General features: G+C 45.4%; 46 protein-coding genes, 6 tRNA genes and 1 rRNA gene (1 of these 53 running past the window's edge). 26 read left to right on the top strand and 27 right to left on the bottom strand.

Annotation, left to right across the window (positions count from 1 at the left end):
• Both DPF91_RS16700 and DPF91_RS16695 read right to left on the bottom strand, forming a co-directional pair.
• Positions 1-1,201, bottom strand: partial view of a glycoside hydrolase family 2 protein gene (locus DPF91_RS16700; RefSeq protein ID WP_117235583.1) — the 5' portion only. It extends 593 nt beyond the left edge of the window; only the first 1,201 of its 1,794 coding nucleotides appear in the window; its start codon is at positions 1,199-1,201; its stop codon lies beyond the left edge, outside the window.
• 57 nt (positions 1,202-1,258) lie between these two features.
• Positions 1,259-2,245, bottom strand: a complete 987-nt coding sequence (locus DPF91_RS16695) for a TRAP transporter substrate-binding protein (protein ID WP_117235582.1) — start codon at positions 2,243-2,245, stop codon at positions 1,259-1,261.
• 310 nt (positions 2,246-2,555) lie between these two features.
• Here DPF91_RS16695 and DPF91_RS16690 point away from each other — a divergent pair, with 310 nt between their 5' ends.
• From DPF91_RS16690 to DPF91_RS16650, 9 genes are all read left to right on the top strand, one after another.
• Entirely contained in the window at positions 2,556-3,047 is a 492-nt protein-coding gene (locus tag DPF91_RS16690; protein WP_117235581.1) for a TRAP transporter small permease, read from the top strand.
• Between the two features lie 30 nt (positions 3,048-3,077).
• Positions 3,078-4,379 carry a TRAP transporter large permease gene (locus DPF91_RS16685; protein ID WP_117235580.1) on the top strand — a complete coding sequence of 434 codons (1,302 nt, stop codon included), beginning with the start codon at positions 3,078-3,080 and terminating at the stop codon, positions 4,377-4,379.
• Between the two features lie 84 nt (positions 4,380-4,463).
• Positions 4,464-6,860 carry a glycoside hydrolase family 31 protein gene (locus tag DPF91_RS16680; RefSeq protein WP_117235579.1) on the top strand — a complete coding sequence of 799 codons (2,397 nt, stop codon included), beginning with the start codon at positions 4,464-4,466 and terminating at the stop codon, positions 6,858-6,860.
• An 11-nt stretch (positions 6,861-6,871) separates the two neighbouring features.
• On the top strand, positions 6,872-8,335 hold the full coding sequence (locus tag DPF91_RS16675; RefSeq protein WP_117235578.1) for a fructuronate reductase: 1,464 nt from the start codon (positions 6,872-6,874) through the stop codon (positions 8,333-8,335).
• Between the two features lie 12 nt (positions 8,336-8,347).
• Positions 8,348-9,751 carry a glucuronate isomerase gene (uxaC, locus tag DPF91_RS16670; RefSeq protein WP_117235577.1) on the top strand — a complete coding sequence of 468 codons (1,404 nt, stop codon included), beginning with the start codon at positions 8,348-8,350 and terminating at the stop codon, positions 9,749-9,751.
• Positions 9,752-9,760: 9 nt separating this feature from the next.
• Positions 9,761-10,723: a sugar kinase gene (locus DPF91_RS16665; RefSeq protein WP_117235576.1), complete on the top strand. Its 963-nt coding sequence runs from the start codon at positions 9,761-9,763 to the stop codon at positions 10,721-10,723.
• Between the two features lie 16 nt (positions 10,724-10,739).
• A complete protein-coding gene (locus tag DPF91_RS16660) occupies positions 10,740-11,369 on the top strand; it encodes a bifunctional 4-hydroxy-2-oxoglutarate aldolase/2-dehydro-3-deoxy-phosphogluconate aldolase (RefSeq protein WP_117235575.1) in 630 nt (209 codons plus the stop codon).
• Between the two features lie 68 nt (positions 11,370-11,437).
• On the top strand, positions 11,438-12,064 hold the full coding sequence (locus DPF91_RS16655; RefSeq protein WP_117235574.1) for a hypothetical protein: 627 nt from the start codon (positions 11,438-11,440) through the stop codon (positions 12,062-12,064).
• A gap of 22 nt (positions 12,065-12,086) precedes the next feature.
• Positions 12,087-12,590 (top strand): YgjV family protein, encoded by a 504-nt coding sequence (locus tag DPF91_RS16650; protein ID WP_117235573.1) that lies wholly within the window; start codon positions 12,087-12,089, stop codon positions 12,588-12,590.
• Between the two features lie 63 nt (positions 12,591-12,653).
• Here the strand turns inward: DPF91_RS16650 and DPF91_RS16645 are convergent, their stop codons facing one another.
• The 3 genes from DPF91_RS16645 to DPF91_RS16635 all read right to left on the bottom strand — a co-directional run bounded on the left by DPF91_RS16645 (position 12,654) and on the right by DPF91_RS16635 (position 15,856).
• A complete protein-coding gene (locus DPF91_RS16645) occupies positions 12,654-13,634 on the bottom strand; it encodes an aldo/keto reductase (RefSeq protein ID WP_117235572.1) in 981 nt (326 codons plus the stop codon).
• Between the two features lie 14 nt (positions 13,635-13,648).
• Positions 13,649-14,983 (bottom strand): 6-phospho-alpha-glucosidase, encoded by a 1,335-nt coding sequence (locus DPF91_RS16640; RefSeq protein ID WP_117235691.1) that lies wholly within the window; start codon positions 14,981-14,983, stop codon positions 13,649-13,651.
• A 168-nt stretch (positions 14,984-15,151) separates the two neighbouring features.
• Positions 15,152-15,856: a GntR family transcriptional regulator gene (locus DPF91_RS16635; RefSeq protein ID WP_123766768.1), complete on the bottom strand. Its 705-nt coding sequence runs from the start codon at positions 15,854-15,856 to the stop codon at positions 15,152-15,154.
• A gap of 168 nt (positions 15,857-16,024) precedes the next feature.
• Between DPF91_RS16635 and DPF91_RS16630 the strand changes: the two genes are divergently transcribed.
• Complete coding sequence (locus DPF91_RS16630) at positions 16,025-17,608, top strand: PTS transporter subunit EIIC (RefSeq protein WP_241033847.1); 1,584 nt, start codon at positions 16,025-16,027, stop codon at positions 17,606-17,608.
• Between the two features lie 84 nt (positions 17,609-17,692).
• Here DPF91_RS16630 and DPF91_RS16625 read toward each other — a convergent pair whose 3' ends face one another.
• From DPF91_RS16625 to ftnA, 3 genes are all read right to left on the bottom strand, one after another.
• Positions 17,693-18,886, bottom strand: coding sequence for a BaiN/RdsA family NAD(P)/FAD-dependent oxidoreductase (locus tag DPF91_RS16625; protein ID WP_117235569.1), 1,194 nt, complete (start codon positions 18,884-18,886; stop codon positions 17,693-17,695).
• Between the two features lie 329 nt (positions 18,887-19,215).
• The gene (uspB, locus tag DPF91_RS16620) at positions 19,216-19,539 is read right to left on the bottom strand and encodes a universal stress protein UspB (protein ID WP_117235568.1); all 324 of its coding nucleotides are present in this window, start codon (positions 19,537-19,539) and stop codon (positions 19,216-19,218) included.
• A 95-nt stretch (positions 19,540-19,634) separates the two neighbouring features.
• Positions 19,635-20,162 (bottom strand): non-heme ferritin, encoded by a 528-nt coding sequence (gene ftnA / locus DPF91_RS16615; protein WP_117235567.1) that lies wholly within the window; start codon positions 20,160-20,162, stop codon positions 19,635-19,637.
• 205 nt (positions 20,163-20,367) lie between these two features.
• Here ftnA and DPF91_RS16610 point away from each other — a divergent pair, with 205 nt between their 5' ends.
• Positions 20,368-20,802 carry a universal stress protein gene (locus DPF91_RS16610; RefSeq protein WP_117235566.1) on the top strand — a complete coding sequence of 145 codons (435 nt, stop codon included), beginning with the start codon at positions 20,368-20,370 and terminating at the stop codon, positions 20,800-20,802.
• Positions 20,803-20,860: 58 nt separating this feature from the next.
• Positions 20,861-21,739: a carboxylate/amino acid/amine transporter gene (locus tag DPF91_RS16605; protein ID WP_117235565.1), complete on the top strand. Its 879-nt coding sequence runs from the start codon at positions 20,861-20,863 to the stop codon at positions 21,737-21,739.
• Positions 21,740-21,818: 79 nt separating this feature from the next.
• On the opposite strand, the gene DPF91_RS16600 is transcribed toward DPF91_RS16605, so the two are convergent.
• Positions 21,819-22,415: a hypothetical protein gene (locus DPF91_RS16600; protein ID WP_117235564.1), complete on the bottom strand. Its 597-nt coding sequence runs from the start codon at positions 22,413-22,415 to the stop codon at positions 21,819-21,821.
• Between the two features lie 112 nt (positions 22,416-22,527).
• On the bottom strand, positions 22,528-23,307 hold the full coding sequence (locus tag DPF91_RS16595; RefSeq protein ID WP_117235563.1) for a class I SAM-dependent methyltransferase: 780 nt from the start codon (positions 23,305-23,307) through the stop codon (positions 22,528-22,530).
• 110 nt (positions 23,308-23,417) lie between these two features.
• On the opposite strand from DPF91_RS16595, the gene asnC reads away from it, so the two are divergent.
• Entirely contained in the window at positions 23,418-23,882 is a 465-nt protein-coding gene (asnC, locus tag DPF91_RS16590; protein ID WP_117235562.1) for a transcriptional regulator AsnC, read from the top strand.
• A gap of 86 nt (positions 23,883-23,968) precedes the next feature.
• Here the strand turns inward: asnC and DPF91_RS16585 are convergent, their stop codons facing one another.
• A complete protein-coding gene (locus DPF91_RS16585) occupies positions 23,969-26,722 on the bottom strand; it encodes a cation-translocating P-type ATPase (protein ID WP_117235561.1) in 2,754 nt (917 codons plus the stop codon).
• Positions 26,723-27,184: 462 nt separating this feature from the next.
• Positions 27,185-29,227: an oligopeptidase A gene (gene prlC / locus DPF91_RS16580; protein WP_117235560.1), complete on the bottom strand. Its 2,043-nt coding sequence runs from the start codon at positions 29,225-29,227 to the stop codon at positions 27,185-27,187.
• Positions 29,228-29,486: 259 nt separating this feature from the next.
• Here prlC and DPF91_RS16575 point away from each other — a divergent pair, with 259 nt between their 5' ends.
• From DPF91_RS16575 to DPF91_RS16555, 5 genes are all read left to right on the top strand, one after another.
• Complete coding sequence (locus DPF91_RS16575; protein ID WP_117235559.1) at positions 29,487-30,326, top strand: 23S rRNA (adenine(2030)-N(6))-methyltransferase RlmJ; 840 nt, start codon at positions 29,487-29,489, stop codon at positions 30,324-30,326.
• Between the two features lie 199 nt (positions 30,327-30,525).
• Positions 30,526-31,881, top strand: coding sequence for a glutathione-disulfide reductase (gene gorA / locus DPF91_RS16570; RefSeq protein WP_117235558.1), 1,356 nt, complete (start codon positions 30,526-30,528; stop codon positions 31,879-31,881).
• Positions 31,882-32,105: 224 nt separating this feature from the next.
• Complete coding sequence (locus tag DPF91_RS16565; RefSeq protein ID WP_117235557.1) at positions 32,106-33,425, top strand: serine/threonine-protein kinase; 1,320 nt, start codon at positions 32,106-32,108, stop codon at positions 33,423-33,425.
• On the top strand, positions 33,400-33,996 hold the full coding sequence (locus DPF91_RS16560; RefSeq protein WP_117235556.1) for an ECF-type sigma factor: 597 nt from the start codon (positions 33,400-33,402) through the stop codon (positions 33,994-33,996). The genes DPF91_RS16565 and DPF91_RS16560 overlap by 26 nt, the downstream gene beginning before the upstream one ends.
• 117 nt (positions 33,997-34,113) lie before the next feature.
• Entirely contained in the window at positions 34,114-36,285 is a 2,172-nt protein-coding gene (locus DPF91_RS16555) for a putative Ig domain-containing protein (protein WP_117235555.1), read from the top strand.
• A gap of 38 nt (positions 36,286-36,323) precedes the next feature.
• On the opposite strand, the gene DPF91_RS16550 is transcribed toward DPF91_RS16555, so the two are convergent.
• The 10 genes from DPF91_RS16550 to DPF91_RS16505 form a co-directional block, all read right to left on the bottom strand.
• Positions 36,324-37,226 (bottom strand): SPOR domain-containing protein, encoded by a 903-nt coding sequence (locus DPF91_RS16550; RefSeq protein WP_117235554.1) that lies wholly within the window; start codon positions 37,224-37,226, stop codon positions 36,324-36,326.
• 252 nt (positions 37,227-37,478) lie between these two features.
• Positions 37,479-38,417 carry an ABC transporter permease gene (locus DPF91_RS16545; protein WP_117235553.1) on the bottom strand — a complete coding sequence of 313 codons (939 nt, stop codon included), beginning with the start codon at positions 38,415-38,417 and terminating at the stop codon, positions 37,479-37,481.
• Between the two features lie 2 nt (positions 38,418-38,419).
• A complete protein-coding gene (locus tag DPF91_RS16540) occupies positions 38,420-39,397 on the bottom strand; it encodes an ABC transporter permease (protein WP_117235690.1) in 978 nt (325 codons plus the stop codon).
• A 247-nt stretch (positions 39,398-39,644) separates the two neighbouring features.
• On the bottom strand, positions 39,645-41,198 hold the full coding sequence (locus DPF91_RS16535; protein WP_117235552.1) for an ABC transporter substrate-binding protein: 1,554 nt from the start codon (positions 41,196-41,198) through the stop codon (positions 39,645-39,647).
• A gap of 88 nt (positions 41,199-41,286) precedes the next feature.
• Positions 41,287-43,011 carry an ABC transporter ATP-binding protein gene (locus tag DPF91_RS16530; RefSeq protein ID WP_117235551.1) on the bottom strand — a complete coding sequence of 575 codons (1,725 nt, stop codon included), beginning with the start codon at positions 43,009-43,011 and terminating at the stop codon, positions 41,287-41,289.
• A gap of 675 nt (positions 43,012-43,686) precedes the next feature.
• A tRNA-Pro gene (locus DPF91_RS16525) sits at positions 43,687-43,763 on the bottom strand.
• Positions 43,764-43,773: 10 nt separating this feature from the next.
• Positions 43,774-43,849, bottom strand: a tRNA-His gene (locus DPF91_RS16520).
• A gap of 127 nt (positions 43,850-43,976) precedes the next feature.
• Positions 43,977-44,053 (bottom strand) — tRNA-Pro (locus DPF91_RS16515).
• A gap of 54 nt (positions 44,054-44,107) precedes the next feature.
• Positions 44,108-44,183: transfer RNA gene (locus DPF91_RS16510), tRNA-His, on the bottom strand.
• Between the two features lie 44 nt (positions 44,184-44,227).
• Positions 44,228-44,304: transfer RNA gene (locus tag DPF91_RS16505), tRNA-Arg, on the bottom strand.
• A 298-nt stretch (positions 44,305-44,602) separates the two neighbouring features.
• Between DPF91_RS16505 and DPF91_RS16500 the strand changes: the two genes are divergently transcribed.
• Complete coding sequence (locus DPF91_RS16500; RefSeq protein ID WP_117235550.1) at positions 44,603-45,016, top strand: c-type cytochrome; 414 nt, start codon at positions 44,603-44,605, stop codon at positions 45,014-45,016.
• Between the two features lie 179 nt (positions 45,017-45,195).
• Positions 45,196-45,537 carry a flagellar protein FlaG gene (locus DPF91_RS16495; protein ID WP_117235549.1) on the top strand — a complete coding sequence of 114 codons (342 nt, stop codon included), beginning with the start codon at positions 45,196-45,198 and terminating at the stop codon, positions 45,535-45,537.
• 30 nt (positions 45,538-45,567) lie between these two features.
• Here the strand turns inward: DPF91_RS16495 and rep are convergent, their stop codons facing one another.
• On the bottom strand, positions 45,568-47,586 hold the full coding sequence (gene rep / locus DPF91_RS16490) for a DNA helicase Rep (protein WP_117235548.1): 2,019 nt from the start codon (positions 47,584-47,586) through the stop codon (positions 45,568-45,570).
• A 223-nt stretch (positions 47,587-47,809) separates the two neighbouring features.
• On the opposite strand from rep, the gene DPF91_RS16485 reads away from it, so the two are divergent.
• From DPF91_RS16485 to ubiK, 4 genes are all read left to right on the top strand, one after another.
• A complete protein-coding gene (locus DPF91_RS16485; RefSeq protein ID WP_206355580.1) occupies positions 47,810-48,391 on the top strand; it encodes a TetR/AcrR family transcriptional regulator in 582 nt (193 codons plus the stop codon).
• A gap of 18 nt (positions 48,392-48,409) precedes the next feature.
• Entirely contained in the window at positions 48,410-49,516 is a 1,107-nt protein-coding gene (locus DPF91_RS16480) for an efflux RND transporter periplasmic adaptor subunit (RefSeq protein ID WP_117235546.1), read from the top strand.
• Positions 49,517-49,527: 11 nt separating this feature from the next.
• Positions 49,528-52,656, top strand: coding sequence for a multidrug efflux RND transporter permease subunit (locus DPF91_RS16475; protein WP_117235545.1), 3,129 nt, complete (start codon positions 49,528-49,530; stop codon positions 52,654-52,656).
• A 146-nt stretch (positions 52,657-52,802) separates the two neighbouring features.
• A complete protein-coding gene (gene ubiK, locus DPF91_RS16470; protein ID WP_117235544.1) occupies positions 52,803-53,054 on the top strand; it encodes a ubiquinone biosynthesis accessory factor UbiK in 252 nt (83 codons plus the stop codon).
• 78 nt (positions 53,055-53,132) lie between these two features.
• Here ubiK and DPF91_RS16465 read toward each other — a convergent pair whose 3' ends face one another.
• Positions 53,133-53,423 (bottom strand): putative quinol monooxygenase, encoded by a 291-nt coding sequence (locus DPF91_RS16465; protein ID WP_117235543.1) that lies wholly within the window; start codon positions 53,421-53,423, stop codon positions 53,133-53,135.
• A 282-nt stretch (positions 53,424-53,705) separates the two neighbouring features.
• Between DPF91_RS16465 and DPF91_RS16460 the strand changes: the two genes are divergently transcribed.
• Positions 53,706-54,011 carry a DUF1330 domain-containing protein gene (locus DPF91_RS16460; protein ID WP_117235542.1) on the top strand — a complete coding sequence of 102 codons (306 nt, stop codon included), beginning with the start codon at positions 53,706-53,708 and terminating at the stop codon, positions 54,009-54,011.
• A 266-nt stretch (positions 54,012-54,277) separates the two neighbouring features.
• Here DPF91_RS16460 and ilvC read toward each other — a convergent pair whose 3' ends face one another.
• Entirely contained in the window at positions 54,278-55,762 is a 1,485-nt protein-coding gene (ilvC, locus tag DPF91_RS16455; protein ID WP_117235541.1) for a ketol-acid reductoisomerase, read from the bottom strand.
• A gap of 227 nt (positions 55,763-55,989) precedes the next feature.
• On the opposite strand from ilvC, the gene ilvY reads away from it, so the two are divergent.
• Entirely contained in the window at positions 55,990-56,880 is an 891-nt protein-coding gene (ilvY, locus tag DPF91_RS16450) for an HTH-type transcriptional activator IlvY (protein WP_117235540.1), read from the top strand.
• Between the two features lie 462 nt (positions 56,881-57,342).
• Here ilvY and DPF91_RS16445 read toward each other — a convergent pair.
• Positions 57,343-57,419 (bottom strand) — tRNA-Asp (locus DPF91_RS16445).
• 93 nt (positions 57,420-57,512) lie between these two features.
• Positions 57,513-57,628, bottom strand: a 5S ribosomal RNA gene (gene rrf, locus DPF91_RS16440).
• Between the last annotated feature and the right edge of the window lie 43 nt (positions 57,629-57,671).

Here is a 57,671-nt window from a genome sequence, read left to right as displayed (position 1 = left end):
TCTCAAGTAGCTGATTTTCAGCATCGTCGTACGTCGCTGGGTTTTCGAAGTCAATCGCCCAATACACAGGGATCTCAGCCCAAATCAAGAAACCCATCTCATCGGCCATCTTGGTTGCCAATTCATGATGAGTATAGTGCGCAAAGCGCATGTAGTTACAGTTCAGCTCTTTGGCATGCTGGAAGCGGCGCTTCAAGTCTTCTGGTGTCACCACTTTACCCAGAGTTTTATCATCCTCATGCACACTGATACCACGCAGGAAGGTGTTGACACCATTGACGTAAATATCAGTACCGATCACCTCGACCTGGCGGAAGCCGACGCGGTCGCTCACACTGTCCTTACCGTAAGTAGCGGTAATATCATAGAGTTTTGGACTTTCCGGAGACCATAACTCTGGGGAAACCATGATATCTGCACTCGCTTTACCATTATCCACGGTTAGCACTTGCTTGATACCAAGCTCATCTATCGAAAATTCAACTTCCGTTAGACTCCCCTCAACCTCAATGTCGACATGAACCTGGTTATACTCACTATTCGGTACAAGATAGACATGAAGGTCACGCAGCACTTCTGTTGGCGTTCGTACAATTTCAATATCGCGGTAGATACCACCATAGTTAAACCAATCAGTATTGCGCATTGGTACGCGATCAAGAGTACGAGTGTTGTTTACACAACACATGATCCAGTTGCGTCCAGGCTTAAGCTTGCCAGTAAATTCAGCGAAAAACGGGGTAGAACCACCATAGTGGTTACCAATAAATTCGCCGTTTAAAAATACCTTACAGTCATATTGTGCAGCGCCCACGCGCAAGAAAATACGTTCATCTTGCTCTTTTTCGTTATAGTCCCAAGCTTTGGTATACCAAGCGCTGCCCTCAAAGAAGTACCACTTCTCTTTTTGCATCTGCCAATTAGAAGGAACAGGCGTCGTCTCGCCTACGTATGGGTCATAATCCCAGGGTTCGGTGCGTTCCTCCGCCGGCATTGGCGTCATCTCATACCAGCGTTGGCGCAGGCCTGTATCCAATAGGTCTACAGCAAAATTCCAATGGCCATTCAGTGACTCTGTAGCACGGTCACCCATGAACAACATATTGTTATGATTTAGGTTTTGTAGGTTGAAAGGCACGTCATATTGCTCGTCGTGCAGACAATTTATTGCATTTTCAGCCAACTCAGAACGTTCTAACATCTTTATTACTCCCAAAAAAAAGAGCGCATCAATGCGCTCTTTCGTTAATCTCTGTGATTATTGTGCTAGTGCGTCGATGCCACGAACATACTCAGCAATTGCTGGGTTCTCTAATGCTGCATCGTGCATTGGTTTCACTGCGTCAACAAATGGTTGTTTCTCAACAGCAACGAACTTAACGTCCATTGATTTCTGAGCTTTCTCAACCGCTTTGTCCGTCATTTCAGTCCACAGGTCTTTGTGGTACATCATTGACTCTTTCGCCGCTTTCTTCAGAGCTTGTTGGTATTCATCACCTAGGTCATCCCAAACTTTAGAACTGATAACCAGTACGTCAGGAATCATAGTGTGCTCATCTTGGCTGAATACTTTAGATACTTCACCATGACGAGAGTTAGTTAGTGCTGTTGGGTTGTTCTCTGCACCATCTACTACACCTTGTTGTAGAGCAGTGTATAGCTCACCGTATGATAGTGGCGTTGGTGCACCACCCATAAGCTTAATCATTTCAACCGCTGTAGGGCTTGGTTGAACGCGAATCTTTAGGCCTTTTAGATCTTCAGGAGAAGTAATCTCTTTGTTTGCGTAGAAGCTACGAGAACCTGCATCGTAGTACGTTAGACCCACGAAGCCTTTGTCGTAAGAAGCAGCTAGGATTTTCTCACCAACTTCACCTGTCATTGCACGGTAGTAGTGATCACGGTCGCGGAAGATGTAAGGGATATTGAATGCGCCGTAAGCCGGTTCAAATGACTCCATTTCACTCGCGTTAGATTTAGCAATGTGTAGAGCACCGTTTTGTAGTAGTTCCATTGACTCACGCTGAGTACCTAATTGACCGTTAGGGTAGATACGGATGCGAACTTCGCCATCAGTGTATTCTTTCACTTGGTCAGCCATGTATTGCATTGACTTGTGTACAGGGTGGTTACGATCTTGGTTGTGGCTAAGCTTAAGCGTCGTTGCTGCTGATGCTGCAAAGCTGGTTGATGCGACTAGTGCGCAAGTCATCGCAGTGCTTAATACTTTTTTATTCCAACGCATATTCGTTCTCCATGATTTGTTTCAAGTAATTGGTAATTGTTAAATCTCGGTTAACCAATTTTAATTGATACCGAGTTATTATTGAGTACCCATCCAATCTGAACCAATTTTGTTCAATTCACAAGGTCACATTACCAATTGGTTGACCAATGTCATACTTTCACCGTTAAAATTGGCCTGACCAATATTTATGTGACTCCTATCACGCGCTAATTGACAAGTCTGTGTTTAAATCCGTTCAACTTAAAGAATTATCCCCTTTTATATATCACTCATGACGAACTATATATTTCGTCACCTAGGAGACTTTATGAATAAGCTCATTACGATAATGAATAAAGTGCTTTCTTTATTCTGTATCTCTCTGAGTAGTGTTTTGGTTGCTTGCGTTGTTTGGCAGGTGTTTTCTCGTTACGTACTCAATATTCCGAGCACCATGACCGATGAAGTAGCCCGCTTTCTGTTTATCTGGGTAGGTCTAATGGGCGCAGCTTATACGCTAGGTCAAAAGCGTCACCTAGCGATTGACCTACTTGCTATGAAGATGGAACACGACAAAGCAAAACATGAAAAACTAAGGCTTGTCATCAATGCCATCAGCATGGTTTTCGCTTCCGTAATCCTGACATACGGTGGTGGCAAACTAATGCTTAAAACTCTCGCAACCGGTCAAGTTTCACCTGCTCTTGGAATAGAGATGGGCTTTATATATGCCGCTATTCCATTAAGTGGTGTCTTCATGATGATTTATTTAATCAAAGACATCATGGACAACCTTTCTAATTTAAAAAATCCAGCTTAATCCTAAGAATAATAAATAAGGAATATCACCGTGGAATGGCAAGTCATTATTGTACTATTTGGTAGTTTCTTCCTCTTTTTAGGGTTAGGTGTACCAATTTCATTTGCGATCGGTATCGCATCCCTACTTACTATTATGCTTTCTCTGCCATTTGATGCAGCGATTGCGGTTATTTCGCAAAAAATGGCATCGGGTCTAGATAGCTTTGCGCTACTAGCAATCCCGTTCTTCATCCTTGCGGGTAACATCATGAACCAAGGCGGTATCGCACTTCGTCTTATTGAATTCGCTAAAGTTCTTGGTGGTCGTCTACCGGGTTCACTGGCTCACGTAAACGTTCTAGCAAACATGATGTTTGGTGCAATCTCTGGTTCAGCGGTAGCATCAGCAGCGGCTGTAGGTGGCACAATGGCGCCACTACAGAAAAAAGAAGGTTACGACGAGTCTTACTCTGCAGCCGTGAACATCACGTCTTGTCCTACTGGTCTATTGATTCCACCAAGTAACACTTTCATCGTTTACTCGCTAATCTCTGGTGGTACATCAATCGGTGCACTATTCCTTGGTGGTTACATCCCTGGCCTACTGATGGGTCTAAGCCTAATGATCGTTGCGGGCATCATCGCCAAACGTCGTGGCTACCCTGTTTCACCAAAACCAAGCGGCTCTGAAGTACTAAAGAAAACTTGGGATGCACTGCCAAGCTTGAGCTTAATCGTCGTCATCATGGGCGGTATCATTGGTGGTATCTTCACTGCAACAGAAGCATCGGCTATCGCTGTGGTATACACACTGCTACTCGCTGTCGTGTTCTACCGTGAGGTAACGATTAAGCAGCTACCATCTATCATCCTAGAGTCTGTGGTAACCACTTCTATCGTTCTACTGCTGATTGGCGCATCCATGGGTATGTCTTGGGCAATGGCAAACGCTGATATCCCATACATGATCAGTGACGCACTACTGGCTGTTTCTGAAAACCCAATCATCATCCTACTGATTATCAACATTATCTTATTGATCGTTGGTATCTTCATGGACATGACTCCAGCGCTACTGATTTTCACTCCTATCTTCCTGCCAATCGCAATGGACCTAGGTATGGACCCAGTACACTTCGGTATCATGATGACATTCAACCTAGCAATCGGTATCTGTACTCCACCTGTAGGCTCTGCACTATTTATCGGTTGTTCAGTTGCAAAGGTGAAGATCGACAAAGTTATCAAACCTCTACTGCCATTCTATGCGGTATTGGTACTGGCGCTGATGCTGGTGACTTTCATCCCACAAATCAGCCTTACACTACCTCAGCTATTCCTAGGCTACTAAATCGCCTAGCAGACATAACGTTACCCAAATAAATAAAACAGAGAGCCCTTAGAAATGGGCTCTCTCATTCGACAGGAATTCACAATGAAAAGCCTTAGAAACTGGACCTTCAACCAGCAAGACAATAACGAAATCATCCTGAATGTGGATGAAAAGCACGCATTGCACCTGTTCGTGCTGGAGACAAACCTGATTCGTGTACTTATCAAGCGTAAAAACGAGCTTCGCCTAGATCGCACTTGGATGATTGCTCCTGACGGCCAAGATGTACCTTGGGAAGGTCGCGACCGTATGTCTACAGAAGGTTTCTCTCTTCCTAGCTTCGAGCTAACTCACAACGAAGAGCAACTGGTTGTTGAAACAGAAGAACTGCGCCTAACGCTCAACCAACCACTTTGGATGGAATGGGAACACAAAGTAAACGGCGAGTGGCTACCACTGACTAAAGACCGCAAAACAGGCGCTTACCAACTAGGCGTGACTGAACCAGGCATCAGCCACTTCATGAACCGTGGTGATGACGAATACTACTACGGACTAGGCGAGAAGACGGGTAACCTAAACCGTGAAGGTCGTCGCTTTGAAATGCGCAACCTAGACGCGATGGGCTACGATGCAAGCTCAACAGATCCTCTATACAAGCACGTTCCTTTCTACATTACTAAAACCAACACTGACGAAAGTGCAGCATCTTTTGGTGTGTTCTACGATAACCTTGCGAGCTGCTGGTTCGATCTAGGTAACGAGCTAGATAACTACCACATCAAATACCGTAGCTACCGCGCTGAAGATGGCGATCTAGATCTGTACTTCATGTACGGTGATAGCATTAAGAACGTTACCAAACAATTTGTTCGCCTAACTGGTGGTACAGCATTTGGTCCTAAATGGAGCCTTGGCTACAGCGGTTCTACCATGCAATACACCGACGCGCCAAACTCTCAAGAGTTACTTGAAGGCTTTGTTGACCAATGTGAAGACAACGGTATCCCTTGTGATTCATTCCAGCTTTCTTCTGGTTACACATCAATTGGTGACCTACGCTACGTGTTCAACTGGAACTACGACAAAGTGCCAAATCCAAATGCGATGGCAGACCACTTCCACAACAATGGTCTAAAACTGGCTGCAAACATTAAGCCTTGTCTACTGCACAGCCACCCACGCTTTGAAGAAGTAAAAGAGAAAGGTCTATTCATCAAAGACTCTGAATACGATCAACCAGAAAACTCTGTATTCTGGGATTCAGATGGCTCACACCTAGACTTCACAAACCCAGACACAGTGAAATGGTGGCAAGACAACGTTAAAGAGCAACTGCTAGACAAAGGCATCGACTCAACGTGGAACGACAACAATGAATACGAAATTTGGGACAAAGGCGCTCGCTGCTTTGGTTTCGGTAAAGAAATCCCAGTTAGCCTAATTCGTCCTCTGCAACCTCTTCTAATGATGCGTGCATCGTACGAAGCGCAAGTAGAGTACGCTCCAGAGATTCGTCCGTACTTAATCTCTCGTTCTGGTTGCCCAGGCATGAACCGCTACGTTCAAACTTGGAGTGGTGATAACCGCACTAACTGGACGAGCTTGAAGTACAACATCAAGATGGGTCTGGGTATGAGCCTATCTGGTCTATACAACCTAGGTCACGATGTGGGTGGTTTCTCTGGTGAAAAGCCGGATCCAGAGCTGTTCGCACGTTGGGTACAAAATGGCGTAATGAACCCTCGTTTCACTATCCACTCTTGGAATGACGACGGCAGCGTAAACGAACCGTGGATGCACCCAACCGTGACTCCAATTATTCGTGACGCAATGAAGATTCGTTACCAGCTTCTTCCATACATCTACGATTCGTTATACCAAGCACACGCTCACGACGAGCCAATGCTGCGTCCAACGTTCCTAGATCATGAGCACGATGAAAACACATTCGTTGAGAATGATGACTACCTACTAGGTAAAGATCTACTGGTTGCATCAGTGGTTGAAGAAGGTCAGCGTGAGCGTGAGGTTTACCTACCAAACAACCAAAACGGTTGGTACGACTACTACACAGGTCAATGGTACAGCGCAGGCAGCACAGTAACGGTTGATGCTCCACTTGAACGCATCCCTCTTCTAGCTCGTGCAGGTTCTATCATCCCTACAAGTGAGCGTATTGCGAATGCAGATGCGAAGAAAGATAACCGTCGCGGTCTGAACATTTACCCAATTCAAGGTGTGGGCAGCAGTTCATGCAGCCTATTCGATGATGATGGTGAGACAAATGGTTACCAATCTGGTGAGCACATCACACTAGACATCAAAATGACATGTGATAACAGCACAATTGAGCTAAGCATCACTCGTACAGGTGACTTTAAACCCGCTTACGATGCACTGACACTAAGCCTTCCTCAAGGTGAAACTCGTCAGCTAATCATCAATGGTGAAACATACCAAAACGGTATGGCTTTCCCTCTAACAGCAGCGAAATAAGGAACTGATTCATGACAAACATTAGCAATCAAACGCTTAACGAATCTGTAAGCCAACCAACTTACGATCGTTCAAAGCTAAAATCTCGAATCGTTCACCTAGGGTTTGGCGCGTTCCATCGCGCCCACCAAGGTCTTTTTACTGATGAAGTTGCACGTAAATCAGAGAGTGACTGGGGTATTTGTGAAGTAAACCTGTTCGGCGGTGAAGACCTAATCACGTCACTGCGTGAGCAAAACCACCTATACACAGTTGCTGAAAAGGGTGCTGAGTCGACGGATGTAAAGGTGATTGGTTCAGTCAATGAATCTCTACATCCAAGCTTTGACGGCATTGAGGCTGTGATCGAAAAGATGGCTGAGCCACAAGTGGCTATCGTTTCAATGACTATCACGGAAAAAGGCTACTGTGCAGACCCTGCAACGGGTCTGCTAGACAAGAACAACCCACTGGTTGTTGCAGACCTAGAAAACCCAACTCAGCCAAAATCGGCTCTGGGTTACATCGTTCAGGCTCTAAAAGTACGTCGTGAGCGTGGCCTAACACCATTCACAGTGATGTCTTGCGACAATGTTCAAGAGAACGGTCACGTAGCAAAAGCAGCAATTCTTGAATTCGCTAAACTGCTTGATGCAGAGCTAGGTGCTTGGATTGAAGCAAATGTGACGTTCCCATGTACTATGGTTGACCGAATTGTTCCAGCTGCAACAGAAGAAACACTGAACGAAATCACTGAGCTACTGGGTGTTCAAGACCCATGTGGCATCGCATGTGAACCATTCCGTCAGTGGGTAATTGAAGATAACTTCGTTGCTGGTCGCCCTGATTGGAACATCGCAGGCGCAGAATTTGTTGCTGACGTAGTGCCATATGAAGAAATGAAACTTCGCATGCTAAACGGTAGTCACTCTTTCCTTGCTTACCTTGGTTACCTTGGTGGTTACGCACACATCTCAGACACAATGACTGACGAAGGCTACCGCAAAGCAGCATTCGACATGATGATGAAGGCTCAAGCACCGTCTCTTAGCATGCCAGAAGGTACAGATCTGGAAGGCTACGCGAAACTACTGATCGACCGCTTCACCAATCCAAGCCTGAAGCACAAAACATGGCAAATCGCGATGGATGGCAGCCAGAAGATCCCTCAGCGTATGGGCGGCAGCTTACGTTTCCACCTAGAGCAAGGCTCTGACTTCAAATGGCTTGCAGCAGGTATTGCTGGTTGGATGCGTTACGTATCAGCCGTTGATGAGCAAGGTAACGAGATTGATGTTCGTGACCCAATGGCAGATCAATTAAAAGCAGTATGTGATGAGCACGGTCAGAACGTATCCGTTGTTCCTGCACTACTGGCTATCGAAGCGATCTTTGCTCCTGAAATTGGCCAAAACCCACAAGTTATCGACGCGGTGAGCTCTGCGTATCAATCTCTGATTGAAAACGGTGCTCGTGCAACTGTTGCTGCACTTTAAGAGGAAAAAGAAATGAAAGATTTTCTATGTGATGACTTCTTACTAAGCAATGAGACGGCTCGCCGTCTCTACCATGAGCACGCAAAAGATAAGCCTATCTTTGATTACCACTGCCACCTAAACCCGGCAGAAGTCGCTCAGAATCGTCAGTTTGAAAACATGAGTCAAATCTGGCTAGAAGGCGATCACTACAAATGGCGTGGCATGCGTTCGGCAGGTATTGAAGAACGCCTAATCACGGGTGATGCAAGCGAGTACGAGAAATTCCAAGCGTGGGCGAAAACCGTTCCAATGACACTGGGCAACCCTCTATTCCACTGGACGCACCTAGAGCTTCGCCGTCCATTCGGCATCACTAACAAACTGCTTAACCCGGAAACGGCTGATAGCATTTGGCATGAATGCAACGAGCTTTTACAAACACCTGAATTCTCTGCACGCGGCATCATGAAACAGATGAACGTAGTGATGGCGGGAACGACCGATGACCCTATCGACACATTAGAACATCATGCTGCCATTGCCGAAGATGAGAGCTTTGATGTTGAAGTACTACCGAGCTGGCGTCCAGATAAAGCATTCAAGATTGAACTGGATGGCTTTGCTGATTACATGACACTACTGGGGCAAGCAGCGGATATTGAAATTACCAACTTTGATTCCCTGCTTCACGCTCTAGACAAGCGCCTAGCGCACTTTGATGCTCATGGCTGTCGTGCGGCAGACCACGGTATCGAAGTGGTTCGCTACGCAGAAGTACCATCAGAGCAGGCTCTGGATAGCCTAATCACTCGCCGCCTAAACGGTGAGGTGCTATCAGAAACAGAGTGTGCGCAATTCTCTACAGCCGTTCAAGTTTGGCTTGGTAAGCGCTACGCGAAACTGGGTTGGGTGATGCAGCTACACATTGGTGCTCAGCGCAATAACAACACTCGCATGTTCAAACTACTTGGTGCAGACGCAGGTTTCGATTCAATCAGCGACCGTACATTTGCATTCGAACTAGCTCATCTTCTTGATGACATGGACAAGACGAACGAGCTACCAAAGACCATTCTTTACTGCCTAAACCCTCGTGACAACGAGATGATGGCAACCATGATTGGTAACTTCCAAGGTGGTGGCATCGCAGGCAAGATTCAGTTTGGTTCAGGTTGGTGGTTCAACGACCAAAAAGACGGTATGCAACGCCAAATGGAGCAACTGTCTCAACTAGGTCTGCTAAGCCAATTCGTGGGTATGTTGACTGACTCGCGCAGCTTCCTATCGTACACGCGCCATGAGTACTTCCGCCGAATCCTATGTGACATGATTGGCCGCTGGGCAGAAAATGGTGAAGTGCCAAATGATATGTCTCTGCTTGGTCCAATGGTAGAAGATATCTGCTTCAACAACGCCAAGCGTTACTTCGCGTAAGAGCCTGTTATGAAGAATATCGCTATTATCGGAGAGTGCATGATTGAGCTGAACGGCAAACCGTTCGGCGCAATGCACCAAACCTTTGGTGGAGATACGCTAAATGCCGCGGTTTACCTAAGCCGCGGTTGCGAACTCAACACTGAAGACCAACCAATCACCGTTTCATACGTGTCTGCTATGGGTACTGACCCTCTCAGTGAAGGCATGGTTTCACGCTGGCACGACGAGGGTATCAATACTGACCTTGTGTTGCGTGATGATAACCGTACGCCAGGTCTATACCTGATCCAACTGGATGACCAAGGTGAGCGCACGTTCTTATACTGGCGCAATCAATCACCAGCTCGTTACCTACTGCAACATCCAGACTTTAGCCAGATTGAACAGTCTCTGTCGAAGATGGATATGGTGTTTGTCAGTGGTATCAGCCTAGCGATTTTGCCAGAAGAAGATCGCATTAAGCTGTTAGAGCTACTTGCTAACTTGCGCAGCCAAGGGGTAGAGGTCTCATTTGATAGCAATTACCGCCCTGCTCTGTGGCCAAATGATGAGCTAAAAACGGTTAAAGAAAACTACCAAGCCATGTATCAAGCGACGGACTTAGCGTTAGTTACATTTGATGACGAGCAACTTATCTGGGGTGATAAGACACCTCAAGAGACCTTAGACCGTCTACAAAAACTTGGGGTGACCAAAGCTGTTGTAAAACTTGGTGAAGAAGGCTGCTTAGTCGGTGACACCACTAGCGACAATGGCTATGCCGTACCAACAACCCCCGTTGAAACGGTAGTGGATACCACATCAGCAGGTGACTCGTTCAATGGCGGCTTTTTATCTTGCTATCTAGCAGGCGGAAACTTAGAACAATCATGCCAACGCGGTAATGCACTTGCCGGCGTTGTGATCCAACACCGTGGCGCAATCATCCCAAAATCAGCCACTGACGTTGTGACTCAAAAACAGAATTAATTACCAAGGATTTATCATGTCTACTATCAACGAGCAGCTAAAAGCGCTTAAAGTTATTCCAGTTATCGCTATCGACAAAGCGGAAGACATCATTCCACTGGGCAAAGTACTTGCAGAGAACGGTCTTCCGGCAGCAGAAATTACCTTCCGCTCTGATGCAGCAGTAGAGGCTATTCGTCTACTTCGCGAAGCACAACCAGACATGCTTATCGGTGCAGGTACGGTTCTAAACAAAGAGCAAGCTATCGCTGCAAAAGAAGCAGGTGCAACCTTCATCGTATCGCCTGGTTTCAATCCAAACACAGTTAAGGCGTGCCAAGAGATTGGTATCGACATCGTACCGGGCGTAAACAACCCAAGCGCAATCGAAGCAGCACTGGAAATGGGTCTAACAACGCTTAAGTTCTTCCCAGCAGAAGCATCAGGCGGCGTTAACATGGTGAAAGCTCTACTTGCACCATACGGAGATGTTCACATCATGCCTACTGGCGGTGTTAACCCGAAAAACATCAAAGACTACCTAGCAGTTCCACGCGTTCTTGCTTGTGGTGGTACTTGGATGGTAGATAAAAAGCTGATTGAAGCAGGTGAGTGGGAAGAGCTTGCACGCCTAACTCGCGAAGCGGTAGAGTTAGTTAACTCTTAATCAGAAGCATCGATTAAAGCCTCTCCTAACGGAGAGGTTTTTGTATCTGCACAACCAAAAGGATCGTTATGAATATCTTGTTTCTTCATACTCTTGGCAGCAATACAGATCTATTTGCGCCCCTTGCTGAAGAAAAATTTCCTCAGCACACCATCAGCCATGATGTACAAGAAACCTTCCTTACCGATATTCGTACCCACGGTCAGAACACACAAACCACTCAAGCAATACACGCTTACCTCGAAAACCAACTCAATAACGGTATCGATTACATTGTGTGTACCTGTTCAACACTTGGTCCTGTAGCTGATAGTTTTCCCAATGAGCAAGTCTTTCGAGTCGATAAACCGATGGCACAGCTCAGTGCTAAATACACGACTTGCTTAGTCGCAGTCACTCTAGAGAGCACCATCGAGCCCACTCGTGAGCTGCTAGAGTCACAAGCACCGAATACACTCTTCGAGTTCTTATTCGTAGAAGGCGCATGGGATCTCTATGCAAGCCAACAACTCAATGCCTTCAATCAATTCGTTGCTGACTGCGTTTCTCAATCATTGCAGCAAGAAAACACATATCAAGCCGTCGTTCTTGCCCAAGCATCAATGACGGATGCTGCTCCACTCATTGTGAGTAACTTGCCCGTTTTAACCAGTCCAGATACTTGCTTAGCGTACTTAGCTGAACGCTTGAACTAACCTCAAACCAAAAGGTGATGAGATGATCGCTGCACAAGTCGTTGGTGGTATTGCTTTTCTTTGTGGTGTGTTTGCCTTTCTTCAGAAAGACGACCTCAAATTTCGCTACGGCATGGTGACGTTTTGCTTCATCATAGCCGTGCACTTCTTCATGATGGATGCGATGGTCGCTGCGATCGGGGTGACCATCAATGGCGTTCGCGCATTTGTCTCAATCAAAACCCAATCTCGCTGGGTTATGTGGGTATTCATCAGCTTATTGATTGCTATGACGGTTCCACAGCTAAGCGCGCCCATAGAGGCACTCACCATCATTGGTTCAGCCGCAGGTACTTGGGCTCTGTTCTCGTTAAAGGGAATTAAAATGCGCAGCGTGATCTTGTTTAACTCTTGCTGCTGGTTCACACACAATTTATGGCTAGGTTCCATCGGGGGAAGTTTGGTTGAGGGAACATTCATCATCACCAACTTGATGACGATTTATCGGATGTATAAAGCCTCGGAGTCTTCTGAGCAAGAGGCTTAGCCCCAAAAAGAAAACCCCAGTGAAACACAAGTGTTCGCTGGGGTTTGTTTTATTTGGTAAAACCTATTTTAGATTCCACTTTGCCACAATTTCTTCTGCTTGCTTAAGCAACTCGGCACTTGATGTTGACTGAACGAATGAAGCATTGTCTTTCACCTGTTCAACCGTGTGAGCACCTGCAATTACCGGGCCCACGTCTTGCTGAGCAACAAGCCAATGAATAGCGAGATGCGCCAAAGGAATATTCGCTGTTTGAGCAAGTACTTTGAGTTCTTCCACACAGTTGAAGTAAGGTTCGAACGCTTCACCATTCAGCTTAGGGTTGTTGCGACGATCATCGTTTTCATCCCAGTTACCTGAACGCTTTAATGTGCCTGTTAGCAAGCCTTGCATTAATGGCGAGTAAGGCAGGTACTTCATGTCATTGTCGTGACAGAATGGCAGCGCTTCTTCTCGTGCACGATACTGCAGCGGAATATTGTGGTAGTGCTCAGGGTTTTGCTCCAGAAGGTTGTAAAGGCCTTGGAACGTCGCCACTTCAACACCTTCCATCATCTCGCGAGTCATATCTAACGAGTAATTAGATACACCAACGTGACGGATCTTACCTTGCTGTTTCAACTCAGCCAGCGCTTCTGCAGTCTCAGCAATCGGCGTATTAGGATCTGGCCAATGTACTTGGTACAGGTCAACATAATCTGTTTGCAAACGCATCAGAGAATCATCAATCTCTTTGAAGATGCTTGCTTTTGTTAAGTCTTTACGCGTCTTCTTACGCTCATCTTGAGACCATGGCAAACCGCATTTAGTGGCAATAATGATGTCTTCACGTTTTTCCGTTTTGAGTGCTTCACCAAGAACGGATTCAGCGTGCCCTTTACCGTATACAGGCGCTACATCGAAAAAGTTAATTCCAGTGTCAATCGCAGCCTTGATAGCACGAATGGACTCTTGGTCTGAGACATTGTTCCATGTCCCACCAATGGCCCAACAGCCGAAACCAACCGCAGATGCGTTTAAATCTTTAATCTGTTTGAATTTCATTTGTACTTACTCTGTTATTTCAGTTCAGGCCAGTAGTCTTTATTCGATTCAATCATCTCATCAAGGATCTTCTTCGCAACCTTAGCAGAAGAAATCGTCTTGCTTAGTGTGAACGCTTGAAGGGCTTTATCGTAAGAGCCTTCAATCGCTGCATCGACGATACATTTCTCAGACATTAATTGTTGTTGCAGCATACCTTGATAGAAGTGTGGCACTTCACCCACTTGAATCGGGTAGACTTTATCACGGCCAAGTAGTGCAGGAACCTCTACCATAGCATCATCTGGTAGGCCTTTAATGAGACCGTTGTTAGGAATAATCACTAACCATTTTTGACGCAGGTCATAAGCCATAGACATTGCTACGTCGGCAATGAACTCACCGTGTACACCAACGTGGAATTTACCTTCTACGTTACCGTCAGAAGCCTTGATTTGTTCAATCGCTTCAAACATTTTCTTCTCGCGACCTTCCATCACCTCATTAGCACGAGTGTGCTCTGGGTTAGATTGAGCAACGATATCATCAGCCATTAAGTAATACTGTAGGTAGGTGTTCGGGATGTACTCAGGGAACATCTGAACAAGAGGCTGAGTATTTTTGAATGTCTTGATCCACGATGGTTCTGAGTGACATGCATTCTCGACTTCTTGCTCAGTGAGCATGCCGAACTTCTTAATGTGCTCTCGCAATTGAGGGATCTTCTCTTCACCATCAACCTTGATAGAAGTGAACCAACCGTAGTGGTTAAGACCAAAGTACTCCACATCTAGCTCGTATCGGTTAACCTCAAGGATATTTGATAGGTTACGCTCAATCGCAACTGGCATATCACAGATGTTCAGAACACGTGCATTTGGACGCAGTCGATTAACAGCATCAGCTACGATTGCTGCAGGGTTTGAGTAGTTCAACATCCAACACGTCTCTTTTGCGAAACGCTCCATATGGTCGATCAACTCAATCATTGGGAAAATGGTACGCATGCCGTATGCAAGACCACCTGCACCACATGTTTCCTGACCAACACAACCATGGCGAAGTGGAATCTTTTCATCAAATTCACGCATTTTGTACTGGCCCACACGAATTTGAGCAAAAACAAAGTCAGCATGTGAGAAAGCAACTTCAGGCTCCGTAGTTACCGTGAGCTTTACATGTGGAGCGTGAGTTTTAACAACGTAATCTACCAATACTGCAACATTGTCCTGACGTTCTTTGTCGATGTCATACATGCGGATTTCTGCGATTGGGAAATCTTCACCCTTCATCAGAAGTGCTTTAACGATACCTGCTGTGTATGTTGAGCCGCCACCAGCAATAGCGATAATTTGAGATTCTTTAGTCATAACCAACTCCAATTTGACTTCATTAAAGGTCATCTATTTTTATGACCTATTCGAAAATTGGTTATATCCTTATAATTTCAGCACGACATGACAAATTAAATAATCAATTGATGTGATCTATTTCAAAAGTTATTTAATATAGGTTATATATAACTTAATGAAACATAATCAATTATGGCGAGGGAGGTATATTGCTAGCTTATGAGCGTCTGGGTGAAACCACGCTTCGGTATAATCAAATTTGCGACCATCTGTTAAGTTGGAGATCGATCTCAGGTTGATAATAGGATGACTTTTTTCCAAACCAAGCAACTTCATAATATCTTCATTTGATTCTACTGCTGTGAACTCTTGTCGGCTGCCTTCAATGGTCATCTGTTTTTCATGCTCGACATAATCAAACTTGGATTTTTCTAAAGTTGAGATATTCAGATCTGGAAAAAGGGCCACAGGCATATAGCTATCTTCGACAATCCGTGGCTGGTCGTCGATGTATTTAACGCGGCGAATATAGTACAAAGGCTCGTCTTCACTGAGCCCAAGTAACTTATGAACAGAGACATTCTCTGTATCCATAAAGAATTGAGTTACCTTATATTTCACCGTTTTGTTGTTGCCATGTTGGATTTCAGACGTTCCGGCTAATGTGTTCATTTGATGAGAAAGCTGCTTCTCTAGAACATAAGTTCCGGAGCCCCTGCGCTTCTCTACCAATTTTAACTTCACTAATTCATCGACAGCCTTACGTACAGTGATACGGCTGACTTGATATTCATCAATAAGCTGTTTTTCTGTTGGGAGTGCGTTTCCTACGCTATAAACATCGGCGTTTATTTTTTCTTTTAGGCTTTCTAATACTTTTATATATAGCACAACGTCTTCCTTAAAATAGGTTATATGGTTAATATAATAACATGACAAATTAGTATTATAATAGGTTATCCATCACATAATAACCACAATAAAGTTGTTATAATCTTTCTTATCTATAAAGCTATTTGCAGAAACATTAAAAAATAAATAGCTAATTTAGGGATATGAATGATGAATAAAGAATCCATTACCTCCTACATGAGCGATCTATCTCGGGCTATGTTGGCTCCGATATATGTATTGCCACTAGTGGGGTTTGTGATTGCAATTGGCGCTGCAATTACTAACCCTGGAATCGTTGAAGTACTTCCTTTCCTTGATACTCCATTCTTTAAGGGAATGGGGGAAGTCTTGGTTTGGTCAACACTCAGCGTACTGATCAACCTGCACATTATCTTTGCTGTTGGTATTTCCGTTGGTCTAGCTAAGAAAGATAAACACTTGGCTGGCTTCAATGCGATGATCATCTACTTCGTGTATCTGTACACGATGAACACTTACATGAAAGTGAACGGCTTGCTTATCGATGGTGACCTTGGTGGTACCGGTCAAGCATCCATCATGGGCTTACAAGTTGTCGATACAGGTATCTTCGTGGGTATGCTGATCGGTATTCTTAATGCTTACTTCCACAACAAGTACAGCCAAAAAGTACTAAAAGGCGCACTATCACTATACGGTGAATCTCGTTTAGTTCTTATCATCATGATTCCGGCTGCAATCTTAACTGGTATCTTATTCACTCATATCTGGCCACCAGTACAGCAAGCAATTTTCGGCTTTGGTGAAAACATTCGTGGCGCAGGTTCTATGGGTGTGGGTATCTATGGTTTCCTTGAGCGCATCTTGATTCCTACCGGCCTCCATCACCTACTTTGGGTTCCAATGCACTTTACTGATCTTGGTGGCTGTCTAGATGTTGCAGGGCAAAGCTACTGTGGTATTGAGAACATTTTCTTAGCTGAGATTGGTGATCCTGAAACAACTCGTTTATCTAGTTCAATCATTTTCGACTCTCGTAGCTTGGTGAAGATCTTCGGTCTAACAGGTGCAGGTATTGCAATGTACCACTGCGCAGACCAAGACAAGAAAGAGAAAGTAAAAGCGATTGTATTCCCTGCGGTTGCATCTTCAATCCTTGTTGGTGTCACAGAGCCTATCGAGTTCTCTTTCCTATTCGTAGCACCGCTACTGTTCGTTGTTCACGCGGTACTAACCGGTCTATTCATGGCTCTACTCTCTGTCTTAGATGTCGTAGCGGTGGGTAAAGGTGGTCTAATTGACTTCATCGTTTACAATGTTCCGTTAGGTACAGATAAAACTGATTGGCCGATGTACGTTGCGATTGGTCTGGTTCAAATGGTGGTTTACTACTTCATCTTCCGTGGCTTAATCCAGTACCTAAACCTGAAAACCATTGGTCGTGGCGAAGCCGAAATGAAGCTTCATACTAAAGCTGACTACAAAGAGCGCCAAACAACTGCTGCTATCGATGCGTCTGTGGGTGAGTTTAATTCAGTCGCTATCATCGAAGGGCTTGGTGGCAAAGAGAACATCATTGATGTGCAAAACTGCTACACCCGTCTTCGTGTTGAAATTCACAATCCTGATTTGGTCAATGAAGCGAAAATTCAGGAATCGAACCCTATGGGTATCGTCACCAAAGGCCACTCTATCCAGATTATCTTTGGTAGTCATGTCGCCTCAGTTCGACAGGAAGTAAATGATTTTTTGGAAATGATGCCAGCGTAGAGCAATAACGCGTTGGTTCATCAATCAATACAAAAACAGCCGCTTTTCGCGGCTGTTTTCACATGAATAACTCAAAAGCAGTATTTAAACCCACTGCCCTGCTACGAAGCCTGAGCTCCAGCACCATTGGAAGTTGTAGCCCCCCAACCAGCCGGTAACGTCCATCACTTCACCGATGAAGTACAAGCCTTTGATCTTCTTACATTCCATAGTTTTGGAAGAAAGCGAATCAGTATCGACACCGCCTAAGGTCACCTCTGCCGTTCGGTAGCCCTCAGTTCCATTTGGTGCAATTTCCCAACGTTCTAAGGTATCAATAACCTGTTGAAACTCTTTATGGTTAAGTTGTTTCAATGGCTTATCTACTAGCTCTTTACGCTCAATCAGCACTTCGATTAAACGCTTTGGCAGTACCTTGGCTAAGGTGTTTTTAAGAGACTGATTTGGGTGCTTCTCACGAGAGTTAGTTAACAGGGCTTCAATATCTTCGTTTGGTACTAGATTGATCGTTACCCTCTGGCCTGCTTTCCAGAAAGATGAAATCTGCAGCACTGACGGACCAGATAGACCACGGTGAGTGAACAACAGCGCTTCTTTGAACAAAGTGCCATCTTCTGCCGTGATTTCTGCTGGTACAGCAATGCCAGAGAGTGTCTCTAGGTCTTCTTTATCTTGCTTGTGTAGAGTAAATGGTACTAGACCGGCAGTAGTTGGCTGTACAGGAAGACCAAATTGCTCAGCCACCTTGTAACCAAATGGTGTCGCTCCCAGTTTTGGCATAGATAGACCACCAGTGGCAATCACCAAGGACTCACACTCAATCACATCAGTATTCGAGTGTAGTGAGTAACCTGACTCCACCTTCTCAATCAAATGCACGTCTTGCTGGTAGCGCAGAGCGATATTTGGCATATTACACTCGGCGAGCAGCATCTTAACGATGTCTTTTGAGTCGTAGTCACCAACACAGAATAATTGGCCATGGTCGCGTTCTTCGAACTCGATACCATGTTTGCTCACCATAGAGATAAAGTCCCAGTTGGTGTATTGTGACAGAGCTGATTTCACAAAGTGCGGGTTTTGGCACAGGTAGTTGCTAGCTGATACATCGTAGTTGGTAAAGTTACAGCGACCACCACCAGCGATCAGTATTTTACGTCCTGGCTTCTTGGCATGATCTAGCACCAAAACCTTACGGCCACGCTTACCAGCTTCTGCAGCACACATTAAACCCGCGGCTCCTGCGCCTATAATGACGACGTCAAACTTCTCGCTCATGTTTCTCTCTACGTTGTATCAAACTATTTAACCTCAACTCGGGATAAGAAAGTCTCTAGCCCTTACATTTCATACCATTAACCTTGCCTTTCAGTCAGTGCGGCTAATTAAGATGCATAACAAGGCAAAATCATAAATCAATAGCTAGTCTATTGTGTTGATTTTAACGATGTTAGGCGCTTAAGAAGCTGTGCTGAATGGCTTAGATTATCCCGAGTTGAGGTTATTTATCTCTTGCAGCAATAAAAAAGGATGCGCCACATGTGCACATCCTTCTTGCTCAAAAACAACGCTATTCTAACGGCATTCGAGCCGTTCTACAAAAATATCTATACCACAAACGCCGCTAGCAAGGTGACGCCAAGTAATGCACACGAAAGAATAAATAGTTCACGTACGCGATTACATTTACCCGTAAACAACGCATCATGGTGATGGAGGTACTCGCGGCTTTTCAAGTAGTGAAATAAACGGAATTGCTTAACGACATTACCATGCGTAGTAAAGAAACCGCCACCATCAACCTGTTGATATAACAGCGGGTGCGCTTCTCGCATGATGAAAATAAGTGAACGTAACGCAGTAATATAGCGCGCGAAGTTGACTGCTGTTACCAGCATGAGTGTGATTAGAATCGTGTCACCACTGATCATCTTTTCCTCCCTACATCATCAATGTAGCTCCCAAAAAAGATGACCAGTGCAAGGCTAGTCTGATTGAGTCAGACTGACGTTAGCCTAGCTTCATCTTATTCAGCAGGAGCATCCATAATTGAAGATGAACCTTCTTTTGCCATTAGCGCTAGGTCTTTGTCGATGAAGAATAGTGCTTTACCATCTTCGCCAACGAGCTCTAGCTTATCTAAGATCCCTTTAAACAGCTTCTCTTCCTCGTGCTGCTCAGCAACGTACCACTGAAGGAAGTTGAACGTTGAGTAGTCCTGACTTGTGAATGCGACATGCGCGAGCTTATTAATCCTCTCCGTGATCATCTGCTCGTGCTCATAAGTTTCGCGGAATACGTCACCTAGGCTAGCGAAATCGTGTTTTGGTGCCTCAATAGCACCCAAAATTGGCATCGCACCTGTCTCGCTTACATAAGTAAATAGGCGCTGCATATGCTCCATTTCTTCAACGGCGTGAGCACGCAAAAATTCTGCTGCACCTTCGAAACCTTTATCTTCACACCAAGCACTCATTTGTAAGTATAGATTGGATGAGAAAAATTCGAGATTAATTTGCTCATTCAATTGCGCAACCATATTTTGAGACAACATCGGACGACTCCTAACTATTGAATTACATTGCTCAGCACTATATCACGAACCTTTAAGGTTTATCGATTTGTTAATAAAAATAGCGATTTCCTCAACTCTGAGTCCTTTGTATGTCAGTAAGTGGATATGAGATCACCCCGACAAAAAATTACCTTTGCTAGTGCTAGGATTTAGTTAGATAGCGAGTGAATATGGAGAAACCGTTATGAGTTACAAACACATACTGGTCGCAATAGACCTTTCAGACGAGAGCAAAATACTCATAGATAAAGCGGTATCCTTAGCGAAGCCTCTAGACGCTGAGGTATCCTTTATCCATATCGATGTGAACTATGCAGAGCTCTACACAGGGCTAATCGACATCAACCTAGCAGAGACCCACCATCAAGCATTGGAAGCTTCTAAGCAGCAACTGCAAGAGCTGGCAACTTATGCCGATTTCCCTATCAAGCACACCTTGGTAGGCAGCGGTGATTTAGGCAATGAAATGACCGATACCATCAATGAGAAAAGCGTTGACCTGCTGATCTGTGGTCACCACCAAGATTTCTGGAGTAAGTTGCTTTCCTCGACTCGTCAGCTCATCAATGTGACGCCGGTGGATCTATTGGTCATACCATTGAAAGGCGAAGAGGGCTAACACCTAAGGCTGAAACTTAGTTAGACTGCTGCCATCAATTCACTACCTGAACAACAGAATGAATTACTTAGCAGCAGTTACCCTCTTATGGGCATTTTCATTTAGCTTGATCGGCGTCTACCTCGCAGGTCAGGTCGACTCTTGGTTTTCCGTTTGGATCCGAATCGCGCTAGCGAGTGTCGTCTTCCTTCCTTTCATTAAATTCCGTGGCGTATCTAAAGCGTTGATCGGTAAGTTGATGACCATTGGTGGTTTCCAGCTCGGTTTAATGTATTGCTTCTACTACCAATCCTTCTTGTTGCTCTCTGTGCCTGAGGTGTTGCTGTTTACCGTCTTCACCCCTATCTACGTCACCTTGCTGTACGATTTCTTAAAAGGTCAGTTCTCACCTTGGTATTTGGTCACCGCGGTGATCGCAGTAGCAGGCGCTGCATTTATTAAGTTCGCGGGGATCAACGAGAACTTCTTGATGGGCTTCTTGGTTGTTCAGGGAGCGAACCTTTGTTTTGCGATTGGTCAGGTTGGCTACAAGGTGATCATGGAAAAAGAACCTGTTGATTTGCCGCAGCGCACCGTCTTTGGCTATTTCTACCTTGGGGCTTTGTGTGTCGCGAGTGTGGCATTCGCACTCATGGGTAACATTGAAAAGCTGCCAACCACCAGCTTGCAATGGGGTGTATTAATCTACCTTGGTTTAATCGCATCTGGCTTAGGTTACTTTATCTGGAATAAGGGTGCGACCATGGTCAATGCAGGCGCACTGGCTGTGATGAACAATGCTTTGGTACCGGCAGGCCTTATCGTCAACATCCTGATCTGGAATCGTGACGTGGATTTGGTTCGCTTATCCATCGGTGGCGCCATTATCTTGTTATCACTGTTCATCAATGAGACTTGGGTGAAAAAGCGCGTTACCCAATCTCGAGCTCAGGCTTAACAAACTAGAGTTAGATCCAGATAAACCTGAAAACGAAAAGAGCGACCAATGGTCGCTCTTTTCATATTCGTCGTTCAGTTTAGTGAAGCTGGCTTGTCATCTGCTTTTTGTCATCAAATTGAGTGATGTCTTGGTTGATCTGGCTGAATTTATTCTCAAGTTTATTGTGTTTCTCGACCAATGCTTGTTGTTTCTTCAGCAGTTTTTGCTGCTTCTTCACAACTTTTGCCAGTTTCTTATTAAACTTCCTCTGCTTTTTAAGGGCTTTCTTCGCTTGCTTGAGAGACTTCTTATCCTCAACCGAAACCTCGCTTTCGATAGCTGGGGCAACCACTTCTAACAACGCTGATGGCTCTGTTACTTTGATTTGGGCTTTAACCGCTTCACGCTGCTGCTTTGCAGCACGCTTTTGGGCTCGGAGCTCTTTCACTAACGCAACATGCTCTGGTTGAGGCTTGATAGTTTCAGCAAGCAGGCCACAAGCGGCTTTCTCTTTATCAGGAAGAGCTTGGCAGCTTGCCGGTGGTATTGCAGAAGGTTTACATAGGCTGGATTTGCTTGCTGAAGAACGTGCACACGAACGACAAACGAACTTAGGCTCACTCACCAAGCGGTGAATTTCTCCCAAGTTTGCGGCGATATCACGGCGGTTCAGCTTACAAAAACGTTTGGTCATCTAACGGCTCCAACCAAGAATAGGAATAATTCTTAGTTAGATATACCTTTAGATTGCGCACTAATCAAGCACAAATTCTCACTTTTAATACGCAACCATGAGAGCATTGCAACTAAGTCATTGATGCTTTTACATATACATCAAAACGGTTCTTTTTGGTCTCTATCGCCATGTTTGGTTTTTGTTCATCAAGCCAATTTGCGTAATCTGGGCGCTTAACGACCACACGCTTTGTTGCTAACTCTAATGCAGGCTTCAGCAGCCCATCGGCATCTAGGTCTGCACCCACCAAAGATTGGAATACGCGCATCTCTTTTTTCACTAGCGCTGACTTTTTCTTGTTCTCTGGATGCGGGTACATCGGATCGAGATACACAACATCGGGCTTATCGAAACTAGTATCGCTCGCGAGTTCATCCAAAGCATTAAGGCTAGAGGCATGAATTAACGACATACGCTCACTCACCCAGCCACCGATATCGGGGTCCTGCTTAGCACGCTCTAAACCATCATCAAGTAAAGCTGCCACCACAGGATGACGCTCAACCATCTGAACCTTACAACCCAAGGAGGCGAGAACAAACGCATCTCGGCCTAGACCAGCTGTGCCATCAAGCACCGTAGGCGTTGCTCCTTTATTCAAACCCGCAGCCTTTGCGATCGCTTGTCCTTTACCACCACCGAACTTACGGCGATGGCCAACAGCACCACCGACGAGATCAACATAAATAGCCCCAAGCTTTGGCTCATCGACCTTACGCAGCTCTAAACGCTCAGAGGTAAGCACCAACGCAAACAGGCTCAACTCATCGTGAGTCAGCTTCCAGCGGCTTGCCAGTTCTTCTAAACGAGGGGATAAAGATGGATCTTCACAGATAAGGTTGAGTTGCAAAGGGAGCTCTCCAGAATAAAGGGTCGCTGTAAGTGTAATGATTTTGGCAAGGCATACCAATCTTTTGTGCTATCGTAAAACCACTCGAAGAGACAAACACAGAGACACTGATGGACGCCAACCTACCTCGCCTAGATGATCTAGACCGTGCGATTCTAAAAACCTTGATGGAAGATGCTCGAACACCTTATGCCGAGATGGCGAAACAGTTTGAAGTCAGCCCTGCGACCATTCATGTTCGTATCGAGAAGATGAAAGCAGCCGATATCATCGAGGGAACGGAAGTGATCGTGAATACTAAGAAACTCGGTTATGACGTCTGTTGCTTCATCGGAATTAACCTCAACGCGGCCCGTGATTATCACTCCGCCTTAGAAAAGCTGAATGCATTAGATGAGGTAGTCGAGGCTTACTACACCACTGGGGCATACAACATCTTCGTCAAACTGATGTGTAAATCGATTGAAGAGCTGCAATATGTGTTGATTGATAAGCTACAGGCGATCGATGAGGTGCAATCGACGGAAACGCTGATCTCGTTGCAAAACCCAATCAATCGCAACGTTAATCCTTAATTAATCTCTCTTTGTCAGAATAGAAAAACGCCTCGACCCTATACCGGTTCGAGGCGTTTGCTTATCTCATAACAACTAACGTTAGATTAGAACCACTTAGTCTTAGTTGCTTCTTTCACTGCTGACATAACGAGTGTCGGTAGTGAAGCTGCCATGATCACACCAAATAGGTGACCTACAGATAGTGCTTCAGTATTGAAGATTAGCTGACCTAGGCCTGTGTAGATAACCCCCAGCGATAGAATTGCTGACACTGCCACTGCACCTAGTAGGTACGGGTTAGTGAATGGGTTACGACGGTATAGCGACGTAAACGTACGCGAATCAAATAGGTGCCATAGCTGAGCAAATACCAACATTGCAAATGCCATGGTTTGAGCATAGTTTGCTGAGAAGCCATTAGTCAGCGCCCAGTTAAATGCCATGTAGCTCATGCCACCTAATGCTAGACCACGAGTAAGGATACGAGTGCCTAGGTGATCACTGAAGAAGCTCTCGTTACGTTTGCGAGGCTTACGTTCCATCAGATCTTTCTCTTCTGGCTCAACACCTAGCGCTAGCGCCGGTAGACCATCCGATACCAAGTTGATCCACAGAATCATTAATGGTGTTAGCGGCAAGATAGCCTCTGGGCCCATCATTAGGAATGCAAATAGGATGACCGATACTTCACCGACGTTTGCAGTTAATGCCTGACGGATAAACTTACGCAGGTTATCGAAGATTTGACGACCCTGGCGAACCGCTTTCACGATAGTGCTGAAGTTGTCATCCAGAAGGATAAGGTCACCCGAGTCTTTCGCTACCGATGTACCTGTGATACCCATTGCAACACCGATATCGGCACGACGCAGTGCTGGTGCATCGTTCACACCGTCACCTGTCATCGCTGCAACTTCGTTATTTACCTGCTGAGCTTGAACAATACGCAGTTTGTGCTCGGGAGTTACACGAGCGAATACCGCTACCTGAGGGCAGATTTGTTGCAGCTTCTCATCGTCCATTTCGTCTAGCTCTGCACCAGTGATAACGAGGTCTTTCTCGCTACGGATAATCCCTATCTCACGTGCAATAGCTGCCGCTGTTAGGGCATGGTCACCCGTGATCATTACCGTTCTCACACCCGCTTGGTAGCAACTTTCAATCGCATCACGCACTTCTGGACGTGGTGGATCCATGATGCCGTATAGACCAAGAACCGTAATGTCCTTCTCAAGCTCAGTGTGGTCACGCTCTAGATCAGCTTCTGTTAGTTCTTTAAAGCCTACAGCCAGTGTACGTAGAGCATCTTGTGCGAAGTCTTGGATTGCTGCTTCATAGTTTGCAACGATTTCTTCACTTGGGTTTACTGCAAGCGCAAGATTACCGTCTGTCGACATTGGAGTGTGATCAACAGGAGTGCCATCAACCATAAAGCCAGCGGCATTGCTTAAGATTACGTCTGGCGCACCCTTAATCGCAAGGAAGTGCTTACCTTCAGGGTCTTTAACAATCACTGAAGCCATCTTACGAGATGAGTCGAACGGGAACTTGTCCACGATAGAATAACCGCCCGTCGTCAGCATCTCTGATTGATTCAGACCAGCTTTCGCTGCTGCAACAATCAATGCGCCTTCTGTTGGGTTACCACGAACCGATGACTTGTCACCATCCATCAGGTATTCAGAGTCATTACATAGCGTCGCAACAACCAGGCCTTTCATCATCTCTGGGCTCTGCTTTGCATCGACATTGTGTGACAATGGCTTGAACTCACCTTCTGGGCTAAAACCTTTACCGCTTACTTCCCAGTAACGACCGCTTGCGTCATACGCCTTCATAACCTGCATTTGGTTTTGCGTCAGCGTACCTGTTTTATCTGAGCAGATGACCGTCGTTGAACCTAGAGTTTCAATTGCAGCCAGTTGTTTCGCCAGTGCGTTGTTCTTCACCATACGGGTTGAACCCATAGTTAGAACAATGGTAATAACCGTTGGAAGACCTTCAGGAATCGCCGCTACCGACAGTGAAATACCTGTGTTTAGAATCTCTAACCAAGGCATACCGTAGTAAAGACCGATCGCACACACCACAGCAACCACACCAAGAGCCACCACCATCAGTGTCTTAGCAATGGTATCCATACGCTCTTGCATTGGTGTTTTGGTTTCTTCAGTGTTAGCCATTAGGTCAGCAATGTGACCCACTTCGGTCTGCATACCCGTTGCTACAACCAGACCCAGACCAGTACCGGACGTCACCATCGTAGTCATGAAACCCATATTTAGCTGATCACCTAGACCAACCGTTTCATCGTCTATGGTCTTGGCAGTCTTGTCGACAGGCTCAGACTCACCAGTTAGCGCCGCCTCATCGATAGATAGGCGGTTTGCTTCTAGAATTCGGACATCAGCCGCCAGTATGTCACCTGTGCTGATTTTTAGGATGTCACCCGGAACGATATCGCTCGCTGGAATGTCCATCCACTCACCATCTCGCTTAACCTGCGCAGATGGTGCCGCCATTTGACGCAGTGCTTCCATACCCTTCTGAGCTTTAAACTCCTGCCAGAAAGCGATTAAAGCATTGATAAAGATGATCGCAGTAATGGCTATCGCATCGACTAGGTGTCCTGTAAAGTACGAAACAATCGCACCAACACCCAGGATGAAGATCAATGGGTTTTTAAACTGGTGAAGAAATAGCTCAAGAGCAGATTTACCCGCTTTCTCCTGAAGCTCATTTTTTCCGTATTGTGATTGACGCTCGGTGACTTCGTTTGAAGTCAAACCTTGCTCTGACGATACACCCATCATCTGCTGGGTGTTCTCAACCGTCTCGGTGAACCACTTTTTAGTCATAGGGAACTCTCCAAGTCAATTCAGTCGACATCGGTAAAATGACAAACCGATAAAAAGTAATCGCTGAATGTAATCACGACACTTAAATGCATAGTTATCTGCATTAAATGCATATCAAAAGTTAATTTAAACTACCTGAAGAAACACCATCTTGTAATTAACTTTCGGACAGTAGGTACCTCATCTAGAGCACTTCTTTGACCCAAAACAAACTCATAACCAAATGACTCTATACCCAAGATATACATTGTAAGAAAGGGTTAATAAGACTGAGATTCAGCTGAAGTAATACTTCTAAAATTTCGAAAAATGAAAGTTAATTACAGGTTTGGAATAAATTTCACATTCACCCAGTTTATAGGTAAGTGGGAGGTAAAATTAAAGTAGATTTTTATTCACAAAAAAAGCCTCTAGTTAACTAGAGGCTTTCATTAATTTTAGGTTGGTGCTTAACGCAAATACTTAAACAGCAATCCCAGAATGACGAAGTAACGCATCAATTTGAGGCTCACGACCTCGGAAACGCTTAAACAACTCCATTGGTTCTTCACTGCCGCCCATTTCTAGAATGTTGTTCAAGAAACGCTTACCAGTGTCTTTATTGAAGATTCCCTCTTCTTCAAAGGCAGAGTAGGCATCTGCAGACAATACCTCAGCCCATAGGTAACTGTAGTAACCTGCGCTATAGCCACCAGCAAAAATATGACCGAAGCTATGAGAGAAACGATTCCACTCTAGGCTTGGTAATACAGCGACTTTTGACTTCACATCCGCTAACGTCTCTAGCACTTTCGCACCGACCTCAGGGTCATATTCAGTATGAAGCGTGAAATCAAACAGACCGAATTCAAGCTGACGCAAAATAAACATCGCCGACTGGAAGTGCTTCGCAGCAAGCATCTTATCTAGCATCTCTTTTGGTAGCGGTTCGCCCGTTTCGTAGTGGCTAGAGATAAAGGCTAGCGCTTCTTCTTCCCAGCACCAGTTCTCTAGGAATTGGCTTGGGAGCTCAACTGCATCCCATGGCACACCATTAATACCCGATACCGCGCCCGCGTCCACTTGCGTTAGCATATGGTGAATACCATGACCAAACTCGTGGAATAGCGTCACCAACTCGTCATGAGTAAATAGTGCAGGCTTGTTCCCTACCGGCTTGTTGAAGTTACACGTTAGGTAAGCCACTGGTGTTTGTAGCTCACCCGAAGCGGTAATACGGCGACCACGGCAATCGTCCATCCATGCCCCACCACGCTTATGCTCACGAGCGTACAGGTCAAGGTAGAAGCTACCACGTAAAGTATCGTTCGCGTCGAAGATATCAAAGAAACGAACCGACTCATGCCAGGTATCCACTCCTTCACGCTCTTTCACCGACATACCAAAGACTCGATTCAGCACTTCAAATAGACCGCTTACGGCTTTTGATTCTGGGAAGTATGGGCGCAGCTCTTCATCAGAGATCTGGAATAAGTGCTGCTTTTGCTTTTCGCTGTAGTAAGCGATGTCCCAAAGATTTAGTGTCTCAACACCAAACTCTTTGTTAGCAAATTGACGCAGTTCTTCAACTTCACGCTCACCTTGCGGCTTCGCTTTAGAAGCTAGGTCATTTAAGAAACCGAGTACTTGAGATGGGTCTTCCGCCATTTTGGTTGCCAAAGACTTTTCGCTATAGGTATTGAAGCCCAGCATACGAGCAATTTCATGACGCAGTTTTAGCTGCTCAGCAATAAGCTCAGTGTTGTCCCACTTACCAGCATTTGGACCACGATCCGATGCACGAGTGACATACGCTTCGTACAACTCTTGGCGCAGCTCTTGATTATCACAGTAAGTCATTACTGGTAGGTAAGAAGGAATGTCGAGGGTTAATAAGTATCCCTCAAGCTCTTTTGCTTCTGCCGCCGCTTGGGCTGCCGTCAATGCCGATTCTGGCATACCGGATAACTCTGTCACATCCGTCACATGCTTAGTCCAGCCCATCGTCGCATCAAGTACATTATTCGAGAACTGCGAGCCAAGCTCTGACATACGCTTGCTGATCTCACCGTAACGGTGCTGCTCATCCGCAGGTAGACCGATGCCAGAAAGCTCAAAGTCACGTAGTGAGTCAGTAATCGTTTTCTTCTGTGCTTGATTTAGCTCAGCAAAGGTATCGCTCGACTTAATCGCTTTGTATGCTTCAAATAGACCTTTGTGTTGACCAACCCAAGTGCCGTATTCAGATAATAGTGGCAAACAGCTTTCGTAAGCTTCACGTAGTTCATCACTGTTCACGACCGAATTCATATGGCTCACTGGTGACCAAATGCGACCTAGGCGATCATCACTCTCTTCGATAGGAGCAACTAGGTTATCCCAGGTCGGTTGAGTGTTGTCGGCAAGTACTTGCTCAATCTTAGCGCGGCAATCGTTGATCGCTTGCTCAACAGCAGGCTTTACGTGCTCTGGCTTAATCTGAGAAAACGGAGGCAAGTCCGTGAAGGTAAGAAGCGGGTTAGACATAAGGCAATCCTTTTAAGTCAGTCATCTGTTCAAATCGATTGATTTACTCATAGCTCTCTACGTCATTCCCTACAGTGAGGAACGAACGAGATAGGGAATCTCGCTTTTTAAGCCAAAAAGAAAACCAGTTCGTCTTTGTTATTTTTATTTCGTCTTAGATAGTAAATATAGGTATGTTCAGCAATTTTCAATAGTGGCGTATAATCAGGCTACTTATCTAGAACAATAATACGCCCTTCGGACGTTTTGAGAGACCAATTTGCTTAGTTATCGCCACAGCTTTCACGCTGGCAACCATGCCGACGTTGTAAAACACATCGTTCAAAGCCTTATCCTTGATTCACTCAAGCAGAAAGATAAGCCATTTGTTTACCACGATACGCATTCTGGTGTGGGACGCTACGACCTAACTCACGAATGGTCAGAAAAAACCAGCGAGTACAAGCAAGGAATCGCTAAGGTTTGGCAACAAAGTGACATTCCAGCAGAGATCCAAAGCTACCTAGACTCTATCAAAGTGCTAAACAACGGTGACAAGCTACGTTACTACCCAGGCTCACCTCGCGTGGCTCGCGCTCAATTGCGCGAACAAGATCGCATGGTACTGACAGAATTGCACCCTGCAGATCACCCGCTGTTGGAACAAGAGTTTCACCGAGATCGCCAGGTGAAGATCTACAAAGAAGATGGCTTCCAACGCCTGAAAGGTAGCTTGCCACCTAAAGAGCGTCGTGGGCTTGTGCTTATCGACCCACCTTACGAGTTGGCAAAAGAGTACCGCGATGTAGTAACGGCTATCGCGCAAAGCCACAAGCGCTGGGCAACGGGCATCTACGCAATTTGGTACCCGGTGGTGAATCGCTACGATATCGAAGACATGCTCGAAGGCCTGGAAGGTTTGGGCATTCGCAAGATCCTACAAATTGAGCTTGGTGTTTCACCAGACACTAACGAGCGAGGCATGACAGCATCAGGCATGATCGTGATTAACCCGCCGTGGAAACTAGAAAGCCAAATGAAAGAGATTCTTCCTTTCTTAAAAGAGGCTATTGCACCAGCAACAGGCCACTGGAAAGTGGATTGGATCGTACCTGAATAATGGTATTTGAGATGAAGCGCCTGCTTCGTCTTATCGTTATTTGTCATTGATATGCTGACTTTTTCTCATTGGGAATAAAATCAGAGTCGAATTATCATGGATGACAAGGATAGCTCAGAGTGTAGATTGAGTTTGCTCAAACTCATCCCAATATACTCAAGAAGCAAACAAATAAATTAATAAGCTCTCGGAGAAAGTAATGGCAACGCATTTTGATTACATCTGTATTGGTGGTGGTTCTGGTGGTATTGCATCAGCAAACCGTGCGGCTATGTACGGCGCTAAAGTAGCACTCATCGAAGCTCAAGACCTTGGCGGTACTTGTGTGAACGTGGGCTGTGTTCCTAAAAAAGTTATGTGGCACGGTGCTCAAGTTGCTGAAGCAATGAATCTATACGCTGAAGACTACGGCTTTGATGTCGACGTTAAAGGTTTTGACTGGAGCAAACTGGTTGAAAGCCGCCAAGCATACATTGGTCGTATCCACCAATCTTATGACCGTGTTCTAGGTAACAACAAAGTAAACGTAATCAAAGGCTTTGCTAAGTTTGTTGATGAGAAGACTGTAGAAGTAAACGGTGAACACTACACGGCAGATCACATCCTGATCGCAGTCGGTGGTCGCCCTACCATTCCAAACATCCCAGGTGCGGAATACGGCATCGATTCAAACGGCTTCTTCGATCTAAACGAACAACCAAAACGCGTAGCGGTTATCGGTGCGGGTTACATCGCGGTAGAGATCGCCGGTGTTCTTCACGCATTAGGCACTGAAACACATTTGTTCGTGCGTAAAGAATCGCCGCTGCGTAGCTTCGACCCAATGATCATCGAGACATTGGTTGAGGTAATGGAAGCAGAAGGCCCTACACTGCACACCCACTCTGTTCCAAAAGAAGTGGTGAAAGAAGCAGATGGCAGCCTAACCCTCCACCTAGAAAACGGTGAGAGCCAAAATGTTGACCAACTCATCTGGGCAATCGGCCGTCATCCAGCAACGGATGCAATCAACCTTGCTTCAACAGGCGTTGAAACCAACGACCGTGGTTACATCAAGGTAGACGAATATCAAACGACTAACGTTCCTGGTATCTACTGTGTTGGTGACATCATGGAAGGCGGTATCGAACTAACGCCTGTTGCGGTAAAAGCAGGTCGTCAGCTTTCTGAGCGCCTATTCAACGGCAAGACGAATGCGAAAATGGACTACGAGCTTGTTCCTACTGTTGTATTCAGCCACCCACCAATTGGCACTATCGGTCTTACGACTCAAGAAGCTGAAGAGAAGTACGGCAAAGACAACATCAAGGTTTACACTTCAGGTTTCACTGCAATGTACACAGCCGTGACTAAGCACCGTCAACCTTGCCGCATGAAACTCGTATGTGCTGGCGAAGAAGAAACGGTAGTTGGTCTACACGGTATCGGCTTCACTGTTGACGAAATGATTCAAGGCTTCGGCGTAGCAATGAAGATGGGCGCAACCAAGGCAGACTTCGACTCTGTAGTGGCTATCCACCCAACTGGCTCTGAAGAATTTGTTACTATGCGTTAATGCCTTTCCCCATCTGAGATGGAGGAAATGCCGATAATAAAATGCCACTCAACTGAGTGGCATTTTTTGTTTGCATTGGAACTGAGCGCGTTTCAATCATCCTTGAGGCAGTTTTAATCGTTAATGAGGCTTTAAAATAAAAATTTATAAAAGTTACTAAATCGATAATGGGTCGTTTTGAAAATCCAATAGAATTACGCCCAAAAACACCTAGCACCTAAATCGTGTATACCGTCAGTAAACAATTCACCATTTTCGCTTATCATTTACTCGGTTTGCCAGAACATGAGCAGCGTCATGCTCTGCAAAAACTGCGAAACAAAAGCACCGCGCTATATCGAAAACTAGCTCCACTCATCGAGCTTTCAAACGCCCCCTCTGTCACTGACGTGATAGGGCATGCAGCTCAACAGTTGATGGAACCTAAGCAAGACCTTAACAATACCATCATAGACAAATACCTTCTTACTCATGAGTTAGGGAGAGGTGGCATCAGTGTTGTATACGCTGCAAAGCGTGCCGATGAGACCTTCGAACAGAATCTCGCCATTAAGTTAATTCAACCTTCTATCGCTCGCACCTTGGGGACCAAGCTGTTATTCAAAGAAGCCCAAACACTAGCCCAGCTCAATCACCCACACATTGCAAAGGTATTTGATGGGGGATTTTACCAAGATTCAGTCTATATCGTGATGGAGTACGTTAAGGGGTGTACGTTAAACGAGTACATCAATACCTATGACTTGAGCCGAGCGAAAAAGCTAAAGCTGTTTATACAGATAGCCTCAGCGATACATCACGCTCATCAACAAGGTGTCATTCACGGCGATATTAAGCCCGAGAATATTCTGATTGATTCCCAAGGTTTTCCCAAGATACTCGACTTCAACCTACTGAGTGGTTCTGCCGCTCTCTCATCAGCCATTTCAATTTATACACCGGGTTACGCTAGCCCTAATCAAGTCGATGGCAAATCGCCTACTCAGTGTTGTGACATATTTGCTCTCGGAAAAATATTGGACTTATTGTTTACAAGTAAAAGCCACTACGACGACATAAACTGGCTCATAAACAAAGCTCTACAAAAGACCACAACTTCCTACCCAGATCTGGCATCACTGCTCAAAGATGCTAAGTGTATATCGGAAAACTTACCCATATTAGAACGCTCAAGGAGTCCCTTCTATCGTGCCCTAAAATACAGCCAACGTTATCCTTTACTATGTATTTTTACCTTCGTTTTAGTCTCTAGTAGTTCACTGTTGGTCTCGTCTATTGTGAGCCAGAGTGAACGAGAAAAACGAATATCTGCCCAGATAACCCAGCAACTCATACACACAATAGCGGGCCTCCGGGCAACACAAGATAATCAGGCACGTGTTAGCTCAATCCTCAAACGAACCCGAGAGAGTATTCGCCTATCTTCAGACATACCACCAGCGACGAAAAGCATACTACTGCGTTCGTTAGCCCCTTTGACTCTAAGCCAACAGAACTCCCAAAAGGTAAGCAGAAAAAGTGAACGAAAACCCACTCAATCTTGAATCCATTATTCTGCAATGGAAACTCGGAAGTAAAGAAGCAGAACATCAACTATATCAACTCGCTTACGCCCATCTACATAGGCTCTCCAAGCAGGAAAGGGCTCGAAATGTCCACAAGCATGGCTGTGATAGCCCTGTTTTTTGGGATGGTACCTGTAACACGACCGCACTCGTTCATGATGCCTACCTAAAGCTGTCTCAATCCGACACCACTCTTATTGAGAACACTCGCGATTTCATGCTGCTCATCGTCAAAATTATGCGCCAAATCTTAATTGATAACGCCCGCCACCATTGTGCGCAAAAACGCCAAAAAGCCATTGAAAACCATGAGCAACAGAAAAGAAGCTTTGAGCAGTTAATCGTTATGGATAAGGCGATAGATAGTTTTAGTGCCAGCTACCCACGTCAATCAAATGCCTTGAAACTGCGGTACTTTGGCGGAATGAAAAATCAGGAGATCAGCCAAGTTCTCGGTTGTAGTACTAGCTTGGTTGAGAAAGACCTCAAGTTCTCTCGATTTTGGTTAACACAGAAGCTCAACCCCACTCAAAAACACAATGGTTTATAAAAAAGTTTACGGATTTTTCGCGCAAATACGTGCCTTGTACAACTAGATACATAGAGTTAAAAAAACGCCGGTTTTAATTTCACCTTAATAAATTACTCTTCGGAGTAGGGATAAATAATGAACAAGGTAGCTTTATTAACGGCGTCAGTGGCTCTCATACTCGCAGGGTGTGGTAGCGAATCCTCAAGTCCTACATCACCGGACAAACCAAGCCCTTCCACTCAAATCAAAGCCATCGATGGCTACCTAGTGGGGGCCGAAGTCTGGGTGGATATGGATGATGACCAATTACTTAATGAGAATATAGACAAAAAGGTTGGTATGACGACTACGGGAGGTAAGTTTTCACTCCCAGAAGACCTGCAAGATCACTTTGTGTTTATCAAAGCAAAAACGGGTGAAACCGTCGATGAAACTCGTGGTTTGGTCGAGAAAGATTTTGCCCTTGGCGTAACGCCTGGTGGCAAGGTGATCAACCCGATGACCAACATGGTGGTAGAGCAGCTCAATCAGGACGTAACATTAACTGTTGAGCAAGCACAGTCCAAGGTTGTAGAAGCTCTAAACAAGACTGGTCTGGATACCACCTCAAAACTAATCTTTGGCGATTATATTGCGGATGACAGTGAAAAAGCTCAAGCGCTCAACATCATCGGTGAAACGCTCGTTGATCACGCTGATAAAGATGTAGACATACAATTAGAGATTGCGAATAAAGTAGCTGAATCTACGGTAGATATCATCAACGATGACAGCAAAGACTTAAAAGGCTTCTCTCCTAAAGTCGATGTCTCAAAAGATGGCGTCATCGAAGTAAAAGAGAATAATCGCCCTATCCATGACCTAGGCGATAAGTTAATAGCAATCGAGCCGATTGAACTAGGCACTGCGTGGCAAAGCTACGATGCATCACAACACTTTAGTGATGCAGATGGCGATACTATGACTTACCAACTTAAAGAGTTGACTCATCAGCTTAACGGCTTAACTATCGATAACGATTCTGGGATAATCGACGGCACATTGGAGCAAGCGGGTACTTTCATTTATCAAGTATTTGCCAAAGATACTCATAAGGCGGTTTCTTACCCAATCAGTATCAAGGTCACCGTAACCTCCCCTAACTCAGCACCAACACTAGATACTGAAATTGAATCAGCCCTCAATACTGAAGTAGCCAACTGGTATCTACAAGAAGGTGAAGTGTTCAATGAAACGCTCAATATCGCCGATCTGTTTACAGACTCTGATGGCTATATCAAAGTGGTAAACGTGGAGTTTGAGAATGTAGTTGGCGGCCTAACAAAGCGTGTTGATAGCCACAATCTACAAATTACCATCTCTGGTACACCCGTTTCTGCCACTCAAGAGCAAGGTAACATCCTGATCTCGGTAAAAGATGACCAGGGAGCACCTGCCGGAGAGACGGCGACCTTAACACTACCAATCGTTGAGGAAGGAACTCCTGTTGAGCCACCTAAACCAAGTGGTATTGAAGATACCTACTTCTACCAGCTAGCCCTTGAAGGATTTGATTCCTCAAATACAGGTGTATCATGTGAAGTACGCTACTTTGATTCACAAAGCCAACAGCTGTATGGTCATAAGCGCTCACTGGAAAGTTTCCGCGGATGCCCAGAAGTTAATACCTCACTACGTCCGAGTGAGAACCCTAACTTCGAGTCTCTAGGCGCTTATACTACCGATGATGATGGTGGGTTTACGCTCTTTATGGAAGAAGATGGTGAGAGCATGTCTGTTCGCTACTTTGCTCAGAAATATAACGGTTATTTTGTTTTCAAAAATGCGTACAAGAGCAACGATGAGAACATGAATGAACTTCATGCAGCATACACAACGGCAGATCCACTCAACCAGATCATTGCTCAACAAATTACTAATGGTGTTGTGGAAGATGTCTGGTCAGAGGGTGCACTTCATTTCATCGACAATGAAGGCAATATCAACCATATGGATGTTGACGGTGCTATGAACGATGTAGATTCGAGTTGCAGTGGCAATATGTGTGAAGGCGGAGTATCAGATGCAGACCTACACATCAAAATGAGCTGCGACAACGTAAAATCTATCTATGACTTTACGGCAGATTTCTCAATATCAGACTCGCCTATGATGTGGAATGTTCAGTATTTCGATAACGGAGATTCATGCAGCATCGATTTCACCTCCGAGGCTAATATTCAGCCTGGTATACACACGCTCTATGGTGAAGTAAAAGAAACACAACAAGGTCGTTACGAAGATATTCTATTTAGCTTTGAAAGATAGATAAAACCAAGCCCGAGATTCTCACCTCGGGCTTTACCTTACTTCACACACATCACATTCAGCAATGAGGTACCTTTGAGCTGGTTCACCTTACCGCTGGTAAACAAGCCTTTTTTATCTAAGCCCCAATACGGTAGGTGCATTGGCCATTTATCGCGCTCCATGACCCTAGAGTCGATCAGCGTTTTCCATTGCTGTTCAGTTGCGAGCTGCATTCCAACACTCGAACATGCCTCAGTAGCTTGAGGGTAGTCCATACGATTCCATGGAAGTTCATGCTCCATATAGAACTGCTTGTTATCGACTGCGTAAACGACTGAGTAGGTATTGCCTCGCAACTCTGCGGTGCGACGGATGGACAGCGGTGAGTCTCCATTCGTCTGTTTCATTATCGGTGCTGGTATTGGCTTGGCCACAGGTTTAGGGCTCAGCTTTGGCTGAGGCTTAACCTTTGGAACAGGCTTCGGTGCTGGTTTGGTTGTCACCTTGGCGACTTTCTTAGGTTCCGCCTGCTTTGGCTTACCATCCACCTCTCGAATGAAGGATTGCTTGTAAGCGCTTTGTTTTTTTACTGCCGCCAGATCTTTAGCCGCTTCTGAATGCATCTTGTATGGGCCAATCAAGCAACGGTAACCTTTATTTTCCGGCTTCATCCACACATCTGACGATATCTGATCATAGAGCGCTTTTGCTTTGGCTAACGCCAATGGCTGATTGAACACACCACATTGGATCCAAAACAAGCCTTCTTGTTTGCTTGGTTTACGCCCCCAAAGTCCGTCACCAATCGGGCAAGACTTTGACAGCATCGGTAGTTCATTGTCAGATGCCTGAGTCGCATCACACAAGAAATCGGAACCTTGATCTGCGGTCGCAATACCAGGAAAGACCAAACAGGTCGCTCCAATCAAAGGCAGTATCGATTTAAGTTTATGAATCATGACAACATCTCTAGAATAATTCTGATTATTTTACCGTATTAGCATCAATAAAATGTGAACAGCAATAAGAAATACGATGCTAAATCATATTTAGTTTAGGTAAGTTCTAGCGTAACAATCTATCTAGTAGATCACTAATTGACATTAATATTAGTGAAATCAATTCACTAGGGCGAGATAAAAACAACAAAGGGCTCCGAAGAGCCCTTTATAATTCAGTTTAGGTCACCCTTAACCCTTAACCCTTAACCCTTAACCCTTGTAGATTTTAGGGTTAAATACATCACGTAACCAGTCACCCAGTAGGTTGATTACCAGTACCAAGGTAACAAGTACGATGCCAGGGAAGGCAGTAATCCACCAAGCGCCAGAGAATATATACTTAAAACCAATGCTGATTAGGGCTCCTAGTGATGGTTGGTCAACTGGAAGACCCAGACCAAGGAACGATAGTGCGGCTTCAGACATGATGGCGTTCGCTACCTGTACTGTAGAGATAACCAAGATTGGAGACAGACAGTTAGGTAGGATATGGCGGAACATGATACGTGGCGCTTTGAAGCCCATCACACGTGCCGCTTCGACGTATTCTTTCTTCTTCTCTGCCAATACCGATGCACGGATAGTACGCGCATATTGCGGCCATTCAGCCACACCGATGATCACTACTAGCATCACGACCGCATACTGACTGTAAAAGTCACTACCGAAGCTCGCCTTAAAGATGGCCGACACAATGATCGCAACCATCATCGTAGAGAACGACAACTGAACATCAGCGAAACGCATTAGGAAGCTATCGACACGGCCACCAAAGTAACCCGCAGAAAGACCAATAATGATGCCCAAGAATAGCTGTAGTGCTACCGCGAAGAAGCCAATCGTCAGTGATAGGCGTGAACCGTACAAGATAGTCGATAAAATATCACGACCCTGCTCGTCAGTACCCAATACAAACTCGGGTTCACCACCATCCATCCAAACAGGAGGAAGCTCAGAGTCCATAATGTCGATAGACGTCAGATCGTATGGGTCTGTTGGTGAAATGATTGGGGCAGCAAGCGCCAACACCAAGAACACCAGAAATACGCTAAAGCTCGCCATCGCAACTTTATCGCGCTTAAAGTAGTACAGAAAATCTGACTGTTTAAATTGCTCCCAACGAGAAGGAGCTTTTGCTACTTGTTCCATGATTATGCTCCTTTGCCTGTTAGGTTAACCGTTGGGTTGATGATGCCGTATAGCAAGTCAACAATGGTGTTGGTCACAACGAAGATAAGACCAACAAAGATTACGTATGCCGTGATAAGCGGCGTATCTACACGGTTAATCGCTTCTAGGAAAAGGAACCCCGTACCCGGCCATTGGAAGACCGTTTCAGTTAGGATGGTGTATGCCACCATGGTACCAATCTGAACACCACCTACCGTCAGTACTGGCAGCATGGTATTTTTCAGTGCGTGTTGGTAGTAAATTTTATTTAACGCTAAGCCTTTTGCTTTACCGAACTTAATGTATTCCGAGCTCAGCACCTCAAGCATCTCTGAACGAACCAGACGAATAAACAGTGGCAGCATGATAGATGCCAAAGCAATACACGGAAGTACCAAGTGACGCAAGCCATCAATAGTAAAGAAGCCAGACTCCCACCCTAGTAGATTGGTCGTTTCTCCTCGGCCATAAGATGGCAGCCAACCCAACTCAATCGAGAAGACGTACATCAGCATAATCGCGGTCAAAAAAACCGGTATAGAAATACCAACGCTACTAAAGGTCATCACCACTTTGGTGAAAAAGCTCTTTGGATGGATCGCCGAGTAAACTCCTAGAGGTATAGATAAGCAGATAATAATCAGAGTCGCGCCAAATACGAGCTCTAGCGTCGCCCCTAGTTTATCTAGGATCACGTCCACAGCTGGACGCTTGAAGAAGTACGAAGTACCTAAGTCACCTTGTAGCGCAGCGCCTACAAAGCGAGAATATTTAGTAATGAAGGGATCATTCAGCCCTAGCTCATCACGCAGCTCTTGACGCTCTGCTTCAGAAACCGACTGACCAACAAGCTCACGTAACGGGTCACCCAGGTTATCCTGAATGGCAAACGCCACCAAACTGATCACAAACATCACTATCAGTGCCTGAAACAGGCGCTTGACCAGAAACGAAAACATTTCTTGCCCCTTAATCTTTCCATGATTTTCAATCTTTTTGGCGCATCTGTGTTCAATGGCCAAACCATTTTCAGTCTCAAAAATGGTACCCAGCCCGACTGAAACAAAGCTAAGTACCAAGAAAATGACAACCATCACCTCTGACGTTTTCGTCAGACACTCAATGAGGTTTTGTTAGCTTGAGTGCTAGCAGAGGTGGCTTATCACCACCTCTGCTAGTAGTAAGGTTGTTTGTATTAAGTATCAGTTACTTAACAACTAGGTCACCGAAGTATGGGAAGTTCATACCGTTAACGATTGGACCGATTTCTACGTTGCTCTTCGCTGCCCAAGAAGGATCCTGCCAGTGTAGAGGAACGAATGCTGCTTCATCGTAAAGCGTCGCTTCTACTTGCTTCAGCATTGCGCTACGTTTTGCTAGGTCAGTTTCTGAGTTAGAATCCATAACCAGCTTGTCAATTTCTGCGTTTGAGTAGTAACCACAGTTGTATTGACCTTTACCTGTTTCAGCATCACGCGTCATCGCTAGGAATTCAGTGAAGTTTGCTGAATCCTCTGTATCAGGGTGCCAGCCGATCATTAGCATGTCTGCTGCACACTTATCGAACTCAGGCCAGTATTGCGCTTTAGGCATCGTCTTCAGATCAACCTTGATACCAATCTTAGATAGCATTGCCGCAGACGCTTGAGCGATCTTGTCATCGTTTACGTAACGGTTGTTTGGCGCCATCATAGTTAGCGTGAAGCCATCTTCGTAGCCCGCTTCCTTCATCAGCTCTTTTGCTTTCTTAAGGTCGAAACGTGGTTTCAGGTCTTCATTGTAACCCGCGTAGCCTACTGGGCTCTGCTGACCTGCAGGTGTCGCTGCACCCTTCATGATGCGCTTAGCAATACCTTCGTTGTTGATTGCGTGAACGATCGCTTGACGAACACGAACATCTTTAAGCGCAGGGTTGCTGTTTTGGTTCATTTGGAACGTAATTACGCGAGTACCAGGCATAGTGTACAGCGCGATATCGTCAGCCTTCTCAATACGAGTGTAATCGTTTGGAGATACTGGAGCGATCATGTCTACACCACCAGAAAGAAGCGCCGCAACACGTGTTGCAGATTCTTTGATTGGTACAAGTGTTAGATTTTCAACGTTACCTTTGCTTTCTGTATCCCAGTAGCCGTCAAAGCGCTCAAACTCAACCTTAACGCCTTGCTCACGTGTTTTAACAACGAATGGGCCTGTACCAGATTGGTTCGTTGAAGCAAACGAGTTACCGTGCTTCACGATTTCACCTTTATCTTTACCATCAGCTGTTGTACCTGAGTAGAACTTGCTGTCCATAGGGAAGATATAGGTTGCTACGTTTTCAACTAGAGGGTAAGTACCGTCTGTTTTTACTTCAACCGTGTAGTCATCTACTTTCGTTAGAGAAAGTAGTGGGCCAAAGATACCTTTGAAATCAGGAGAAGATTTCAGACGCTCGAACGTCCACACTACGTCGTCTGCAGTGAAATCATTACCTGAGTGGAACTTAACGCCTTCGCGCAGTTTGAAACGCATTGTTTCGTTGTCTACACGTTCCCAAGATTCTGCTAGACGAGGTTCAAATTCCATATCCTGCGTAAAGCGAACAAGTGGATCGAATACCATGTGAGATAGCTGCATTGTGCCGCCAGACAGCTGCTCTTGAGGATCAAGTGATACTGGGTCAGCATCGTAAGCAACTGTAATGTTTGCTGCTGCAGCGCTAAAGCTTAGGCCTGCAGCCATTAAGGCAACTGCTAATTTGCTTTTCATGGTTTTCATTGCATAACTCCTTCATGCGGGGATCGAGTCCCTATTTGTTTGTGTTGTGTTTGCGTCTGAATCGCATCCAAGCTGGGCTTGGTTTTCTTTATATGGCTTGCGCCGTTTTTATATCTTCTCGAAGACCAGTGAACTCTGGCATCAAAGAAATCAGTTGTTTGCTGTATTCGTGCTGAGGGTCATTAAAGAGCTGCTCTGTTGGTGCAACTTCTAATAGCGTACCCATTTGCATCACACCTACTCGGTCACACATCTGACGGATAACCGGCAAATCGTGGCTGATGAATAGCATGGTCAGATTCAGTTCTTGCTGTAGATCCTTAAGCAAGTTCAGAATTTGAGCCTGTACCGACACATCCAGTGCCGAGGTTGGCTCATCACAAATAAGCAGACGAGGACGAGTTGCCAGTGCGCGAGCGATAGAGATACGCTGACGCTGACCACCCGAGAATTCGTGAGGGTATTTCACGCCGGCCATTTTGCCGAGGCCAACGTGTTCTAGTAGGTCGTTCACGATCTGACGCGTTTCGGCTTCGTTGCGTGTCAGTTTGTGGAAACGAATAGGCTCCGCAATGATATCGAAGATCTTCATGCGCGGGTTCATAGAGGTATAAGGGTTCTGGAACACCATCTGCATCTGACGACGCAGCGGGCGACGCTCTTTTTCAGATTTCAGACCTGTTAAGTCAATGCCTTCAAACGACACCTTGCCTGAATTTGGTGCGTAAAGACCGGCGATGACACGTGCGATGGTCGATTTACCAGAACCAGACTCACCGACCAAACCAAACGTCTCACCTTCGTGTACTTGGAAGCTCACATTGTTTGAAGCTTGTACGTATTCACGACGGCTCTCAAACAAAGAATCCTTGGTAACAAAGCGTAGGTTAACGTTTTCGACATTCAGCAGCGGACCGGTGTAATCACGATGGTCTTGGCTTTGACCCAACCAGTGGTTTTTAACGTCCAACGGTTCCATTTCTGCCGCTTCTTCGATGTACGACACCAACGGGAAACGGTCTAACTTGATGTCTGAACGCGGTACTGCTGAAATAAGGCTACGTGTGTACGCATGGTCTGGGTCACCCAGAACTTTCGCCGTAGGACCAAATTCAACCAGATCACCTCGGTACATAACCGCAACGCGATCTGTCACATTCGATACCACACCCATGTCGTGCGTTACCAACATACAACCAACGTTGTTCTTGATACACAGCTCGCGGATGAGGTTAAGGATTTGGTCTTGGATAGATACATCTAGTGCCGTTGTCGGCTCATCGGCAATGATCAAGTCAGGTTCACCCGCCAGTGCAATCGCGATAACCACACGCTGGCGCATACCACCAGAGAACTGGTGAGGGTATTGCTTAAGGCGGTTTTCTGGTTGAGGGATACCAACCTGATTCATTAACGCTAGAGCGCGATCATAGGCTTCTTGGTCAGACACCTTCATGTTGGCATGAATGGTTTCTTTAAGCTGCTGCTCTACCGTGAAAAGAGGGTTAAGAGAGGTCATCGGGTCTTGAAAAATAAACCCAATTTTTGAACCGCGAACTTTGCGCATTTGTTCAGGAGAAAGGCCAGATACCTTTTCACCATCTAAAAATACATCACCACTAGCTATACGCCCTGGAGGGCTCAGTAGATCGATAACTGCGTTACCTACCGTAGATTTACCTGCACCAGATTCACCTACTACACCTACAATTTCGCCGCGTTCGATATTGAACGAAAGCGATTTAACCGCCGCATGAACACCATGACGAGATGGATACTCGATGCGAAGATTCTTCACCTCTAATAGTGACATCTTCAGACCTCTACTGCCTTGTCTGGGACATAAACTTCACGCATTCAAACCTAGAATGCATTTATGTCTGATTGAATCCATTCCGTTTCAGAACAAAAAACTGAAACTAATCTAGTGCGTCAATTTGGCAAATAAATCACAAAAAAGCAACAATTAAAGTATAAAAAACGGATTTCAAGCTTAAACAACACATAAAAATCGAATAGATATGCATTAACAAGCATTTAACACACACTCAAACTCACCAATATTGTGCGTAATGCACCAGAAAAAGCAGAGGAATAATCTAAAAGTGATAGATAGATCACCCATTTATAAATTAAGGACTATTCACCATCAAAGTTAACATAGCAGGAACATAAATTCGTAAAAATAATCGATAGCAGATTTGATCTCTAATTTTTACTTGATGAGAGGGTTTATTGACTAGAGAACTAGAGAACTAGAGAACTAGAGAACTAGAGAACTAGAGAACTAGAGAACTAGAGAACTAGAGAACTACTAAATTTTGAGGGGAGAGGTGAGCTTGTCAACCAACTTGCGATTGAAGATACGACTCTAGATATCCAGTTTTCTAAAAGCGAAGCGTTCTATAGGACGAAGTCCGTTCTAGCTTTCTGTACAAATAAACAGAATGCAAAAAGCCCTGATCTTTCGATCAGGGCTTCTCAATGATGGTCGGTGAAGAGGGATTCGAACCCCCGACCCTCTGGTCCCAAACCAGATGCGCTACCAAGCTGCGCTATTCACCGACAAAATTAATGGGGTGGCTAACGAGATTCGAACTCGCGACCACCGGAATCACAATCCAGGGCTCTACCAACTGAGCTATAGCCACCACTAATTTTTTGTATAACCACATATGCGATTATTGAAATAAGTAGCCGGGTGAAGAGCCAATTCAAAGAACAGGCGAACCCCGACCCATTCTTACGTTAGTAACATCTAACCTAAGAAATAGATAGTGGTCGGTGAAGAGGGATTCGAACCCCCGACCCTCTGGTCCCAAACCAGATGCGCTACCAAGCTGCGCTATTCACCGACTTTTGTTTTTCCTCGAAATTAATCAAGAATGGGAGCAATGCTACCAAAATAATGGGGTGGCTAACGAGATTCGAACTCGCGACCACCGGAATCACAATCCAGGGCTCTACCAACTGAGCTATAGCCACCATTATGTTTTCGCCAATTATTATGCTGTTAAAGCACTTCCGGATGGCGCGCCCGAAAGGATTCGAACCTTCGACCTTTGGCTCCGGAGGCCAACGCTCTATCCAGCTGAGCTACGGGCGCATGCCCTATCGGCGGAGTGGAATAATACGTATATCACACTTTGCCGTCTAGCTTTTTTTTTACTTTTTTTTGCGTTTGTTGGCTTTTTCAACAGTTAAAGTGTGATAAACCCCTATTATCCGCGTAATAGCTATTATTTAGTCGATAACTTGTTGTTTATTGCAACAAGTTAACAGGATATAATCACCCATAATTTACATTGATTTAACAGATGTTTCCTCATCTGGGCAATCGCACAAACACTCTAATAATATAATAGGTAATCCAAGCATTACCTCTGGAATGTAAAGTGAGTTTAATGGATATGTCTCGACGAATGATCAGCGTACTTGCCGCTGCACTAACTTTTTCTACAGCGGCCTTCGCTGGCAATATTAGCCAAGAAGAATATGATGCGATTGCAGAACGTATAAAACCTGTGGGTGATGTTTACCTTGCTGGCGCTGAGCCTGTAGCCGCTGAGCCTTCTGGCCCACGCGATGGCGCTTCAGTTTACGGTACTTTCTGTATCGCTTGTCACGCTTCTGGTGTGAGCGGTGCACCAAAAACGGGGGATGCGGGAGACTGGGCTCCACGTATCGCTCAAGGCCGTGACGTTCTAAACAATCATGCAATCAATGGCTTCAATGCGATGCCAGCAAAAGGCTCTTGCATGGATTGTTCAGACGATGAAATCATCGCGGCAATCGACCATATGATTGAAGGCTTATAGAAAGCTAAATCACTTCAGAACTCGTAGGGCCTTGCTTACTCAAGCAAGGCCCTTTTTAATGCGCGCAAAAAAGCAATGCGTACTTTTTACGCACTGAGCCTAAAGTAACCATACATTGAGACGATACAGTATACATAGCGCTTAATTATTGTCCTGAACAACTTATTAAAGGAGGCGATATGGATATTTCTTCAGTCAGCAACACCTCTTATCGTTCTAATGACTATGGGCTAGAGCATCAGCGCATCGATTCTCACCCCAAACAAAAGCAGCCACTGAAATTAGATAGCACTCAAACCAAGGTTCACATTGATCAAACGGCTAAGTTAATTAACCAGGTTTTACCGGAGTTTAGTGAGCACTTATCAGCAAAAGTGGTAAACCAAGGTGGTAGAACGTTTATCGAGATCCGTAATAGTGCAAACGACGTGGTCATCAAACGCATCTCAGATGCAGAGATCGCTGAATTTGTAGAATCAAGAAAGGTGGGAGCGGGCAGCCTACTCGATCAATACGTATAGTGGCTGCCTTTATCAGGGGGAGTAATTAAACTACTTCTTGTTGAACATGGCGCGAAGGTTAGCGATGTGGGCCTGACCTTTCGCCATACGCTCTTCTTGTGATACCGGCTTCTTGGTTTGCTCCCACTCAACATCGTCGAAAGGTAGCTCATCCAAGAAACGACTTTGGGTTGGTTTAACCAGTTCACCAAATTGACGTCGCTCTTTACACATAGTAAAAGTCAGCTCTTTCTGAGCTCGAGTAATACCGACATACATTAAGCGGCGCTCTTCCTCGACATTATCTTCATCGATACTGGTTTGGTGAGGAAGAATCCCCTCTTCTGTACCAATCAAGTAGACATAGGGAAACTCCAATCCCTTCGAAGCATGCAGCGTCATGAGCTGTACAGCATCGCTATCATCATCTTCTTCACCACGCTCCATCATGTCACGCAGTGTCAGGCGTTGAACCACCTCTTTAAGCGTCTTCTCTTCTTGGTCATAGTTATCACCTTCTAGGTCGGCAACAATCCATGAGTAGAGATCAGAAACGTTCTTCATACGCATTTCTGCCGCTTTCGGGCTCGATGATGTCTCGTATAAGAAATCTTCGTAGTTGATATCACGCACCAGAGAACGAACAGCATCGACAGTGTTACCACGCTCAGCATTATCAGCAATACGAACAATCCAATCGGTAAAACGACGAAGGTTCTCTAGGCCACGCCCAGTTAAATGCTGCTCTAGCCCAAGCTCAAAGCTAGCTTCAAACAAGCTCTTGCCTCGCATATTGGCGTAACTACCTAGCTTCTCTAGCGTGACCGGGCCGATCTCTCTGCGCGGGGTGTTTACAATACGTAGGAATGCATTGTCATCATCTGGGTTAACCAACACTCGCAGATAAGCCATGATGTCTTTAATCTCGGCACGGGCAAAGAATGAGGTGCCACCCGACAACTTATAAGGTACACGGTTTTGCATCAAAGATTTTTCGATCAGGCGTGATTGGTGATTACCACGATAGAGCACTGCATAATCTTTATATTCCGTGCGATTTAGGAATTTATGTGCGATCAACTCACCGGTAACACGTTCAGCCTCGTGCTCTTCATTTTTGGCGAGTAAGAACTTGAGCTTCTCGCCATCCGGAATCTCGGAAAAAAGTCGTTTCTCGTATACGTGAGGGTTGTTAGCAATCAATATGTTAGCACTACGCAAAATACGACTGGTCGAGCGATAGTTTTGCTCTAGCTTAATCAAGCGTAAGTTTGGATAGTCCTCACCGAGTAGAACTAGGTTTTGAGGTTTTGCACCACGCCAAGAGTAGATCGACTGATCGTCGTCACCTACAACGGTCAAGCGACCACGCTCACCGACAATTAGCCTTACCAATTCATACTGGCTGGTATTGGTGTCTTGATACTCATCGACCAATAGGTAACGGATTCGATTCTGCCAACGTTGACGCACTTCTTCATTTGTTCGTAACAACAGAACTGGCAATGAAATGAGATCATCGAAATCTAATGCGTTGTACGCCTTCATCTGCTTGTGATACATCTCAAAGCAGAATGCGAATAACTGCTGTTGTTCACCCTGAGCACGCGCTATGGCTTGCTCAGGTGTCAGCATGTCGTTCTTCCAGTTTGAGATTGTACTCAACAACTGACGAAGTAGATCTTTATCACCATCAAGCTGCTTTTCTGTCAGCTCTTTTAACAAGGCTAACTGGTCTTGGTCATCAAACAGGGAGAAGCCTGCTTTGAGACCTAAGGCTTTATACTCGCGTCGAATGATATTGAGACCTAGGGTATGGAAGGTGGAAACCATCAAGCTCTTAGCCTCTCCTTTACCTAACGTCTGGCCTACACGCTCTTTCATCTCGCGAGCCGCTTTATTAGTAAAGGTTACCGCCGCGATGTTGCGCGCCTTATAGCCACATTGCTGCACAAGATAAGCAATCTTATTGGTGATTACACGAGTTTTTCCCGAGCCAGCGCCGGCCAGAACCAAACAGGGCCCCGATACGTATTTCACGGCTTCATCTTGTCTTGGGTTTAACTTCATTGCTCTGCTTACCTTGTCAGGATCGGTTGACCAAAAAACTGCGCCTATGATAATCGCGGCTAGCTTGCATTGCTACGCTGATCTCACTTTTAACTCAAACGTAAGAATTATCGGATATGAATATATTGACAAGTTTTTAACACTGTCATCTATAAAATAACACTGCCATTTGTTTACTATTCCCTCTATAATGAATGAATGTTCATTCATTCGTGGTGGCGATATGACCGATACAACTCTCAATGACAAGCGAGAGCAAATCCTACAATCCGCAGAAAGTCTTGTGGCTCAATCGGGATTCCAGGGCTTATCGATGCAAAAGCTTGCCAATGAAGCTGGTGTAGCAGCAGGAACCATTTATCGATACTTCAAAGATAAAGACGACCTGTTGATTCAACTTCGATTGCACGTTGCAACTCGCCTTGCAACGGCGGTTCAAGCGAATGTAACGGATGACATGCCTTTGAAACTACGTTATCGCACAATGTGGTTAAACATATGGAAGCTAGCGGCTTCAAATACATCAGCACTCAATAGTCGAGTGCAGTATGAGTCGCTACCGTGTTCAGAAGGTCATAGCTCTAGGGAACAAGAGCGAGAAATGTTTGCCAAAGTAGAACAGATGTTCGTTGAAGGTAAACAACAAGGTATTTTCAGGCCATTAGCAAACGAAATTCTCGCTGCTTTGAGCCTTGAAGTGAGTGTGGTACTCGCAAGGAAACATGCCGCTAATATTTACCAACTCTCAGAGGCTGACCTAGATGCAGCCATTGAGGCAAGTTGGGATGCAATTATTAAACACTAACTTGGAGTTCTACACAGAATGAAAAAGTGGACTTTCTTTATGTTACTGATCGCGGTTCTGCTGTTTGGCAGCGTGATTGGTTTCAACATGTTTAAACAACAAAAGATCGCTGAGTTTATGGCCAATAGGCCTGAGCCAGAGTTTCCGGTAACGGTAACAGAAGTGAAACCAGTGGATTGGGTACCTGTGATTGAAGCGATCGGCTTCATTGAACCGAACCAAGGTGTAACGGTTGCAAACGAAACCAGCGGTGTGATTGATAAAATCGCATTCCAATCAGGCGCAAAGGTTGAAGAAGGTCAACCACTAGTGATGCTTGATTCTGCCGTTGAGAAAGCAAACCTCAAGAGCTCGCAAGCTCGTTTGCCAGCAGCAGAAGCTAAATACAAGCGTTATAAAGGTCTATTTAGCAAAGGCTCAATCTCGAAAGAAGCATATGATGAAGCAGAGGCAAACTTCTTCTCTCTATCTGCGGATATCGAGAGCTTAAAAGCATCTATCGATCGCCGTGAAATTAAAGCGCCTTTCGCAGGTGAAGTCGGTATTCGTAATGTTTATCTTGGTCAATACCTGCAAGCGGGTACGGATATTGTTCGCCTAGAAGATACGTCTGTTATGCGTCTGCGCTTTACCGTGCCGCAAACTGATATCTCTCGTATCCAGATAGGTCAGCAAATGGATATCTTCGTTGACGCTTACCCAGAAATTGCCTTCAAGGGTTCTATCTCTGCAATCGAGCCAGCGGTTAATATCCAGAGTGGTCTGATTCAGGTTCAAGCTGATATTCCAAACAGTGACGGTAAGCTACGTAGTGGTATGTTCGCACGCGCAAACATCATCCTACCGACGCTAGAGAATCAAATCACGCTGCCACAAACCGCAATCACTTTCACTCTATACGGCGACAATGTGTACATCTTGTCTGAAGAAGATGGGGCGAAGCGCGTACAACAACACGTCGTGAAAGTCGGTGAGCGAACTGCAGACATCGCACACATCCTTGAGGGTGTAAAAGAAGGCGATGTGGTTGTGACTTCTGGTCAGGTTCGTCTAAGTAATGGTGCAAAAGTACGCGTAGTTGAAAGCGATGCGACAACACCACCTGCTGAAACACCAATGCTCTAATTGGAGGAATCATGCGCTTTACTGATGTTTTCATAAAACGTCCAGTTCTAGCGGTATCGATCAGCTTTTTGATTGCCTTGCTTGGTCTCCAAGCGGTTTTCAAGATGCAGGTCCGTGAATACCCAGAAATGACGAATACAGTAGTAACGGTTACCACCAGTTACTACGGTGCTAGTGCTGACCTGATTCAGGGCTTTATTACTCAGCCACTTGAGCAAGCGGTCGCACAAGCAGACAACATAGACTACATGACATCACAGTCGGTAATGGGCCAATCCACTATCACTGTGACCATGAAGCTCAACACCGACCCGAATGCGGCGCTGTCAGATATCTTGGCAAAGACCAACTCGGTACGTTCACAGCTTCCTAGTGAGTCTGAAGATCCGACGGTAACCATGTCGACCGGCTCAACGACGGCGGTACTCTACATTGGTTTCACCAGTGATGAGCTATCGTCAAGCCAGATCACTGACTACCTTGAACGTGTAATCAACCCGCAGCTGTTCACTGTTAATGGTGTCTCTAAAGTAGACCTATACGGTGGTATGAAATACGCACTACGCGTATGGCTTGATCCTGCGAAGATGGCAGCACTTAACCTCACCGCGACTGATGTGATGGGCGTGCTGAACGCTAACAACTACCAGTCGGCTTCAGGCCAGGCTGTCGGTGAATTCGTGCTGTACAACGGTAGTGCCGAGACTCAGGTTTCAAACGTTGAAGAGCTAGAGAACCTTGTGATCAGCTCTGACAAGGGTAGCGTAGCTCGTCTTAGCGACATTGCTAAAGTAACGCTTGAAAAGAGCCACGATGTCTACCGTGCAAGTGCCAATGGTCAAGAAGCGGTAGTCGCTGCAATCAACGCAGCGCCAAGTGCCAACCCAATCAACATCGCTGCAGATGTGTGGGAACTACTGCCTCAGCTTGAACGTAACCTACCAAGTAACATCAGCATGAACGTGATGTATGACTCGACGGTTGCTATCAACGAGTCTATCAATGAAGTAATCAAGACGATTCTTGAGGCTGCATTGATCGTACTTGTCGTTATCACGCTGTTCTTGGGTTCATTCCGTGCAGTACTGATCCCTATCGTCACAATTCCACTTTCACTGATTGGTGTGGCAATGGTTATGCAGGCGATGGGCTTTTCATGGAACCTAATGACACTACTGGCAATGGTTTTGGCTATCGGTCTGGTGGTAGATGATGCGATCGTTGTACTTGAGAATGTCGACCGACACTTGAAACTGGGTGAATCACCATTCCGAGCAGCCATCATTGGTACACGAGAGATCGCAGTACCCGTTATCGCAATGACGCTAACTCTGGGTGCGGTATATGCTCCTATCGCGCTGATGGGCGGTATTACCGGCTCTCTATTTAAAGAGTTTGCACTGACACTTGCAGGTTCGGTATTTGTATCGGGTATCGTCGCACTAACACTGTCGCCAATGATGTGTTCAAAGATGCTGAAAGAGAACGAAACTCCAAGCAAATTTGAACAAACCGTTCACCGCTTCCTTGATGGTATGACCAACCGCTATGCGCGCATGCTAAAAGCGGTAATGGAGCATCGCCCTGTCATGATTGGCTTCGCTCTCATCGTATTTGCTAGCCTACCTATGCTATTCAAATTCATCCCGAGTGAGCTAGCTCCATCGGAAGATAAGGGTGCAGTAATGTTGATGGGTACAGGCCCATCGAACGCAAACTTGGATTACCTGCAAAACACCATGAACGATGTGAACAAGATTCTATCGGATCAGCCAGAGGTGGCATTTGCGCAGGTATTCACCGGTGTGCCTAACTCAAACCAAGCATTTGGTATCGCGTCTATGGTGCCTTGGAGTGAGCGTGAAGCAAGCCAGTCTGAGGTAGCAAACCGTGTTAGTGGTTTAGTAGCGAATGTTCCTGGTATGGCGGTAACGGCATTCCAGATGCCTGAGCTTCCAGGCGCGGGTTCTGGTCTTCCGATTCAGTTCGTTATCACCACGCCAAACGCATTTGAGAGCTTGTTCACTATCGCAACCGAAGTTCTCGGCGAAGTACAGTCTAGCCCTATGTTCGTTTACTCCGACCTCGACCTTAACTACGACTCGGCAACGATGAAGATTAAGATCGACAAAGACAAAGCGGGTGCGTATGGCGTAACTATGCAAGACATCGGTATTACGCTATCAACTATGATGGCAGATGGTTATGTTAACCGTATCGATCTCAATGGTCGTTCATACGAGGTTATCCCTCAGGTTGAGCGTAAGTACCGCCTAAACCCAGAATCGATGAACAACTACTACGTTCGTGCAGCAGACGGTAATGCAGTACCACTGGGTAGCCTTATCAGCATCGACGTAGTGGCAGAGCCTCGCTCACTACCTCACTTCAACCAGTTGAACTCAGCAACGGTAGGTGCGGTACCTGCACCAAGTGCAGCAATGGGTGATGCGATTGCATGGTTTGAAGATATTGCCGCGTCGAAGCTACCTGCGGGTTACAACCATGACTATATGGGTGAAGCACGCCAGTACGTAACAGAAGGTAGCGCGCTTTACGCCACCTTTGGTCTAGCACTCGCTATCATCTTCTTGGTTCTTGCGATTCAATTTGAATCGATTAAAGATCCACTGGTTATCATGGTATCGGTGCCGCTTGCGATCTGTGGTGCGTTGATCGCCCTTGCTTGGGGCGCTGCAACGATGAATATCTACTCCCAGGTTGGTTTGATTACTCTTGTTGGTCTGATTACTAAGCACGGTATTTTGATCTGTGAGGTAGCAAAAGAAGAGCAGCTACACAATAAACTGTCTCGCATTGATGCGGTAATGGAAGCGGCTAAGGTTCGTCTACGTCCAATCCTGATGACGACAGCGGCGATGATCGCGGGCCTTATCCCGCTGATGTACGCAACAGGTGCTGGTGCAGCTCAGCGCTTCAGTATTGGTGTAGTAATCGTTGCTGGTCTAGCGATTGGTACTCTGTTTACGCTATTCGTACTGCCGGTGATCTACAGCTACCTAGCTGAGAAACACAAACCTCTGCCAGTATTTGTTGAAGACAAAGACCTAGAGAAACTAGCTCGTGCAGATGAAGCGAAAGCAGCTTGCCGAGAGCTTGCAGACAACAATAACAACTAACGCTAGCAAAGAGTGAAGACTCAAAAGGCCACGCTAAATTAACTTAGCGTGGCCTTTTTTATTATTGTGCGCATTTTTGCCTCTCAATAGGCGACATTCCCGCACCAATTACATAAAATGTGGCCAATATTGAAAGGAGTTTCCCCATGTTTGACCCAAAGAAACTAGAGCAAGTAGCTAAGCAGATTCATGACTCTATGCCAGCGCCAGTGAAAGAGCTAGGTGCAGACGTAGACCAAAAAGTTCGCCAGGTAATCCAAGGCCAACTCAACAAGCTAGATGTTGTTAGCCGTGAAGAGTTTGATGTTCAAACTCAAGTACTACTGCGTACACGCCAAAAGCTAACAGAAATGGAAAAGAAGCTAGCTGACCTAGAAGAAAAGCTAGCGGATAAGTAGTCACTCTCTAGCTATCTAAAACAACAAAGGCTTGCTGATACCGATCAGCAAGCCTTTTTAATATCCAATATATTGAATTTATGCGATGTGAGTCATCTCATTTACAGTAAATTCAGCCACCGCACCCTCAGTCGCTTTCATGTAGTCAGCTAGGTGAGTGTTACCCATGTGTTTTTGCCAAAGTTCACGTGATGTCCAGTTCTCGTAGAACATGAAGTGTGCTGGGTTTTCATTGTCTTGGTGAAGATCGTAGTTGATACAACCTTCTTCGGCACGAGTGATATCAATCAGCTTAAGTAGTTCTGCTTTTACTAGCTCGATTTTGTCTTCATTGGCTTTGATGTTTGCAACGATAGTTAGTTTGGTCATCTCAATATCCTCTATATGATTGTTTGGGCTATAGAGCTTTAAATAATGTAATAGCCCCGCGCCGTTGAAATAATAGTAGTCCGATCGAGATAAAACAAAAACAGCCTATTTTTTGATTTATTATCAAACTAAATTTGAATATCAACCTGCCCTATTCTCAATAAAATCCATAAAGTCATTCATCGCTACAATCTATTATCAAATTCTCAGCAGCTGTTATTCTTATTCTTGTGGTTGAACAAACATATCAACTTAAATGATTAGAGAACAACGGAGCCTGCTATGACAACTTACTTTTCTGTACTTGAAGTAACCCCAACTACCGATGCTTGGGTCGCTGACTATGTGCCTGTTTCAAACAAACTGGTCACCAAATACGGCGGAAAATACATTGCCCGCACTTCAGTACATGAGCGCCTAGAGGGTGATCGTGAGAGCCCTGCACTGCGCATCATCATCTCATGGCCTTCAAAGCAAGCTGCACTAGACTTCATGGCAGACCCAGAATACGTCCCGCACCTAAAAGCACGCGGCGCGGGTTCCATCAGCCATCACGCCCTAATCGAAGGCATCGACCAACTTGCGTAGACTTCATTAATAGCTTCTATGGCATAAAACTTATCAATGACACCGTGCATCCATCCTTGTAGGCTCAACAATCGCATCCCTGCGATTGATGCATTGCTAAGCTCCAACCCATAAAAACAACAAAACCCCGAACACTTAGTGCTCGGGGTTTTATTTCATCTACAAGTAAATGCGCAGGAATAAAGCTTCAGTTCTAGGAGAGGACGCGGAGTTTACAAGTGTAAATGAGCATCCTCGACAACGAAATGAAGCTTTATAACCAGTATTTAGCCACCAACTGCAATGCGCTTCATATCGCTCATGTATGCACGTAGCTCCTCACCGATGTATTCTACTGGGTGATTACGAATAGTATCGTTCACTTCGATTAGGCGCGCATTATCTACTTGGTTAGATGTCTCACCTAGGCCTTTACCAATTACATCAGTGTTAACTGAAGGCATGAACTTCTCACGTAGTAGCGGTGTTGCAACATTAGCAAATAGGTAGTTACCATATTCCGCTGTATCTGATATTACTACGTTCATTTCGTATAGACGCTTACGTGCTACTGTGTTTGCGATTAGCGGTAACTCGTGTAGTGACTCGTAGTACGCTGACTCATCGATGATGCCTGATGCTGTCATTGCTTCAAATGCTAGTTCAACACCTGCACGAACCATAGCAACGAGTAGGATACCGTTGTCGAAGTACTCTTGCTCAGAGATTTCTACGTCACCTGCTGGATAGTTTTCGAATGCCGTTTCGCCTGTCTCTTCACGCCAGCCTAGTAGGTTCTTATCATCGTTTGCCCAGTCAGCCATCATAGTGCTAGAGAACTCGCCTGTGATGATATCGTCCATGTGCTTGTTGTAAAGCGGACGCATTAGCTCTTTCAGCTCTTCAGATAGCTCAAATGCTTTTACTTTAGCTGGGTTTGATAGACGATCCATCATGTGTGTGATGCCACCAAACTTCAGTGCTTCAGTGATAGTTTCCCAGCCGTACTGCAGTAGTTTACCTGCGTAGCTTGGGTCAATGCCGTCAGCAATCATCTTCTCGTAAGATACGATAGAACCCGCTTGTAGCATGCCACATAGGATAGTTTGCTCGCCCATAAGATCAGACTTAACTTCAGCTACGAATGAAGACTCTAGACAACCCGCGCGGTGACCACCTGTACCAGCTGCCCATGCTTTCGCAATATCCCAGCCTTCACCTTTAGGGTCGTTCTCTGGGTGAACAGCGATCAGTGTTGGTACACCAAAGCCACGCTTGTACTCTTCGCGAACTTCCGAGCCAGGACATTTAGGCGCAACCATAACAACCGTTAGGTCTTCACGCAGCTGCATACCTTCTTCAACAACGTTAAAACCGTGAGAGTAACCTAGTGCTGCACCCTGCTTCATTAGAGGCATTACTGTCTCAACAACGTTCGTATGTTGCTTATCTGGAGTAAGGTTTACGACTAGATCAGCTGAAGGGATTAGCTGCTCGTAGCTACCTACTTCAAAACCATTTTCTTGTGCATTCAGGAAAGATTGACGTTTCTCATCAATTGCTGCCTGACGAAGTGCATACGATACGTCTAGGCCAGAGTCACGCATGTTTAGACCTTGGTTCAGACCTTGTGCACCACAACCTACGATTACGATCTTCTTACCTTTTAGGTAATCAGCTTCCGTTGCGAACTCTTCGCGATCCATGAAGCGACAGCGACCTAATTGGTCCAATTGTTGACGTAGGTTTAATGTATTGAAATAGTTTGCCATTGCAGGGCACTCCTTTGAAAATTTGTCCATTAGGTCGATATTTGTCTATCGAATGACTTCATACTAAAGCAGACATACCGTTGCTTAAAGTGATATATTCACAATTAGTAGTTGCATTTTTTGCAATGTAGCTTAAGTCATTTGTTTTAGTTATACCGGAAACAACACGGCATTCATACATTAAATTAACCTTATTAACAGATTTTTTCACTTTCAAAGATCGATATATGAACATAAAAAGCCTACAGCTGTTCATGCACCTATGCGAGAGTCAAAGCTTCACTAAGACCGCATCGTCCATGCATATCAGCCCATCGGCGTTGAGTCGCCAGATCCAGAAGTTGGAAGAAGAGATAGAGCAGACTCTTTTCTTGCGTGATAACCGCAGTGTTGAGCTCACTCCAGCCGCTAAAACACTATTGCCCGTCGCATCAAAGATCATTGGTGAATGGCAAAACTACAATGCCCACCTCCAAGGACATGAAGAAGAACTTAAGGGAGAGATCCGGTTATTTTGCTCAGTGACCGCCAGTTATTCCCATTTGCCCGAGCTACTCTCTGAATTTCGAGTACGCCACCCCTACATTGAGTTCAAGCTATCAACGGGTGATCCAGCACAAGCTATAGATAAACTGCAAGCAGATGAAGCAGACGTCGCTATTTCAGCAATGCCAGAGCAGCTACCAGCTAAAATCGAGTTTGAAACCATCAGTGAGATCCCACTCTCGATCATTGCACCAACAGGTATGAGCAACTTCGCTCTAGAGCTGCAAAAAGAGCAACCTAATTGGTCTAAGATTCCGTTCATCGTTCCAGAGTCAGGTACTGCAAGAGACAGAGCAAACACCTGGTTCAAAGCCATGAAGATCAAGCCAAACATTTATGCCCAAGTCTCAGGGCATGAAGCCATTGTCAGCATGGTTGCTCTTGGTTGTGGGGTTGGAATTGCACCAGATGTCGTGATCAACGGCAGCCCTGTGAAAGACAAGATTGAGCGCCTTAAAGTTGCTTCAGTAAAGCCATTCAAATTAGGGGTATGCTGTAAGCGCGCTCAGTTAGATAACCCATTAGTTAAAGCACTATGGGATGTTGCGAAAGAGACGTACATCAAGAGCTAGAGAGCTAGAGAGCTAGAGAGCTAGAGAGCTAGAGAGCTAGAGAGCTAGAGAGCTAGAGAGCTAGAGAGCTAGAGAGCTAGAGAGCTAGAGAGCTAATAGATTTTGAGGGGAGAGATGAGCTTGTCAACCATTTTGCGATTGAAGATACGACTCTAGATATCCAGCTTTCTAAAAGCGAAGCGTTCTATAGGACGAAGTCCGTTCTAACGTCTCAGCTCTTAAATGCAAGAAAGCCTCAGCATTTCTGCTGAGGCTTCTCAATAAGTGGCGGAATGGCCGGGCTTGCGCTCAAGCGGGACTTCCTAAACACCTTGAGAGCGACACGTCCCCCGGCGTGATAGGCCGCGTTCTTTTAAACATAGCCTAACCAACTGAACTACCACTCTCTAGTGGTGATCGTTAATTTTACCTTGCTCCAAATGCAAGAAAGCCTCAGCATTTCTGCTGAGGCTTCTTAATAAGTGGCGGAGTGGACGGGACTCGAACCCGCGACCCCCGGCGTGACAGGCCGGTATTCTAACCAACTGAACTACCACTCCGCAGTGGTATTTTTACTAAATAAAGTCTTATGGTTAGATTGCTTTATCTAGTTTTGCCTCCAGATTGTTTAAAATCTGAAAACAAGTAAACAAGCCTGGCGATGACCTACTCTCACATGGGGAAGCCCCACACTACCATCGGCGCTATTGCGTTTCACTTCTGAGTTCGGCATGGAATCAGGTGGGTCCACAACGCTATGGTCGCCAAGCAAATTCTTTAATTCGGAAAGCTGTTTCGTTCTACACTACATT

It is taken from the genome of Vibrio maerlii (genome assembly GCF_003415655.1).
Taxonomy (GTDB): Bacteria; Pseudomonadota; Gammaproteobacteria; order Enterobacterales; family Vibrionaceae; genus Vibrio; species Vibrio maerlii.
The sequence above is the reverse complement of the archived record's forward strand: the minus strand, read 5'-3'. Positions and strand labels throughout refer to the sequence as shown.

Excerpts from the sequence above, each read along its gene's own strand:
- DPF91_RS16695 (WP_117235582.1), bottom strand. The coding sequence starts at position 2,245 with ATGCGTTGGAATAAAAAAGTATTAAGCACTGCGATGACTTGCGCACTA.
- DPF91_RS16690 (WP_117235581.1), top strand. The coding sequence starts at position 2,556 with ATGAATAAGCTCATTACGATAATGAATAAAGTGCTTTCTTTATTCTGT.
- DPF91_RS16680 (WP_117235579.1), top strand. The coding sequence starts at position 4,464 with ATGAAAAGCCTTAGAAACTGGACCTTCAACCAGCAAGACAATAACGAA.
- DPF91_RS16675 (WP_117235578.1), top strand. The coding sequence starts at position 6,872 with ATGACAAACATTAGCAATCAAACGCTTAACGAATCTGTAAGCCAACCA.
- uxaC (WP_117235577.1), top strand. The coding sequence starts at position 8,348 with ATGAAAGATTTTCTATGTGATGACTTCTTACTAAGCAATGAGACGGCT.
- DPF91_RS16665 (WP_117235576.1), top strand. The coding sequence starts at position 9,761 with ATGAAGAATATCGCTATTATCGGAGAGTGCATGATTGAGCTGAACGGC.
- DPF91_RS16660 (WP_117235575.1), top strand. The coding sequence starts at position 10,740 with ATGTCTACTATCAACGAGCAGCTAAAAGCGCTTAAAGTTATTCCAGTT.
- DPF91_RS16655 (WP_117235574.1), top strand. The coding sequence starts at position 11,438 with ATGAATATCTTGTTTCTTCATACTCTTGGCAGCAATACAGATCTATTT.
- DPF91_RS16650 (WP_117235573.1), top strand. The coding sequence starts at position 12,087 with ATGATCGCTGCACAAGTCGTTGGTGGTATTGCTTTTCTTTGTGGTGTG.
- DPF91_RS16645 (WP_117235572.1), bottom strand. The coding sequence starts at position 13,634 with ATGAAATTCAAACAGATTAAAGATTTAAACGCATCTGCGGTTGGTTTC.
- DPF91_RS16640 (WP_117235691.1), bottom strand. The coding sequence starts at position 14,983 with ATGACTAAAGAATCTCAAATTATCGCTATTGCTGGTGGCGGCTCAACA.
- DPF91_RS16630 (WP_241033847.1), top strand. The coding sequence starts at position 16,025 with ATGATGAATAAAGAATCCATTACCTCCTACATGAGCGATCTATCTCGG.
- DPF91_RS16625 (WP_117235569.1), bottom strand. The coding sequence starts at position 18,886 with ATGAGCGAGAAGTTTGACGTCGTCATTATAGGCGCAGGAGCCGCGGGT.
- uspB (WP_117235568.1), bottom strand. The coding sequence starts at position 19,539 with ATGATCAGTGGTGACACGATTCTAATCACACTCATGCTGGTAACAGCA.
- ftnA (WP_117235567.1), bottom strand. The coding sequence starts at position 20,162 with ATGTTGTCTCAAAATATGGTTGCGCAATTGAATGAGCAAATTAATCTC.
- DPF91_RS16610 (WP_117235566.1), top strand. The coding sequence starts at position 20,368 with ATGAGTTACAAACACATACTGGTCGCAATAGACCTTTCAGACGAGAGC.
- DPF91_RS16605 (WP_117235565.1), top strand. The coding sequence starts at position 20,861 with ATGAATTACTTAGCAGCAGTTACCCTCTTATGGGCATTTTCATTTAGC.
- DPF91_RS16600 (WP_117235564.1), bottom strand. The coding sequence starts at position 22,415 with ATGACCAAACGTTTTTGTAAGCTGAACCGCCGTGATATCGCCGCAAAC.
- asnC (WP_117235562.1), top strand. The coding sequence starts at position 23,418 with ATGGACGCCAACCTACCTCGCCTAGATGATCTAGACCGTGCGATTCTA.
- DPF91_RS16585 (WP_117235561.1), bottom strand. The coding sequence starts at position 26,722 with ATGACTAAAAAGTGGTTCACCGAGACGGTTGAGAACACCCAGCAGATG.
- prlC (WP_117235560.1), bottom strand. The coding sequence starts at position 29,227 with ATGTCTAACCCGCTTCTTACCTTCACGGACTTGCCTCCGTTTTCTCAG.
- gorA (WP_117235558.1), top strand. The coding sequence starts at position 30,526 with ATGGCAACGCATTTTGATTACATCTGTATTGGTGGTGGTTCTGGTGGT.
- DPF91_RS16555 (WP_117235555.1), top strand. The coding sequence starts at position 34,114 with ATGAACAAGGTAGCTTTATTAACGGCGTCAGTGGCTCTCATACTCGCA.
- DPF91_RS16550 (WP_117235554.1), bottom strand. The coding sequence starts at position 37,226 with ATGATTCATAAACTTAAATCGATACTGCCTTTGATTGGAGCGACCTGT.
- DPF91_RS16545 (WP_117235553.1), bottom strand. The coding sequence starts at position 38,417 with ATGGAACAAGTAGCAAAAGCTCCTTCTCGTTGGGAGCAATTTAAACAG.
- DPF91_RS16540 (WP_117235690.1), bottom strand. The coding sequence starts at position 39,397 with ATGTTTTCGTTTCTGGTCAAGCGCCTGTTTCAGGCACTGATAGTGATG.
- DPF91_RS16535 (WP_117235552.1), bottom strand. The coding sequence starts at position 41,198 with ATGAAAACCATGAAAAGCAAATTAGCAGTTGCCTTAATGGCTGCAGGC.
- DPF91_RS16530 (WP_117235551.1), bottom strand. The coding sequence starts at position 43,011 with ATGTCACTATTAGAGGTGAAGAATCTTCGCATCGAGTATCCATCTCGT.
- DPF91_RS16500 (WP_117235550.1), top strand. The coding sequence starts at position 44,603 with ATGGATATGTCTCGACGAATGATCAGCGTACTTGCCGCTGCACTAACT.
- DPF91_RS16495 (WP_117235549.1), top strand. The coding sequence starts at position 45,196 with ATGGATATTTCTTCAGTCAGCAACACCTCTTATCGTTCTAATGACTAT.
- rep (WP_117235548.1), bottom strand. The coding sequence starts at position 47,586 with ATGAAGTTAAACCCAAGACAAGATGAAGCCGTGAAATACGTATCGGGG.
- DPF91_RS16485 (WP_206355580.1), top strand. The coding sequence starts at position 47,810 with ATGACCGATACAACTCTCAATGACAAGCGAGAGCAAATCCTACAATCC.
- DPF91_RS16480 (WP_117235546.1), top strand. The coding sequence starts at position 48,410 with ATGAAAAAGTGGACTTTCTTTATGTTACTGATCGCGGTTCTGCTGTTT.
- DPF91_RS16475 (WP_117235545.1), top strand. The coding sequence starts at position 49,528 with ATGCGCTTTACTGATGTTTTCATAAAACGTCCAGTTCTAGCGGTATCG.
- ubiK (WP_117235544.1), top strand. The coding sequence starts at position 52,803 with ATGTTTGACCCAAAGAAACTAGAGCAAGTAGCTAAGCAGATTCATGAC.
- DPF91_RS16465 (WP_117235543.1), bottom strand. The coding sequence starts at position 53,423 with ATGACCAAACTAACTATCGTTGCAAACATCAAAGCCAATGAAGACAAA.
- DPF91_RS16460 (WP_117235542.1), top strand. The coding sequence starts at position 53,706 with ATGACAACTTACTTTTCTGTACTTGAAGTAACCCCAACTACCGATGCT.
- ilvC (WP_117235541.1), bottom strand. The coding sequence starts at position 55,762 with ATGGCAAACTATTTCAATACATTAAACCTACGTCAACAATTGGACCAA.
- ilvY (WP_117235540.1), top strand. The coding sequence starts at position 55,990 with ATGAACATAAAAAGCCTACAGCTGTTCATGCACCTATGCGAGAGTCAA.